This window comes from Streptomyces cyaneochromogenes (genome assembly GCF_003963535.1).
Taxonomy (GTDB): Bacteria; Actinomycetota; Actinomycetes; order Streptomycetales; family Streptomycetaceae; genus Streptomyces; species Streptomyces shaanxiensis.
Window position 1 is genome coordinate 8,957,659 of sequence record NZ_CP034539.1, and the last position, 56,927, is coordinate 9,014,585.

General features: G+C 70.8%; 52 protein-coding genes, 1 pseudogene and 1 riboswitch (2 of these 54 only partly in view). Of the genes and pseudogenes, 40 read left to right on the forward strand and 13 right to left on the reverse strand.

Features of this window, described 5'->3' with window-relative positions:
* The 3 genes from EJ357_RS40435 to EJ357_RS40445 all read left to right on the forward strand — a co-directional run.
* Window positions 1-1,018, forward strand: the 3' portion of a protein-coding gene (locus EJ357_RS40435) for a BCCT family transporter (protein ID WP_126396735.1). It extends 686 nt beyond the left edge of the window; 1,018 of the gene's 1,704 nt are visible here — the last part of the coding sequence; its start codon lies beyond the left edge, outside the window; the stop codon is at window positions 1,016-1,018.
* Window positions 1,019-1,122: 104 nt separating this feature from the next.
* Window positions 1,123-2,145, forward strand: coding sequence for an oxidoreductase (locus EJ357_RS40440; RefSeq protein WP_126396737.1), 1,023 nt, complete (start codon window positions 1,123-1,125; stop codon window positions 2,143-2,145).
* Window positions 2,146-2,329: 184 nt separating this feature from the next.
* Window positions 2,330-3,970 carry an ABC-F family ATP-binding cassette domain-containing protein gene (locus tag EJ357_RS40445; protein WP_126396739.1) on the forward strand — a complete coding sequence of 547 codons (1,641 nt, stop codon included), beginning with the start codon at window positions 2,330-2,332 and terminating at the stop codon, window positions 3,968-3,970.
* A 9-nt stretch (window positions 3,971-3,979) separates the two neighbouring features.
* On the opposite strand, the gene EJ357_RS40450 is transcribed toward EJ357_RS40445, so the two are convergent.
* From EJ357_RS40450 to EJ357_RS40465, 5 genes are all read right to left on the reverse strand, one after another.
* Window positions 3,980-5,176 carry a serine hydrolase domain-containing protein gene (locus tag EJ357_RS40450; RefSeq protein WP_126396741.1) on the reverse strand — a complete coding sequence of 399 codons (1,197 nt, stop codon included), beginning with the start codon at window positions 5,174-5,176 and terminating at the stop codon, window positions 3,980-3,982.
* A gap of 111 nt (window positions 5,177-5,287) precedes the next feature.
* Window positions 5,288-5,845 (reverse strand): putative glycolipid-binding domain-containing protein, encoded by a 558-nt coding sequence (locus tag EJ357_RS40455; protein WP_126396743.1) that lies wholly within the window; start codon window positions 5,843-5,845, stop codon window positions 5,288-5,290.
* 125 nt (window positions 5,846-5,970) lie between these two features.
* Entirely contained in the window at window positions 5,971-8,346 is a 2,376-nt protein-coding gene (locus EJ357_RS40460) for a Tex family protein (RefSeq protein ID WP_126396745.1), read from the reverse strand.
* A gap of 103 nt (window positions 8,347-8,449) precedes the next feature.
* Window positions 8,450-8,581 (reverse strand): LPFR motif small protein, encoded by a 132-nt coding sequence (locus EJ357_RS48645; protein WP_267132867.1) that lies wholly within the window; start codon window positions 8,579-8,581, stop codon window positions 8,450-8,452.
* 105 nt (window positions 8,582-8,686) lie between these two features.
* A complete protein-coding gene (locus EJ357_RS40465) occupies window positions 8,687-9,556 on the reverse strand; it encodes an SCO6745 family protein (RefSeq protein ID WP_126396747.1) in 870 nt (289 codons plus the stop codon).
* A 124-nt stretch (window positions 9,557-9,680) separates the two neighbouring features.
* Here EJ357_RS40465 and EJ357_RS40470 point away from each other — a divergent pair, with 124 nt between their 5' ends.
* Together EJ357_RS40470 and EJ357_RS40475 are read left to right on the forward strand one after the other, a co-directional pair.
* On the forward strand, window positions 9,681-10,640 hold the full coding sequence (locus EJ357_RS40470; RefSeq protein WP_126396749.1) for a GlxA family transcriptional regulator: 960 nt from the start codon (window positions 9,681-9,683) through the stop codon (window positions 10,638-10,640).
* A gap of 65 nt (window positions 10,641-10,705) precedes the next feature.
* On the forward strand, window positions 10,706-11,341 hold the full coding sequence (locus EJ357_RS40475; protein WP_126396751.1) for a DJ-1/PfpI family protein: 636 nt from the start codon (window positions 10,706-10,708) through the stop codon (window positions 11,339-11,341).
* Here the strand turns inward: EJ357_RS40475 and EJ357_RS40480 are convergent.
* Complete coding sequence (locus EJ357_RS40480) at window positions 11,328-12,077, reverse strand: enoyl-CoA hydratase/isomerase family protein (protein ID WP_126396753.1); 750 nt, start codon at window positions 12,075-12,077, stop codon at window positions 11,328-11,330. The two genes, EJ357_RS40475 and EJ357_RS40480, sit on opposite strands and share 14 nt — an antisense overlap.
* A gap of 120 nt (window positions 12,078-12,197) precedes the next feature.
* Between EJ357_RS40480 and EJ357_RS40485 the strand changes: the two genes are divergently transcribed.
* Together EJ357_RS40485 and EJ357_RS40490 are read left to right on the forward strand one after the other, a co-directional pair.
* Window positions 12,198-12,794 (forward strand): HdeD family acid-resistance protein, encoded by a 597-nt coding sequence (locus tag EJ357_RS40485; protein WP_126396755.1) that lies wholly within the window; start codon window positions 12,198-12,200, stop codon window positions 12,792-12,794.
* Between the two features lie 175 nt (window positions 12,795-12,969).
* Complete coding sequence (locus tag EJ357_RS40490) at window positions 12,970-13,479, forward strand: ATP-binding protein (protein WP_126400689.1); 510 nt, start codon at window positions 12,970-12,972, stop codon at window positions 13,477-13,479.
* Window positions 13,480-13,509: 30 nt separating this feature from the next.
* Here EJ357_RS40490 and idi read toward each other — a convergent pair whose 3' ends face one another.
* From idi to galE, 3 genes are all read right to left on the reverse strand, one after another.
* Complete coding sequence (gene idi, locus EJ357_RS40495; protein ID WP_126396757.1) at window positions 13,510-14,103, reverse strand: isopentenyl-diphosphate Delta-isomerase; 594 nt, start codon at window positions 14,101-14,103, stop codon at window positions 13,510-13,512.
* Between the two features lie 214 nt (window positions 14,104-14,317).
* Window positions 14,318-15,259, reverse strand: coding sequence for a cation diffusion facilitator family transporter (locus tag EJ357_RS40500; protein WP_126396759.1), 942 nt, complete (start codon window positions 15,257-15,259; stop codon window positions 14,318-14,320).
* A gap of 156 nt (window positions 15,260-15,415) precedes the next feature.
* Window positions 15,416-16,387 (reverse strand): UDP-glucose 4-epimerase GalE, encoded by a 972-nt coding sequence (gene galE / locus EJ357_RS40505; protein WP_126396761.1) that lies wholly within the window; start codon window positions 16,385-16,387, stop codon window positions 15,416-15,418.
* 281 nt (window positions 16,388-16,668) lie between these two features.
* On the opposite strand from galE, the gene EJ357_RS40510 reads away from it, so the two are divergent.
* From EJ357_RS40510 to EJ357_RS40600, 21 genes are all read left to right on the forward strand, one after another.
* On the forward strand, window positions 16,669-18,477 hold the full coding sequence (locus tag EJ357_RS40510; protein WP_126396763.1) for a DUF5941 domain-containing protein: 1,809 nt from the start codon (window positions 16,669-16,671) through the stop codon (window positions 18,475-18,477).
* Entirely contained in the window at window positions 18,474-19,226 is a 753-nt protein-coding gene (locus EJ357_RS40515) for a phosphocholine cytidylyltransferase family protein (protein ID WP_126396765.1), read from the forward strand. The genes EJ357_RS40510 and EJ357_RS40515 overlap by 4 nt, the downstream gene beginning before the upstream one ends.
* Complete coding sequence (locus EJ357_RS40520; RefSeq protein ID WP_126396767.1) at window positions 19,214-20,275, forward strand: iron-containing alcohol dehydrogenase family protein; 1,062 nt, start codon at window positions 19,214-19,216, stop codon at window positions 20,273-20,275. The genes EJ357_RS40515 and EJ357_RS40520 overlap by 13 nt, the downstream gene beginning before the upstream one ends.
* Complete coding sequence (locus EJ357_RS40525) at window positions 20,253-21,032, forward strand: CDP-alcohol phosphatidyltransferase family protein (protein ID WP_126396769.1); 780 nt, start codon at window positions 20,253-20,255, stop codon at window positions 21,030-21,032. Before EJ357_RS40520 ends, EJ357_RS40525 begins: the two co-directional genes overlap by 23 nt.
* Window positions 21,033-21,037: 5 nt before the next feature.
* The gene (locus EJ357_RS40530) at window positions 21,038-21,910 is read left to right on the forward strand and encodes a glycosyltransferase family 2 protein (protein WP_126400692.1); all 873 of its coding nucleotides are present in this window, start codon (window positions 21,038-21,040) and stop codon (window positions 21,908-21,910) included.
* A 96-nt stretch (window positions 21,911-22,006) separates the two neighbouring features.
* A complete protein-coding gene (locus EJ357_RS40535; protein ID WP_126396771.1) occupies window positions 22,007-22,936 on the forward strand; it encodes an ABC transporter permease in 930 nt (309 codons plus the stop codon).
* Window positions 22,929-23,708 carry an ABC transporter ATP-binding protein gene (locus tag EJ357_RS40540; protein WP_126396772.1) on the forward strand — a complete coding sequence of 260 codons (780 nt, stop codon included), beginning with the start codon at window positions 22,929-22,931 and terminating at the stop codon, window positions 23,706-23,708. Before EJ357_RS40535 ends, EJ357_RS40540 begins: the two co-directional genes overlap by 8 nt.
* A gap of 389 nt (window positions 23,709-24,097) precedes the next feature.
* Window positions 24,098-24,997, forward strand: coding sequence for a squalene synthase HpnC (gene hpnC, locus EJ357_RS40545; RefSeq protein ID WP_126396774.1), 900 nt, complete (start codon window positions 24,098-24,100; stop codon window positions 24,995-24,997).
* Window positions 24,994-25,956 (forward strand): presqualene diphosphate synthase HpnD, encoded by a 963-nt coding sequence (gene hpnD / locus EJ357_RS40550; protein WP_175647695.1) that lies wholly within the window; start codon window positions 24,994-24,996, stop codon window positions 25,954-25,956. The genes hpnC and hpnD overlap by 4 nt, the downstream gene beginning before the upstream one ends.
* Window positions 25,956-26,099 carry a DUF6380 family protein gene (locus EJ357_RS49780; protein WP_228472759.1) on the forward strand — a complete coding sequence of 48 codons (144 nt, stop codon included), beginning with the start codon at window positions 25,956-25,958 and terminating at the stop codon, window positions 26,097-26,099. The genes hpnD and EJ357_RS49780 overlap by 1 nt, the downstream gene beginning before the upstream one ends.
* Entirely contained in the window at window positions 26,096-27,523 is a 1,428-nt protein-coding gene (hpnE, locus tag EJ357_RS40555) for a hydroxysqualene dehydroxylase HpnE (RefSeq protein WP_126396778.1), read from the forward strand. Before EJ357_RS49780 ends, hpnE begins: the two co-directional genes overlap by 4 nt.
* Before the next feature lie 71 nt (window positions 27,524-27,594).
* Window positions 27,595-28,659 (forward strand): polyprenyl synthetase family protein, encoded by a 1,065-nt coding sequence (locus tag EJ357_RS40560; protein WP_175647880.1) that lies wholly within the window; start codon window positions 27,595-27,597, stop codon window positions 28,657-28,659.
* 143 nt (window positions 28,660-28,802) lie between these two features.
* Window positions 28,803-30,818 carry a squalene--hopene cyclase gene (gene shc / locus EJ357_RS40565; protein ID WP_126396780.1) on the forward strand — a complete coding sequence of 672 codons (2,016 nt, stop codon included), beginning with the start codon at window positions 28,803-28,805 and terminating at the stop codon, window positions 30,816-30,818.
* A complete protein-coding gene (locus tag EJ357_RS40570) occupies window positions 30,818-31,459 on the forward strand; it encodes a 5'-methylthioadenosine/S-adenosylhomocysteine nucleosidase family protein (protein WP_126396782.1) in 642 nt (213 codons plus the stop codon). Before shc ends, EJ357_RS40570 begins: the two co-directional genes overlap by 1 nt.
* Before the next feature lie 5 nt (window positions 31,460-31,464).
* Complete coding sequence (gene hpnH / locus EJ357_RS40575) at window positions 31,465-32,487, forward strand: adenosyl-hopene transferase HpnH (RefSeq protein WP_126396784.1); 1,023 nt, start codon at window positions 31,465-31,467, stop codon at window positions 32,485-32,487.
* A 4-nt stretch (window positions 32,488-32,491) separates the two neighbouring features.
* Entirely contained in the window at window positions 32,492-33,667 is a 1,176-nt protein-coding gene (gene ispG, locus EJ357_RS40580; RefSeq protein WP_126396786.1) for a flavodoxin-dependent (E)-4-hydroxy-3-methylbut-2-enyl-diphosphate synthase, read from the forward strand.
* 31 nt (window positions 33,668-33,698) lie between these two features.
* On the forward strand, window positions 33,699-35,693 hold the full coding sequence (dxs, locus tag EJ357_RS40585) for a 1-deoxy-D-xylulose-5-phosphate synthase (RefSeq protein ID WP_228472760.1): 1,995 nt from the start codon (window positions 33,699-33,701) through the stop codon (window positions 35,691-35,693).
* Complete coding sequence (locus tag EJ357_RS40590; protein WP_126396788.1) at window positions 35,690-37,075, forward strand: aspartate aminotransferase family protein; 1,386 nt, start codon at window positions 35,690-35,692, stop codon at window positions 37,073-37,075. The genes dxs and EJ357_RS40590 overlap by 4 nt, the downstream gene beginning before the upstream one ends.
* Before the next feature lie 164 nt (window positions 37,076-37,239).
* A complete protein-coding gene (locus EJ357_RS48650; protein WP_175647696.1) occupies window positions 37,240-37,392 on the forward strand; it encodes a hypothetical protein in 153 nt (50 codons plus the stop codon).
* Between the two features lie 99 nt (window positions 37,393-37,491).
* A complete protein-coding gene (locus EJ357_RS40595; RefSeq protein WP_126396790.1) occupies window positions 37,492-38,115 on the forward strand; it encodes a helix-turn-helix domain-containing protein in 624 nt (207 codons plus the stop codon).
* Window positions 38,112-38,231 (forward strand): DUF6126 family protein, encoded by a 120-nt coding sequence (locus EJ357_RS40600; protein WP_126396792.1) that lies wholly within the window; start codon window positions 38,112-38,114, stop codon window positions 38,229-38,231. Before EJ357_RS40595 ends, EJ357_RS40600 begins: the two co-directional genes overlap by 4 nt.
* Window positions 38,232-38,290: 59 nt before the next feature.
* Here EJ357_RS40600 and EJ357_RS40605 read toward each other — a convergent pair whose 3' ends face one another.
* Window positions 38,291-39,088, reverse strand: a complete 798-nt coding sequence (locus EJ357_RS40605; protein ID WP_126396794.1) for a tyrosine-protein phosphatase — start codon at window positions 39,086-39,088, stop codon at window positions 38,291-38,293.
* 180 nt (window positions 39,089-39,268) lie between these two features.
* Here EJ357_RS40605 and EJ357_RS40610 point away from each other — a divergent pair, with 180 nt between their 5' ends.
* The 6 genes from EJ357_RS40610 to EJ357_RS40635 all read left to right on the forward strand — a co-directional run bounded on the left by EJ357_RS40610 (window position 39,269) and on the right by EJ357_RS40635 (window position 47,342).
* Window positions 39,269-41,356: an alpha-galactosidase gene (locus EJ357_RS40610; RefSeq protein WP_126396796.1), complete on the forward strand. Its 2,088-nt coding sequence runs from the start codon at window positions 39,269-39,271 to the stop codon at window positions 41,354-41,356.
* A 299-nt stretch (window positions 41,357-41,655) separates the two neighbouring features.
* Window positions 41,656-41,821, forward strand: a riboswitch (cyclic di-AMP (ydaO/yuaA leader).
* A gap of 4 nt (window positions 41,822-41,825) precedes the next feature.
* On the forward strand, window positions 41,826-42,791 hold the full coding sequence (locus EJ357_RS40615) for a LysM peptidoglycan-binding domain-containing M23 family metallopeptidase (protein WP_126396798.1): 966 nt from the start codon (window positions 41,826-41,828) through the stop codon (window positions 42,789-42,791).
* Window positions 42,792-43,075: 284 nt separating this feature from the next.
* Window positions 43,076-43,792 carry a hypothetical protein gene (locus EJ357_RS40620; RefSeq protein ID WP_126396800.1) on the forward strand — a complete coding sequence of 239 codons (717 nt, stop codon included), beginning with the start codon at window positions 43,076-43,078 and terminating at the stop codon, window positions 43,790-43,792.
* Between the two features lie 25 nt (window positions 43,793-43,817).
* Window positions 43,818-45,713: a rhamnogalacturonan lyase family protein gene (locus tag EJ357_RS40625; RefSeq protein ID WP_126396802.1), complete on the forward strand. Its 1,896-nt coding sequence runs from the start codon at window positions 43,818-43,820 to the stop codon at window positions 45,711-45,713.
* Window positions 45,697-46,413 carry a DUF6250 domain-containing protein gene (locus EJ357_RS40630; protein WP_126396804.1) on the forward strand — a complete coding sequence of 239 codons (717 nt, stop codon included), beginning with the start codon at window positions 45,697-45,699 and terminating at the stop codon, window positions 46,411-46,413. The genes EJ357_RS40625 and EJ357_RS40630 overlap by 17 nt, the downstream gene beginning before the upstream one ends.
* 110 nt (window positions 46,414-46,523) lie before the next feature.
* Entirely contained in the window at window positions 46,524-47,342 is an 819-nt protein-coding gene (locus EJ357_RS40635; protein ID WP_175647697.1) for an SGNH/GDSL hydrolase family protein, read from the forward strand.
* A 123-nt stretch (window positions 47,343-47,465) separates the two neighbouring features.
* Here the strand turns inward: EJ357_RS40635 and EJ357_RS40640 are convergent, their stop codons facing one another.
* Window positions 47,466-48,086: a TetR/AcrR family transcriptional regulator gene (locus EJ357_RS40640; protein ID WP_175647698.1), complete on the reverse strand. Its 621-nt coding sequence runs from the start codon at window positions 48,084-48,086 to the stop codon at window positions 47,466-47,468.
* A 70-nt stretch (window positions 48,087-48,156) separates the two neighbouring features.
* A complete protein-coding gene (locus tag EJ357_RS40645; protein WP_126396806.1) occupies window positions 48,157-49,335 on the reverse strand; it encodes a Glu/Leu/Phe/Val dehydrogenase dimerization domain-containing protein in 1,179 nt (392 codons plus the stop codon).
* A gap of 257 nt (window positions 49,336-49,592) precedes the next feature.
* Here EJ357_RS40645 and EJ357_RS40650 point away from each other — a divergent pair, with 257 nt between their 5' ends.
* The 6 genes and pseudogenes from EJ357_RS40650 to EJ357_RS40675 all read left to right on the forward strand — a co-directional run bounded on the left by EJ357_RS40650 (window position 49,593) and on the right by EJ357_RS40675 (window position 56,196).
* Window positions 49,593-50,768: an MBL fold metallo-hydrolase gene (locus EJ357_RS40650; RefSeq protein WP_126396808.1), complete on the forward strand. Its 1,176-nt coding sequence runs from the start codon at window positions 49,593-49,595 to the stop codon at window positions 50,766-50,768.
* 604 nt (window positions 50,769-51,372) lie between these two features.
* Window positions 51,373-53,214, forward strand: a pseudogene (locus EJ357_RS40655) (ATP-binding protein); the annotation flags it as partial.
* A gap of 956 nt (window positions 53,215-54,170) precedes the next feature.
* Window positions 54,171-54,605 carry a roadblock/LC7 domain-containing protein gene (locus tag EJ357_RS40660; RefSeq protein ID WP_003996239.1) on the forward strand — a complete coding sequence of 145 codons (435 nt, stop codon included), beginning with the start codon at window positions 54,171-54,173 and terminating at the stop codon, window positions 54,603-54,605.
* Window positions 54,606-54,607: 2 nt separating this feature from the next.
* Window positions 54,608-54,979: a DUF742 domain-containing protein gene (locus tag EJ357_RS40665; RefSeq protein WP_126400704.1), complete on the forward strand. Its 372-nt coding sequence runs from the start codon at window positions 54,608-54,610 to the stop codon at window positions 54,977-54,979.
* A complete protein-coding gene (locus EJ357_RS40670; protein ID WP_126396810.1) occupies window positions 54,957-55,556 on the forward strand; it encodes a GTP-binding protein in 600 nt (199 codons plus the stop codon). Before EJ357_RS40665 ends, EJ357_RS40670 begins: the two co-directional genes overlap by 23 nt.
* 61 nt (window positions 55,557-55,617) lie before the next feature.
* Complete coding sequence (locus EJ357_RS40675) at window positions 55,618-56,196, forward strand: GAF domain-containing protein (RefSeq protein WP_126396812.1); 579 nt, start codon at window positions 55,618-55,620, stop codon at window positions 56,194-56,196.
* A 136-nt stretch (window positions 56,197-56,332) separates the two neighbouring features.
* Here EJ357_RS40675 and EJ357_RS40680 read toward each other — a convergent pair whose 3' ends face one another.
* Window positions 56,333-56,927: the 3' portion of a GPP34 family phosphoprotein gene (locus tag EJ357_RS40680; protein WP_126396814.1), read on the reverse strand. It continues 11 nt past the right edge of the window; the window shows 595 of its 606 coding nt (coding positions 12-606); its start codon lies off the right edge, out of view — the gene reads right to left on this strand; its stop codon occupies window positions 56,333-56,335.

Below are 56,927 nucleotides of genomic sequence, written 5' to 3' on the forward strand. Positions count from 1 at the left end.
GATCGGCTCGGGGTTCGAGGAACTGGACTGGATGGACGACGCGAGCACCGGGCTGCTCGTCGCGATCATCGCCGTACTGACCCTGGCCTTCGTCGCCTCGGCCGTCTCCGGCATCGAGCGGGGCATCCAGTGGCTGTCCAACACCAACATGGTGCTCGCCCTGATCCTCGCCCTCTTCGTGTTCGTCGCGGGCCCCACGATCATCGTCCTCGACCTGCTGCCCACGTCGATCTTCGCCTACCTCGGTGACCTGCCCGAGCTCGCCGGCCGCACCGAGGCCAGCGGCGGCGAGGGCGTCGCGGACTGGCTCGGCAGCTGGACCGTCTTCTACTGGGCCTGGTGGATCTCCTGGACGCCCTTCGTCGGCATGTTCATCGCCCGGATCAGCCGGGGCCGCACCATCCGGCAGTTCGTCGGCGGCGTCATCCTCGTGCCCAGCACGGTCAGCCTCGTCTGGTTCGCGATCTTCGGCGGTACGGCGATGAAGGTGAAGGAGGGCGGCGGGCTCGGCGGCGAGGAGACCCCCGAGGGCCAACTCTTCGGCCTCCTCCAGGAGTTCCCCATCGCGACCGCCACCAGTCTGCTCGTGATGATCCTGGTCGGCATCTTCTTCGTCTCGGGAGCCGACGCCGCCTCCATCGTGATGGGCACGCTCTCCCAGAAGGGCGCCCTCGAACCCGGCCGCTTCGTCGTGGTGTTCTGGGGTGTGGTGACCGGAGCCGTCGCCGCCATCATGCTGCTCGTCGGCAGCGGCCAGGGCGACGCGCTCACCGGCCTGCAGAACCTCACGATCCTGGCCGCGGCGCCCTTCGTCCTCGTGATGGTCGGCATGTGCGTCGCCCTCATGCGCGATCTGCGCCGGGACCCGGTCATCGTGCGCACCGAGATGGGTACCGAGGCCGTCGAACTCGCCGTGATCGAGGGCCACAAGCGGTACGACGGCGACTTCGAGATCAAGGTCGGGCCGGGCCCCGGCACGGGAGCGGAGGGCGACCCGCTGGGCCACGACCACGCCTGACCGGCGTACCCGGGGATCGTCCACCTGTTCGCGTCCCAGGGCGGGATGTAGCGGAATATGTCATGCCGCGCTCATATCGGTCCCGCCCTGGGGATACTCACAGCATGTCTGCCGAGTACGCGACCTTCGGCCTGGCACCGGCGATGCGTGCCGGTGGCGTCCTCGCCAACGGTGACTTCCAGGTGCACCGGGACTTCGTGGACTTCATCGTCGACGGACGCCCGCTGCTGTTCCAGCTCTCCGACCTCGACGCCGTCTCCCCGCTCGCCTCCGACGTCCCGCCCGCCATCTTCACCGCACAGGTCCGCAGCCTGCTCCTGGAGGCGGACGCCCCGCTTCCAGGCAGCCGGTACGTCATCTACGGCTGCCCCGAGTGCGCGGACCTCGCCTGCGGCGCCGTCACCGCCGTCATCGACAAGGAGGGCGACGACTACATCTGGCGGGACTTCGCCTGGCAGACGGACGACCATGCCGACCTGGAGCTCAACGGCTACCACGGCATCGGACCCTTCCGCTTCCAGGGCGCCGAGTACCGCACTGCGCTCGGCTCCCTCCTCGACAACGACCCCGACGCCCCACGCCGCCGGGTGCTCCTCATCGGCGCCCGCGTCGCCCTCCTCGCCAAGCTCGCCGCCGCCCTGCGCACCATCGGCATCGGCGCCGACATCACCCATGACGTGGGCGGCGTCCCCGCCGACGAACTGCGTACCTACGGCGCCGTCGCCTTCGGACGCGCGGTCGGCAAGGACCAGCGCGCCGCCGTACGCCGCGCCTTCTCGGACGCCGGAGTCGACGTGGCCTACGTCGACGGCCTCGCGCCGATCGTGCCGTTGCTGGTCGCGCAGATCGAACACGCCCTGGACCGCAGCCCGGTCGAACAGCGCCGCCTGACCCGGCTGGTGGCCGCCGACGGCGAGGCGGGCGTCGAGGTCACCTCACCCTGCCGGGTCCGCCTCACCGCGTACCGCCTCGACCGCCTGTACCGCACCCACGCCCACGAGGTCTTCGACGGCATCCTGGAACCGGGCCGGCACCGCATCGCGCTGGACGCGAAGGCGGTGAAGGGGGAGTCGTTCGTCGTGGCGCGGACGACGGGGAGTGTGCTGGTGGAGGCCATGGCACGGTAGCGCTCCGCTGAGAGGGCCGCGATTCGCTCCGAGGGGGCGCGCTGTGCCGTCGCGCGTCTGCGGGCCCGTCGGGGCTGGTCGCGCAGTTCCCCGCGCCCCTTCGGGGCGCTGCCGACCCCGGCAATTCCGCGCGCCGGAGAACAAGGACGCGTTCGGGGTGCCACGGCCACTAGGATCGCCCTCTGTGACCGCAACCCTCGTCGTCAAGAACCTCGCCGCCGGCCACGGCGACCGCTCCCTGTTCAGCGGGCTCGACCTCGTCGTCGCGCCCGGAGACGTGATCGGCCTCGTCGGGGCCAACGGCGCGGGCAAGTCCACGCTGCTCCGCCTGCTCGCCGGGCTCGTCGCACCGGAGGAGGGCGAGCTGCGGCTGTCCCCGCCGACCGCCACCGTCGGTCACCTCCCGCAGGAGCCGGAGCGGCGCCCCGGCGAGACCGTACGGCAGTTCCTGGCCCGCCGTACCGGAGTCGCCGAGGCCCAGCGGACGATGGACGAGGCGACGCAGGCGCTGGTCGACGAGGCGCCCGGCGCGGACGACGCGTACGCCACCAGCCTGGAGCGCTGGCTGGACCTGGGCGGCGCCGACCTCGACGAGCGGGCCGAGGAGATCGCGGACTCGCTCGGCCTGGCCGTGGACCTGGACCAGCCGATGACGTCCCTGTCGGGCGGCCAGGCGGCACGGGCCGGACTCGCCTCGCTGCTGCTGTCGCGCTACGACATCTTCCTGCTCGACGAGCCGACGAACGACCTCGACCTCGACGGCCTGGAGCGCCTGGAACGCTTCGTCAGCGGCCTGCGCGCCGGCACGGTCGTCGTCAGCCACGACCGCGAGTTCCTCACCCGCACGGTCACCAAGGTCCTCGAACTCGACCTCGCCCAGGGGCAGATCAACCTGTACGGCGGCGGCTACGAGGCCTACCTGGAGGAGCGCGAGGTGGCCCGCCGGCACGCCCGCGACGACTACGAGGAGTACGCCGACAAGAGGTCCGCCCTCCAGGACCGGGCACAGATGCAGCGCTCCTGGATGGACAAGGGCGTCAAGAACGCACGGCGCAAGGCGAACAACGACAACGACAAGATCGGCCGCAAGTTCCGCAGCGAGGCAAGCGAGAAGCAGGCCGCGAAGGCCCGCCAGACCCAGCGCATGATCGAGCGCCTGGACGTCGTCGATGAGCCGCGCAAGGAGTGGGAACTGCGCATGGAGATCGCGTCGGCACCCCGCTCGGGCGCGGTGGTCGCGACCCTGCGGGACGCCGAGGTACGACGCGGTGACTTCACCCTCGGCCCGGTGTCCCTGCAGATCGACTGGGCGGACCGGGTGGCCGTCACGGGCGCGAACGGCGCGGGCAAGTCGACCCTGCTCGGCGCCCTGCTGGGCCGTGTCCCGCTGACCGCGGGACAGTCGACGCTCGGCTCGGGCGTCCTGATCGGCGAGGTCGACCAGGCCCGCAAGCTGTTCCACGGCGAGGAGTCCCTGCTGGACGCCTTCTGCGCCGCCGTCCCGGACACGGAACCGGTGGAGGTCCGCACCCTCCTGGCCAAGTTCGGCCTGAAGACGGACCACGTCCTGCGCTCCGCGGCCACCCTCTCCCCGGGCGAGCGGACCCGCGCCGCCCTCGCCCTCCTCCAGGGCAGGGGCGTCAACCTCCTGGTCCTGGACGAGCCCACCAACCACCTCGACCTGCCGGCCATCGAGCAACTGGAATCGGCCCTGGACTCCTACGAGGGCACGCTGCTCCTGGTCACCCACGACCGGCGCATGCTCGACGCCGTCCATGTCACCCGCCGCCTGGAGGTCGCCGACGGCAAGGTGACCGAACGGTAGGAGGCCGCGTCAGCGCCCGTTGTGCAGCAGCGCGCAGACGAAGTTCTCCTGTACGGCGCGCATCTTCCGCAGCAGATCGGGCTTCATGGCCTCGTTGATCTGAGTGGTGACGGAGAAGGTCAGCGACCGGCGCCCGTCCGGCGTGGCGGCGATCAGCTGCGTGTAGCCGAGCGTGTTGCCGGTGTGCCCGAGCACCACACCGCAGCGGGTCGTGTACCGGAAGATGGCCAGCCCGCCGTCGTTTCGCCCCGGCCCGGCGGGCTCGGAGGCCGCACCGGGGATCCAGCGGCGCTGCTCCCGCACGACATGGGGACCGTACAGCCGGCCACCGGCGTACCCGCGGACGAAGCGGGTCATGTCGACCGGCGTGGAGACGATGCCGCCCGACGCCCACACCCCGGACATGCTCAGGACCTCGCTCACGTCCTCGGGCGCCGCGGGCGGGCTCACGTCGTAGCCGTGCAGGTACGGCACCGGCATGCGGTAGCCCTGCGGCAGGCTGGTGCGCACCAGCCCCAGTGGCCGGTACACCAGCTCGTCCAGCAACCGCTCGTACCTGACGCCGGTCGCCGCTTCCGCCATCAGGGCGACCGCGATGTTGTCGGAGTTGGAGTACTGGTAGCGGGTGCCGGGCCGGAACAGCAGCGGCCGGTCGGCGACGTAGTCGAGCAGCCGGCGCGAGTCGAACCGGTGCCGGGGGTTGGCCTGAAGGGTCTGCAGGAACGCCGGGGCCCGTGCGTAGTCGGGCAGGCCGCTGGTGTGGCTCAGCAGCTGGCGCAGCGTCACGGCGCCCCAGGCCCGCGGCAGGCGCGGCAGCCGCTCACGCAGGGTGTCGTCGAGACGCAGGTAACGGCGGTCGACGAGGGACAACGCCACCGCGCCGCTGAACGCCTTGGCCGCACTGGCGATGCGCATGTGGTCGCGGGGCTGCGGCCTGCGGCCCGTGGCCAGGTTCGAGACGCCGGCCCGGACCACCCGGCTGCCGCGTTCGTCGCGCAGGACGGCGATGGCACCGGGCGGGCCACCCGGGGTGCGGACCAGGTCGTCGAGCTGGTCCTGGAGTGTGTCGTGTGGGTGCGATCCGGTCGGCTGGGCGGCGCCCGCGCCGACGGAGGACAGCAGGATCAGGCAGACGGTGATGAGGGACGCCGCCCCGAGGCGGGGGCCGAGTGGGGAACGGCGGCGAGACGGGGTGGGGGTAGGCATCGGCACTCCCTGGGCGGCGGACACACGAGCGGTCCGGTCCGTGCAGCCATTCCCGCCCGGAACCGTGCGGCCGCGTCCGCTACTGCACATGGCCCAACAGGCCGCGCGCCCTCAGGGCCGGCCGAACCGCGTCGCCAGCCCCGGGTAGTCCACGACGAAACCGTCGTCGTCGAACGCGATGTCGCTGCGGAAGTCGCCGGAGACGAAGCGGTTCAGGCCCGGCCGCAGGTGCGTGTAGGTCTGCCGCGACGGTGTCACCGCCAGGTCCGGCACCGACACCCACGCCATCAGGAACTCCCGCTCCCCGGGCGCCAGATGGAGCCCGTGCCGCAGCACCGGCATCGTGTTGGTGAGCGGGCACAGGCCGAGGTCGCAGTCGAGGGCTCCCTCGACCTCCGGCAGCCGCTCGCCGTTCGCCGTCCACCGGCCCGCCCCGTCATGCCGCAGATCGAGCGTGCGCACACCCTCCGCGGACTCGGCGACGACCCGCAGCCGCCGCGTCACGAAGCCGTCGGCCGTGTCGAGTTCGTACGAGATCCAGTACGGCTGTGGCGTCGTGCCGACCGCCCGGCCGCGGGCCCGCAGGGCGCCGGCGCCGAGCTCGGTCCAGGCGGTCTCGATGCCCTTGCTCTCGGACACTTCCCAGGTGATGACACGTGACGTCGCCATGTCGTCACCTTACGGGCGAACGGGCCCGGACCCTCCGTGCCGTACGGAGGGTCCGGGCCCGCGTGTCGCATCAGTGCCCGCGCCGTCTGTTCAGCGGCCCTGTCCAAGTCGGCGCGTAGGCAGGCTCAGCGCTTGCCCTTTTTCGGGTCGAGCAGACCCGCGCGGCGCAGGGCATCGGCCATCGCGCTGTTGGCCGGCGGCGGTGCCTGGCGCGAGCCGCCGCCCGCGCCACCGCCGCCGCGCCCCTGTCGCTGCTGGGGCGGCCGCCCGCCCCGCTGCCGGCGCTCGCCGCCACCACCCTGCTGTCCTCCCTGCGGAGTCGCCTCGTCGTCGAGGCGCAGCGTCAGGGAGATCCGCTTGCGCGGAATGTCGACGTCGAGGACCTTCACCTTGACGATGTCACCGGGCTTCACCACGTCCCGCGGGTCCTTGACGAAGGTCTTCGACAACGCGGAGACGTGCGCCAGACCGTCCTGGTGGACACCGACGTCGATGAACGCCCCGAACGCCGCCACGTTCGTCACGACGCCCTCCAGGACCATCCCGGACGCAAGATCGGAGATCTTCTCGACGCCCTCCTTGAAGGTGGCGGTCTTGAAGGCGGGACGCGGGTCGCGTCCGGGCTTCTCCAACTCCTTGAGGATGTCCGTCACGGTCGGCAGACCGAACGTCTCGTCCACGTAGTCGTTCGCCTTCAGGGACCGCAGCACGCCCGTGTTGCCGATGAGGGCGGCCACCTCCTGCCCGGCCGTCTTCACCATCCGCCGGACCACCGGATACGCCTCCGGGTGCACGCTGGACGCGTCCAGCGGGTCGTCGCCGCCGCGGATGCGCAGGAAGCCCGCGCACTGCTCGTACGCCTTCGGGCCGAGCCGCGCCACGTTCTTCAGCTGCGAGCGGGACGTGAACGGTCCGTTGGAGTCCCGGTGGGACACGATGTTCTCGGCGAGCCCGGAGGTGATGCCGGAGACCCGCGCGAGGAGGGGCGCGGAGGCGGTGTTGACGTCGACGCCGACGCCGTTCACACAGTCCTCGACCACCGCGTCCAGCGAGCGCGACAGCTTCACCTCGGACAGGTCGTGCTGGTACTGGCCGACGCCGATCGACTTCGGGTCGATCTTCACGAGCTCGGCGAGCGGGTCCTGGAGCCGGCGCGCGATGGAGACGGCGCCGCGCAGCGACACGTCCATGTCGGGCAGCTCCTGCGAGGCGAACGCGGAGGCCGAGTACACGGAGGCGCCCGCCTCGGACACCATCACCTTGGTGAGCTTCAACTCGGGGTGCTTGCCGATCAGTTCGCCGGCGAGCTTGTCGGTCTCGCGCGATGCCGTGCCGTTGCCGATCGCGACCAGCTCGACCGCGTGCTCCTTCGCCAGCCGGGCGAGCTTGGCGATGGCCTCGTCCCACTTGTTGGCCGGGACGTGCGGGTAGATCACGTCGGTGGCCACCACCTTGCCGGTCGCGTCGACCACGGCGACCTTCACGCCCGTACGGAAGCCCGGGTCCAGGCCCAGCGTCGCGCGCGTGCCGGCCGGGGCGGCGAGCAGCAGGTCGCGGAGGTTGGCCGCGAAGACACCCACGGCCTCGTCCTCGGCGGCCGTGCGCAGCCGCAGCCTGAGGTCGATGCCGAGGTGCACGAGAATCCTGGTCCGCCAGGCCCAACGGACCGTGTCCGTCAGCCACTTGTCGGCCGGGCGGCCGCGGTCGGCGATCTCGAACCTGTGGGCGACGATCCCTTCGTACGAAGACGGGCCCTCCGTGGGCTCCTCCGGCTCCAGGACGAGGTCCAGAACCTCTTCCTTCTCGCCGCGGAGCATGGCGAGGATCCGGTGCGAGGGGAGCTCGGTGAAGGGCTCGGCGAAGTCGAAGTAGTCGGCGAACTTCGCGCCCGCCTCCTCCTTGCCCTCCCGCACCTTGGCGGCCAGCCGGCCGCGCACCCACATGCGCTCGCGCAGCTCGCCGATCAGGTCGGCGTCCTCCGAGAACCGCTCGGTGAGGATCGCGCGGGCGCCCTCCAGGGCGGCCTGAGGATCGGCGACGCCCTTGTCGGCGTCCACGAACGCGGCGGCCGCGGCGAGGGGATCGACGGTCGGGTCACCGAGGAGCCCCTCGGCGAGCGGCTCGAGACCGGCCTCCCGGGCGATCTGCGCCTTGGTCCGGCGCTTCGGCTTGTACGGCAGGTAGATGTCCTCGAGCCGTGCCTTGGTCTCGGCGCCGCGGATCTGCGCCTCCAACTCCTCGGTCAGCTTGCCCTGCTCGCGCACCGAGTCGAGGATCGCCGTCCGCCGCTCCTCCAGCTCCCGCAGATAGCGCAGCCGCTCCTCGATCGTGCGCAGCTGCGCGTCGTCGAGCATCTCGGTCGCTTCCTTGCGGTAGCGGGCGATGAAGGGCACCGTCGAACCGCCGTCGAGCAGCTCCACGGCAGCCTTCACCTGCCGCTCCCGTACGCCGAGCTCCGCGGCGATCCTGCCTTCGATGGACCCTACGAGGGGTGTCGTCACGATCCCGTCCCGCTTTCTCACTGAGGTTGCGCGGCAATTGTGGCAGGTGGCACCGACAACCGGGGATCAGGGCGGCAACCCGGCCGGTCGTGGCGGGTCGGAATCAGGCCCTGCGGCCGCGTGCGCTGCCCGAGGCACCGCCGAAGAGCCGCGCGAGGGCCCGGAACGGCAAGGTCACGACGGTGGCGATGGCGCCGCCGATCTGCCGGAGTACGTCTGCGATGGCGCGAAGCACGTGGTTCACCTGTCCTTTCCCGGCCACGGCGGCCGGTCGGGGACCGGGTACCGCGGTTGGGGCCCGGCATGCGGCACGGCCCTGATCGCGCGTTCGCCGCGCGGCTCAGCCCTTGCCGATCAGATCCCCCGGGAACGCCCCCGCCGCCGCCACCGCCCGGGCGAACCCCGCCCCGAGCTCGGTCAGCCGCGCCACGCCCTCCATCCCGAGTTGCTCGTACGGCGCCCGGTCCAGCCGGTCCGTCTCGGACTCGATCTCCTCGCGCAGGGCGACCCCCTGCGGCGTCAGCCCGCCCGCACCGTCCACGAGCCCCCGCTCACGCAGCCGCCCCGACGCCGCGTCCCAGTCCTCCCGCGTCCAGCCGCGCGTGGCGCACACCCACTTCGGCGTCATGCCCTTGCCGGTCGCGGTGTGCGTCACCACCGCCTCCAGACCGTCGAGCCCCGCCGAGACCAACACGGCCAGATGCCCGTCACCCCGGTGCTCACGCAGCAGCGTCGCGGCGTGGAAGTAGGCAAGGTGCGGCTCCTCGGGGACCGGCAGGTCCGCGTGTGCCGAGTACAGCGGCCGGGCGCTGCGCGAGCACGCCTCGGCGGCCCGCAGCGCGAGCCGTGCGGCCTCCGCCATCTCCGGGGACGTCAGCACCTCCTCGCCGAGCAGCCGCCGCAGCGTCGCGTCGACCGCACGCGCGCGTGCCGCCAGCACGTCCTCGGGCGAGGCGACCGCCCAGATCGCGGGTACGTGCCGGGCCACCAGGTCGTGCTTGTAGTTGTAGAACGTCGCCGTCACCGCACCCGCGCCGACCGGCCCCAGTGCCGCCGCCCGGACCGCGAAGTTGACGGCCCTGGGGTGCGTGATGCCGAGAGCGGCGAGTTCCGTACCCAGCTCCGGGGCGAAGTAGGACGCCGCGTGCAGGGTGTTCAGCATGTTGTGGCAGCGGCGGCCGGCACGGGGTTCGAGGGCGGCAGTAGTCATGGCCGGACCTTACCAACCGCTTGGTACGTCCGGTACGCCTCGCGCACGCGCGCGTGGAGGGTGGCAGAAAAGGTGGGGGACTCGTCATTGCCGCCCCCCGAGCGGTCGCCGAAGAATCGGTGCCATGGCGCAGCGAACCGTTCTCTTCGTACTCTTCGACGACGTGCAGAGCCTCGATGTCACCGGGCCGTTGGAGGTCTTCGCGGGGGCCGAGTCACACACGCCGGGCTCGTATCGCATCCGCACGGCCTCCCTGGACGGCGGTCCCGTCCGCACCTCCGGCGGCCTGACCGTCGTACCGGATCATGCCCTCGCCGACGCCCCCGACCCGCACATCCTCGTCGTCCCGGGCGGCAGGGGCACCCGTGGCCCGCAACCCGACCTGACGGACTGGCTGCGCGAGCACGGCCCCCGTGCCGAGCGTCTGGTCTCCGTCTGCACAGGCGCCATCCTGCTCGCCGCGGCGGGCCTGCTCGACGGCCGCCGTGCCACGACCCACTGGGCGTACTGCGACAAACTCGCCCGCGACCACCCGGCCGTCGACGTCGACCCGGACCCGATCTACGTCCGCGACGGTCATGTCGCCACCTCCGCCGGCGTGACCTCGGGCATCGACCTCGCCCTCGCCCTGGTCGAGGAGGACCTCGGCCGGGACGTCGCCCTCGCAATCGCCCGCCACCTGGTCGTCTTCCTGCGCCGACCGGGAAACCAGGCCCAGTTCAGCGCCCAGCTCGCCGCCCAGACCGCCCAGCGCGAGCCCCTGCGGGACGTCCAGCGCTGGATCACCGAGCACCCCGACGCCGATCTGACGGTCGATGCGCTGGCCGCCCGCGCGAGCCTCTCCCCGCGGCATTTCGCCCGCGCCTTCCAGAACGAGACCGGTATGACCCCCGGCCGGTACGTCGACCGGGTCCGCCTGGAACACGCCCGCCGCCTCCTTGAGGACACCGGCGACGGAGTCGAGGAGATCTCCCGCGCCTGTGGCTACGGCACCCCCGAGGCCATGCGGCGCGCCTTCGTCAAGAGCCTCGGGACCGCCCCGGTCGAGTACCGCCGCCGGTTCCGCCCCGTGGCCGCCCAGTGAGCCCGACAGACGCCGTCCAGCAAGCCCGACCAACACCGGGCGCAAGCCCGGCGGAAAGGGAAACCATGCAGATCGCGATGGTCCTGTACGACCGCTTCACCGCCCTCGACATCGTGGGGCCCTACGAGGCCCTGAGCCGGCTCCCGGACGCGCAGGTCGACTTCGTCGCCGCCGAGGCGGGCCCCGTGCGCGCCGACACGGGGTTCCTCGCCCTCACGGCGGACAAGACGCTGGCCGACGTGCCGCACCCGGACGTCGTGGTGGTGCCCGGCGGGCCCGGCACCTTCGCCGAGATCGAGAACAAGGCCCTCCTGGAGTGGCTCAGGACCGCTGACACCACGAGCACCTGGACGACCTCCGTCTGCAGCGGCTCACTGCTCCTCGCCGCCGCCGGCCTTCTGGAGGGCCGCCGCGCCACCTCCCACTGGCTCACCCTGGACTTCCTGCCGCAGTACGGCGCCGAGCCCACGGGCGAGCGGGTTGTGCCCGACGGGAAGTACATCACCGCGGCCGGGGTCTCCTCCGGCATCGACATGGGCCTGACCCTCGTCGGGAAGATCGCCGGTGACGAACACGCCCAGGCCGTACAGCTGTTGATCGAGTACGACCCGCAGCCGCCCTACGACGCCGGCTCCCCGCAGAAGGCCCCCGCCCACCTCGTCGAGGAGTTCCGCACGAACAGCCGGTTCAGTCTGACGTAGTCCAGGTGAAGCGCGGCTGCCTGCGCTCCAGGAACGCGGCGACGCCCTCCGCGGTGTCGCCGCTTGCGCGTGCCAGCCCCGCCCAGTGCTCGTCGCGGTCGGTGCGTCCGTTCGCGAACTCCTTCGCCGCGGCCTGCGTCAGCTGGGAGCGCGACACCAGGATCCGGGTGAACTCCGCGACCCGCTTGCCGAGTTCGCCCTCGGGCAGCACCTCGTCCACCAGGCCCGTCCGCAAGGCCCGCTCCGAGTCGACCAACTCACCCGAGAACAGCAGGTACTTGGCGGTGGCCGGTCCCACCAGCGACACCAACCGCCGGGTGGAGGACGCCGGATACACGATCCCGAGCTTGGCCGGCGTCACCCCGAACAGCGACCCCTCCTCGGCGAACCGCAGATCGCACGCCGCCGCCAGCTGCGACCCGCCGCCCACGCAGTGGCCGCGGATCGCCGCCAGCGTCGGCTTCGGGAAGGCGGCCAGCGCCTCCTCCGCGGCCACGGCCAGCTCCTGCGCCTCCTTGGGCGACCCCTGAAGCGTGGAGATGTCGGCGCCCGCGCAGAACGTCCCGCCCTCGCCGGTCAGCACCAGCGCACGAACGGCCGGATCGGCGGCCAGCGTGCCGAGCAGCGGCGGCAGCGCCCGCCACATCGCGGCCGTCATCGCGTTGCGCTTGGCCGGATGGTGGATGACGACGGTGGCGACCGAGTCGGTGACGCTGTGCAGCAGCTGGGGCTCCATGCGGCGGATGCTATCCGCTGCGCCGAACAGCCGATCAGGAAGGGCCCCGAAGTCGATCACGACGGAGGGTGCAGGAGAGAGGGGCAAGAGGAGTCGGCAAGGTCGATCGAGGAGGCGCTGATGGGCAGGTCCACCAAACCCACGGGCGAGGCGGCGAAACTCCGGCGCGGGTTCAGCTGGCTCGCCGTCCTCGGGGTGCTGCTGGTCGTCGCGGGAGTGATCGGCCTGCTCTACACCGCCTTCGCCACCCTGACGTCGATGCTGCTGTTCGGCTGGCTGCTGCTGATCGGCGGGGTCGTCGGTCTGCTGCACGCGGTCCAGGCGCGCGGCACCAACTTCTTCTGGCTCGGTGTGGTCGTCGCCGCGCTGAACATCGCGGCCGGCGTGGTGGTGATCCGCAGACCGGAGGCGGCGGCCGAGGCGCTGGCCATGTTCGCCGCCCTGCTGTTCCTCACCGGCGGGCTGTTCCGGCTGGTCGGCAGCCTGGTGGTGCGCGGTCCGCAGTTCGGCTGGACGCTGCTGCAGGGCGCCTTCGACCTGGTCCTGGGCATCCTGGTGCTCAGTTCCTGGCCCAGCAGCAGGTACGTCATCGGTACCCTCTTCTCCCTCGCCCTGCTCTTCGACGGACTCGGCCTCATCGCCACCGGCTACGGCGGCCGCCGGATCGTCGGCATGGTCGCGGAGAAGGACGCCGCCAAACCCGTACAACCCGAATAGTTCGCCAAGTCGGCACGAGCGGGGACAGGAGCGGTCCCACAACTGACCGTGTCATACGCCAACGATCAGAATCGTTCGATACCCGCTGACTTGTGTTCAGTTCTACGGTCCGGACCTGTGCGTTACCAACACTCGAGGTGTGGTGACAATCGAGCGCGAGGGTGGCGACCGGACGATGGAGAACCATGGGCGCGGGTCCGGCCCACGCCCAGCAGGCGACGCGGACGAGCCCCTTGGTCAGCGGCCGCCGAATCCACTGCCGTACGAAGGCGTCTGGCGGTTCACCGCCCCCGCCGTCGAGGCCTCGGTCCCGCAGGCGCGGCACGCCGTACGGGACCTGCTGTACCGCCAGGGCGTGCCGGTCTCGGACGACCTGGTCCAGGGACTGCTACTGATCATTTCGGAGCTGGTCACCAACGCCGTGAGGCACGCGGCGCTGCTGTCGCCGATGCTCGCCGTGGAGGTCGCCGTCGGCGCCGAGTGGCTGCGGGTCTCCGTGGAGGACAACCATCCCTACCGCCCGACCGCCCTGGAGGCGGACCACGGCCAGACCGGCGGCCGTGGGCTGCTCCTGGTGCGTGAGGTGACGCGGGAGGCGGGCGGCGTGTGCGACGTCGAGCACACGGCGAGCGGGGGCAAGGTGATCTGGGCGGCCGTACCGCTCAAGCCCGTGCACGTGCCCTAGAGGCGGTCCGGCGGATCGGGGCCCGCCTCGTCACCAGTCGGCCGACGGGCCCGTCAGCTCCCTGATCGCGGGGCGCGCCGCGTCGAGCACGGTCATGAACCAGGACGAGAAGGGGTCCTTCGCGTGCCGCTCCGTCAGCTCGGCCGACGTCACGAAGGCGGTCGAGCCGACCTCCTCAGGGTCCGGCCGCAGGGGGGACTGCACCATGCCGACGAAGAGGTGGTTGTACTCCTGCTCCACCAGGCCCGAGTCCGGGTCCGGGTGGTTGTAACGGACCGTGCCCGCCTCGGCGAGCAGCGACGGGGAGACGCCGAGCTCCTCGTACGTCCGCCGGGCCGCGGCCGCGAAGGGTGCCTCGCCGGGGTAGGGGTGACCGCAGCAGGTGTTGGACCACACGCCGGGGGAGTGGTACTTGCCCAGCGCCCGCTGCTGGAGCAGCAGCCGGCCGTGCTCGTCGAAGAGGAACACGGAGAACGCGCGGTGCAGCTGCCCCGGCGGCTGATGGGCGGCGAGCTTCTCCGCGGTGCCGATCGTCACACCGTTCTCGTCGACCAGTTCCAGCAAAATCGCGTCTGCGGCGCCGTTCGACGGACTGTGCGTCGCGGTCGCAGGTGTGATCGGCATACCCATCCTTCGCATCGGTCTTCGCGCCCCAAGTGTGCCGTACGAATCCGGCACTCCCGGCAGTTGATCGTGCCCGGCGCGGCGGGTACGGAACCGCCCGTCGGGGCGCTGTGAGCATGAGGACGCAACCGACCACCGGATCGCTGCATTCCGCCCGTACTGACGTTTTATCGGACCGTACGGTTGTTTCAGTCACCGAAGCCGTATCCCGGCCTCAGTGGCAGAGCCTGGCCTCGTGCTCGGCGTGCCCGACCGGCTCCAGCTGGAAGGTGCAGTGCTCCACGTCGAAGTGGTCACCCAGGCATCCCTGGAGCTCGTGCAGCATCTTCTCGTGGCCGATCGCGTTCAGGACGTCGGAGCGCACCACCACATGGGCCGACAGCACCGGCATCCCGGAAGTGATCGTCCAGGCGTGCAGATCATGGACGTCCTCGACGCCGTCCAGGGCGAGTATGTGGGCCCGCACCTCCGCCATGTCGACGTCCTTGGGGGCGGACTCCAGCAGCACGTCGAGGGTCTCGCGCAGCAGCTTGACGGTGCGCGGCACGATCATCAGGCCGATGACCAGCGAGGCGATCGGGTCGGCGGCCTGCCAGCCGGTGGCCAGGATCACCGCCGCCGAGATCAGCACCGCCAGCGATCCCAGCGCGTCCGCGGCCACCTCCAGGAAGGCGCCGCGCACGTTCAGGCTCTCCTTCTGGCCGCGCATCAGCAGGGTGAGCGAGATCATGTTCGCGACGAGGCCGATCGCGCCGAACACGATCATCAGGCCGCCCTCGGTGTCCGCGGGCGTGAAGAACCGCTGGACCGCCTCGTACAGGACGTAGCCGCCGACGCCGAGCAGCAGCAGGCAGTTGGCGAGGGCGGCGAGGATCTCCGCGCGGGCGTAGCCGAAGGTGCGTGTCGCGCTCGGCGGCCGGTTCGCGAAGTGGATGGCGAGCAGGGCCATGCCCAGGCCCAGCGCGTCCGTCGCCATGTGCGCCGCGTCCGCGATCAGCGCGAGCGAGTCCGCGACCACACCGCCGATGATCTCGACCACCATGACGCCGAGCGTGATCGACAGCGCGACGCGCAGCCTCCCGCGGTACGCGGCAGCCGCCGTACCGCTCGTCGGCGCGTGCGTATGCGCGTGGCCGTGATCGTGCCCAGCCCCCATGAGAAAGCCGCCCTTCTGCGGTCCGTCCGACGATCGGAATGTCCGTCCGGGATCACAGTGAACTACGGGTAGGGGGTATCGGGCAACGCGGCACTGAACACCGTTGTCATGTGCCCTGACCTGCGGAAACGATCCGCAGGTCAGGGCCTCGCAAGATCAGCCGCCGTGGTGGAGCAGCCACCCCTGCCACGCCGACTCGACCATGTCGCGCACCCCGCGCGAAGCCGTCCAGCCGAGCTTCTCGGCGGCGAGCGCGGCCGAGGCGACCGCGCGCGGGGCGTCCCCGGGGCGCCGCGCCTCCACGACGGCGGGGCGCCCGTCGCCGGTCACCTCGCCGATCACGGTGATCAGCTCGCGGACGGAGACGCCCTCGCCTCGACCGATGTTGACGGTCAGGTCACCGCTCGCGTCCGCCCCGGTGAGCCGCCGCGCCGCCGCCAGGTGCGCCTCGGCGAGATCGGCGACATGGATGTAGTCACGGATGCAGGTGCCGTCCGGCGTCGGATAGTCGTCGCCGAAGATCCGTGGGGCCTCGTCACGGGTGAGCCGGTCGAAGACCATCGGGACGATGTTGAAGACGCCCGTGTCGGCCAGCTCGGGCGCGGCGGCGCCCGCGACGTTGAAATAGCGCAGGCACACCGTCGAGATGTCGTGCGCCCGGCCCGCCGCCCGCACCAGCCACTCCCCGGTGAGTTTGGTCTCGCCGTAGGGGTTCACCGGCGCGCACGGGGTGTCCTCCGTGATGAGATCCACATCCGGGTTGCCGTAGACGGCGGCGGACGACGAGAACAGGAACCGCTTGATCCCGGCCTCGGCCACCGCCTCCAGGAGCGTGGCGAGCCCGCCCACGTTCTCCCGGTAGTAGCGCGTCGGCTGCGCCACCGACTCCCCGACCTGCTTGCGCGCGGCGAGATGCACCACACCGGTCACCGCGTGCTCCGCGCACACCCGCTTCAGCAGGTCACCGTCCAGCGCCGAGCCCTCGACGAGCGGGACGTCCGCCGGGAGCCGCGCGGGAAACCCGGCCGAGAGATCGTCCAGTACGAGGACCCGCTCCCCGGCGTCGGTCATGGCCCGCGCCACATGTGCCCCGATGTAGCCGGCTCCGCCTGTGATCAGCCATGTCATGGTCGCCCACCCTATGCCGAGGCACCCGCGGCGTACGCAATGTCTCTGATGCCCCGGTCTGTCAGCGCGAGTTTGTGGGCGGGACCGCGGATCCCCGATGATGATCGCGGCAAAGCTCTGGGCAAACCACGTTGATCGCTCCGCCAAACGGGCGGTGAACGCGGGCTTCCAGTCATCCGATAGCCTCTGCCGACACGCCGCCCGGCCACCACTGCCAACGGGCGCCGCCACCCACGTACATGACCGGCGCGGACATGCCGGCACCCAGGGAGTGAGTTCGGTTGTCGACCGCCATCCTCACCGGTCAGCCGGTCCCCGGATCGTCGATCGAGGGCGATCTGCGGTCCCTCGGCTACGACGTGCGGGCCGCCGCCGACCCGGCCGACGCCGAGACGCTTCTCGCTCAGGTGCCCTCTGACCAGCGCGTCGCCCTCGTCGACGCCCGCTTCGTCGGCCACCTGCACGCGCTGCGCCTCGGCCTCACCGACCCCCGCTTCCCGCTCGCCGCGATCCCGGGCGCCGTGACGGCCCAGCCCGCCGGACGTCAGGCCCTGACCCGGGCGATGGCCCGCGAGAACTCCGCGGGCGGCGGTACGGCGCTCGCCGTCGACAGTCTCGCCGACCGCATCGTCACGGCCCTCGCCGACGACGGCTCGGACGTGCACCGCCCCGAGCTCGGCAGCCTGGTGGCCGCCGTCCCGGCCGACCCGCAGGCCCGCAACGAGGCACGGCAGGCCGTGGCCTGCGTCGACGACGAGGCCGTACGCCTGAAGTCGGCCGTGAAGTCCCGGGACGGCTTCTTCACGACCCACTTCATCAGCCCTTACTCCCGCTACATCGCCCGCTGGTGTGCCCGCCGGGGCCTGACCCCCAACCAGGTCACCACCGCCTCCCTGATCACCGCGCTCATCGCGGCGGGCTGCGCGGCCACCGGCACCCGGGGCGGCTTCGTCGCGGCCGGCCTCCTGCTGATCCTCTCCTTCGTGCTGGACTGCGCCGACGGCCAGCTCGCCCGCTACTCCCTGCAGTACTCCACGCTCGGCGCCTGGCTCGACGCCACCTTCGACCGGGCCAAGGAGTACGCCTACTACGCCGGCCTGGCCCTCGGCGCGGCCCGCGGCGGCGACGACGTCTGGGCCCTCGCCCTCGGCGCGATGGTCCTCCAGACCTGTCGGCACGTCGTCGACTTCTCCTTCAACGAGGCCAACCACGACGCCACCGCCAACACCAGCCCCACCGCCGCCCTCTCCGACAAGCTCGACAGCGTCGGCTGGACGGTGTGGGTGCGCCGGATGATCGTGCTGCCGATCGGTGAGCGCTGGGCGATGATCGCGGTGCTGACCGCGGTCACGACCCCTCGCATCACCTTCTACGCGCTGCTCATCGGCTGTGCCTTCGCGGCGACGTACACCACGGCGGGCCGCGTGCTGCGGTCGCTGACGCGCAAGGCGCGGCGCACGGACCGGGCGGCGCAGGCGCTGGCGGACCTCGCCGACAGCGGGCCGCTCGCCGAGGGCCTCGCCCGGTTCCTCCGGAAGCTTCCGGCCCGGGGCCCGCTCGGGTCGCGTGCCTTCGTCGCGCTGCCGGGCGCCGTGCTCGTCGTCGGCGCCGCGGCACTGGAGCCGTACGGCAGCGTGCTCCCCGTCGCCATGGCCGCCCTGTACGTCCTCACCTCGGCCGCCGCCGTGGCCCAGCCCCTCAAGGGCGCCCTGGACTGGCTGGTCCCGCCCGTCTTCCGGGCCGCCGAGTACTGCACCGTTCTGCTGCTCGCGGCCAAAGCGGAGGTGAACGGAGCCCTTCCCGCGGCTTTCGGCCTGGTGGCGGCTGTCGCCTACCATCACTACGACACGGTGTACCGCATCCGCGGCAACGCCGGAGCGCCGCCGGCCTGGCTGGTGCGCTCCATCGGGGGGCACGAAGGGCGGACGCTGCTCGTCACCGTCCTGGCCGCCGCGCTCACCGCCTCGCAGTTCACGGTCGCGCTCACGGCCCTCGCCGTGGCCGTGGCCCTCGTGGTGCTCGTCGAGAGCATCCGCTTCTGGGTGTCCGCTGGGGCGCCCGCCGTACACGACGAAGGAGAAACCGCATGATCGGCCTCGTGCTTGCGGCCGGCGCCGGACGGCGCCTGCGCCCCTACACCGACAGCCTTCCCAAGGCTCTGGTGCCGGTGGGGCCCGCGGGTATAGAGGGCGAACCCACGGTTCTCGACCTCACCCTCGGCAACTTCGCCGAGATCGGTCTGACCGAGGTCGCGATCATCGTCGGTTACCGCAAGGAGGCCGTGTACGCACGCAAGGAGGCCCTTGAGCAGAAGTACGGCCTGAAGCTCACCCTCATCGACAACGACAAGGCCGAGGAGTGGAACAACGCCTACTCCCTGTGGTGCGGCCGTGACGCCCTCAAGGACGGCGTGATCCTCGCCAACGGCGACACCGTGCACCCGGTCTCCGTCGAGAAGACGCTGCTCGCCGCCCGCGGCGACGGCAAGAAGATCATCCTCGCCCTGGACACGGTCAAGGACCTGGCCGACGAGGAGATGAAGGTCGTCGTCGATCCCGAGAAGGGCATGACGAAGATCACCAAGCTGATGGACCCCGCCGAGGCCACGGGCGAGTACATCGGCGTCACGCTCATCGAGGGCGACGCCGCCCCCGAGCTGGCCGACGCCCTCAAGGCCGTGTGGGAGACCGACCCGCAGCAGTTCTACGAGCACGGCTACCAGGAGCTCGTGAACCGCGGCTTCCGGATCGACGTGGCGCCGATCGGCGACGTCACGTGGGTCGAGATCGACAACCACGACGATCTCGCCCGGGGACGGGAGATCGCATGCCAGTACTGACCCGGCTCATCCCCTCGCCGGTCGTCGTCGACATCCGCCCGGGTGCCCTCGACGACCTCGGCGGTGTGCTCGCCGACGAGCGCATCTCGCACTCCGGCAAGCTGGCCGTCGCCGTCAGCAACGGTTCCGGTGGCCGGCTCAAGGAGCGGCTCGCTCCGGCGCTGCCCGGCGCCAGCTGGTACGAGGTCGGCGGCGGCACCCTCGACGACGCGATCCGGCTGGCCGGCGACATAAAGGCCGGCCACTACGACGCCGTCGTCGGGCTCGGCGGCGGCAAGATCATCGACTGCGCCAAGTTCGCCGCGGCGCGCGTCGGCCTCCCGCTGGTCGCCGTACCGACGAACCTCGCGCACGACGGTCTGTGCTCGCCGGTCGCCACCCTCGACAACGACGCGGGCCGCGGCTCCTACGGTGTGCCGAACCCGATCGCTGTCGTCATCGACCTGGACGTCATCCGTGACGCACCGGCGCGCTTCGTGCGCGCGGGCATCGGCGACGCGATCTCCAACATCTCCGCGATCGCGGACTGGGAACTCGCCAACCGCGTCAACGGCGAGAAGATCGACGGCCTCGCCGCGGCGATCGCCCGGCAGGCCGGCGAGGCGGTGCTCAGGCACCCCGGCGGTATAGGAGACACCGACTTCCTGCAGGTGCTGGCCGAGGCGCTGGTGCTCAGCGGTATCGCCATGTCGGTGTCGGGCGACTCCCGTCCGTCCTCCGGCGCGTGCCACGAGATCAACCACGCCTTCGACCTGCTGTTCCCCAAGCGTGCCGCCGCCCACGGCGAGCAGTGCGGACTGGGTGCGGCGTTCGCGATGTACCTGCGCGGAGCCCACGAGGAGTCGGCCTTCATGGCCGAGGTGCTGCGTCGGCACGGGCTGCCGGTACTGCCGCAGGAGATCGGCTTCACGGACGAGGAGTTCGTCCGTGTCGTGGAGTTCGCTCCGCAGACCCGGCCCGGCCGCTACACGATCCTCGAACACCTCGACCTGACAACCGACCAGATCAAGGACATCTACGCCGACTATGTCAAGGCCATCGGTAGCTGAACTCCGCCCCGTCGTTCACCCCGCGGGGGTGAAGGACCGGCGCAGCGGTGAGCACTGGATGGGACGCCTCTACATGCGTGAGGTGTCCCTGCGGGTCGACCGCTACCTGGTGAACACCAGGGTCACGCCCAACCAGCTCACGTACCTGATGACCATCTGTGGTGTCCTCGCGGCCCCGGCACTCCTGGTGCCGGGAATCCCGGGGGCGGTCCTCGGCGTCGTCATGGTCCAGCTGTACCTGCTGCTGGACTGCGTCGACGGCGAGATCGCGCGCTGGAGGAAGCAGTACTCGCTGGGCGGGGTCTATCTGGACCGCGTCGGCGCCTACCTCACCGACGCCGCGGTGCTCGTCGGCTTCGGTCTGCGCGCCGCCGACCTGTGGGGCAGCGGCCGTATCGACTGGCTGTGGGCGTTCCTCGGCACGCTGGCCGCGCTCGGCGCGATCCTGATCAAGGCCGAGACCGACCTGGTCGGCGTCGCCCGGCACCAGCAGGGCCTGGCCCCGGTCAAGGAGGCCGCGTCCGAGATGCGCTCCTCCGGCATGGCGCTGGCCCGCAGGGCAGCCGCCGCCCTGAAGTTCCACCGCCTCATCCTCGGCATCGAGGCGTCCCTGCTGATCCTGGTCCTGGCGATCGCCGACCAGGTCCGCGGTGACCTGTTCTTCTCCCGGCTCGGCGTCGCCGTGCTGGCCGGCATCGCGCTGCTGCAGACCGTGCTGCACCTCGTGTCCATCCTCGCCTCGAGCAGGCTGAAGTGAGCGGCATGAAGGTCGGCGCGGTGATCATCACCATGGGCAACCGCCCCGACGAGCTGCGCGCCCTCCTCGACTCGGTCGCCAAGCAGGACGGCGACCGTGTCGAGGCCGTGGTGGTCGGCAACGGCTCCCCGGTGCCCGACGTCCCCGAGGGCGTCCGCACGATCGAGCTGCCCGAGAACCTCGGCATCCCCGGCGGCCGCAACGTCGGCATCGAGGCCTTCGGCCCCAGTGGTCGCGACGTCGACATATTGCTCTTCCTCGACGACGACGGCCTCCTCGCGAACCACGACACCGCCGAGCTGTGCCGCACGGCCTTCGAGGCCGACCCGAAGCTCGGCATCATCAGCTTCCGCATCGCCGACCCGGACACCGGCGTCACCCAGCGCCGCCACGTGCCCCGGCTGCGGGCCTCCGACCCGATGCGCTCCTCCCGGGTCACCACCTTCCTGGGCGGCGCCAACGCGGTCCGTACCCAGGTCTTGGCCGAGGTCGGCGGCCTGCCGGACGAGTTCTTCTACGCCCATGAGGAAACCGACCTGGCCTGGCGGGCCCTCGACGCGGGCTGGATGATCGACTACCGGTCCGACATGGTGCTGTACCACCCGACGACGGCACCCTCGCGGCACGCGGTCTACCACCGCATGGTCGCCCGCAACCGCGTCTGGCTCGCCCGCCGCAACCTCCCCGCCCCCCTCGTCCCGGTCTATCTGGGCGTCTGGCTGCTGCTCACCCTCGTCCGCCGCCCCTCCCGCCCCGCCCTGAGGGCATGGTTCGGCGGATTCCGGGAAGGCTGGACCACTCCGTGCGGTCCCCGCAGGCCCATGAAGTGGCGTACGGTGTGGCGGCTGACCCGACTGGGCCGACCTCCTGTCATCTGACAAGCTCGACCCTGAGAACAGGGGGGCCGTAACCCGGCCCCAGGTTCATGCCATGCCCGCACAGGCTGCGCATCTCGAAGACGAAAGTTTCAACCGGTGAGTGAGACAACGCACGACGGTGGTGTCGCGGTGAGCGAGCCGCCGTCGCCCGACGAGGGACTGACGGCGGCACAGCTCGCCGACAAGTACGGGCTGTCCGTGAGCGGCGCCCGACCCTCGCTGTTCGAGTACGTCCGCCAGCTCTGGGACCGGCGGCACTTCATCCTCGCGTTCTCGCGGGCGAAGCTGACCGCCCAGTACAGCCAGGCGAAGCTCGGCCAGCTGTGGCAGGTGGCCACCCCGCTGCTGAACGCGGCCGTGTACTTCTTCATCTTCGGCCTCATCCTCGAGGCCGACCGCGGCATGTCCCGCGAGGTGTACGTCCCGTTCCTGGTCACCGGCGTCTTCGTGTTCACCTTCACCCAGAGCTCGGTGATGGCCGGCGTCCGCGCGATCTCCGGCAACCTCGGCCTGGTCCGCGCCCTGCACTTCCCGCGCGCCTCACTGCCGATCTCCTTCTCGCTCCAGCAGCTCCAGCAGCTGCTGTTCTCGATGATCGTGCTGTTCGCGGTGGCCCTGGCCTTCGGCAGCTACCCGGCCATGTCCTGGCTGCTGATCGTCCCGGTGCTCGTCCTGCAGTTCTTCTTCAACACCGGCCTGGCGATGATCATGGCCCGGGCGGGCGCCAAGACCCCGGACCTGGCCCAGCTGATGCCGTTCGTGATGCGGACGTGGATGTACGCGTCCGGCGTGATGTTCTCCATCCCGGTCATGCTGAAGGACAAGCCGGCGTGGATCGCCGACGTCCTGCAGTGGAACCCGGCGGCCGTCTACATGGACCTGATGCGCTTCGCCCTGATCGACGGCTACGGCTCCTCGAACCTCCCCGCCCACGTCTGGGCGGTCGCGCTCGGCTGGGCCGTGCTGTTCTTCGTGGGCGGCTTCGTGTACTTCTGGAAGGCGGAGGAGAGGTACGGCCGTGGCTGACCGGAACACCGACGCGCACATTCCCACCGTCGTCGCGGACGAGCTGCACATCGTCTACCGCGTCAACGGCGCCAAGACCGGCAAGGGCAGCGCCACCGCCGCCCTGAGCCGCATCCTCAAGCGTGGTGAGGAGCGCGGCGTCCGCAAGGTGCACGCCGTCCGCGGGGTCTCCTTCGTCGCCTACCGGGGCGAGGCGATCGGCCTGATCGGCTCCAACGGCTCCGGCAAGTCCACCCTGCTGCGCGCCATCGCCGGCCTGCTCCCGGCCGAGAGCGGCAAGGTCTACACCGACGGCCAGCCCTCGCTGCTGGGCGTGAACGCGGCCCTGATGAACGATCTCACCGGTGAGCGCAACGTCATATTGGGCGGGCTCGCCATGGGCATGACGCGCGAGCAGATCAAGGAGCGCTACCAGGAGATCGTCGACTTCTCCGGCATCAACGAGAAGGGCGACTTCATCACCCTGCCCATGCGCACCTACTCCTCCGGTATGGCGGCCCGGCTGCGCTTCTCCATCGCCGCGGCCAAGGACCACGACGTCCTCATGATCGACGAGGCGCTGGCCACCGGCGACCGCAAGTTCCAGAAGCGCTCCGAGGAACGCATCCGCGAGCTGCGCAAGGAAGCCGGCACGGTGTTCCTCGTCAGTCACAACAACAAGTCGATCCGCGACACCTGCAACCGCGTCCTGTGGCTGGAACGTGGCGAGCTGCGGATGGACGGTCCGACGGACGAGGTACTCAAGGAGTACGAGAAGTTCACGGGCAAGTAGTCCACCCGGCCATGGGCCGTGTGGCCCAGCACGCTTGACCGGGCCTCGCCGGAACTGCCCCGGCGGGGCCCCGCGTCTGCAAAGGAAACGTCAACTCCGGCTGGCCCCAGGAATCTTGGCGCCAATCGGTGCGTTGTTGTGATGTGCAGGACACCCTCACAGGCCCGGCCCCGTTGTACAACGTAAGCTGTACCGGTACCGAAACGCGGCAAGTGGGGCGATAAGGAACGACACCTTCCCCCGGGCCACGGTGCGGACGGCCGGGCGGCGTGTCCGAAATAGTATGCATTGGGTCTGCGGTGTAGAACGGGAGATGTGACGGCAATGGCTACGGAAACTCCCCAGGTCAACGCAGCTGCCTGTGCCGTCCCCGCCCCGGGCAGTCAACGGTGACGGGACCAGGCGGCCGCGCCGGTGATCCGGAGCGCCGCACGCTCGACAAGGCCGCCGCGGAGAACTTCCCCGTGGCGCCGTTCTTCCTGCCCAGGGCCTGGCGCACGGACCTCATGGCGGTCTACGGCTTCGCCCGCCTCGTCGACGACATCGGCGACGGCGATCTCGCTCCCGGCGGCGCCGACGCCCGTCTGCTCGGTGTGTCGGCCGCGGACGCCGAGGACCGCCTGGTCCTCCTCGACGCCTTCGAGGCCGACCTGCGCCGGGCCTTCGACGGCACCCCGCGTCACCCCTTGCTCCGCCGCCTGCAGCCGACCGTCCGTCGCTGCTCGCTGACCCCCGAGCCGTTCCTCGGCCTGATCGCCGCCAACCGCCAGGACCAGCTCGTCGGGCGCTACGAGACCTACGACGATCTCCTTGCCTACTGCGAACTGTCCGCCAACCCGGTCGGCCGTCTCGTCCTCGCCGTCACCGGCACGCAGACCCCCGAGCGGATCCGCCGCTCGGACGCGGTGTGCACGGGGCTGCAGATCGTCGAGCACCTTCAGGACGTCGCCGAGGACCTCGACCGTGACCGGATCTATCTGCCCGCCGAGGACATGAAGCGCTTTCACGTCCAGGAAACCGATCTGGCGGTGGAATCAGCGGGCGCATCGGTGCGCGCACTGGTTGCATACGAAGCCCAACGTGCCCAGAACCTCCTGAATGAAGGCACCCCCCTGGTGGGTAGCGTCCACGGCAGGCTGAAGCTGCTGCTCGCGGGATTCGTGGCGGGGGGAAGGGCGGCGATCCGTGCGATCTCCGCCGCCGAATACGACGTACTTCCCGGCCCGCCCAAGGCCAGCAAGCTCCAGTTGCTGCGCGAGGTGGGCGTGACCCTGCGAGGAGAGGGGTGATCCGGACCGTGGAGTCTGCACCACACGTGTCCGCACCGGTACTCGCCGCCTACAGCTACTGCGAGGCCGTCACCGGACAGCAGGCCCGTAACTTCGCCTACGGCATCCGTCTGCTGCCCACGCCCAAGCGGCGCGCGATGTCGGCGCTGTACGCGTTCTCGCGCCGCGTCGACGACATCGGCGACGGCGCGCTGACCGGCGAGGTCAAGGCCGCCAGACTCGAGGACACCCGGCGGTTGCTGACCCGGGTCCGTGACCGGGCGGTCGCCGAGGACGACACCGACCCCGTGGCCGTCGCCCTCGCCCACGCCGCCGACACCTTCCCGATCCCGCTCGGCGGACTGGACGAGCTCATCGACGGCGTCCTGATGGACGTGCGCGGCGAGACATACGAGACCTGGGACGACCTGAAGGTCTACTGCCGCTGTGTCGCGGGCGCGATCGGGCGCCTCTCGCTCGGGGTGTTCGGTACGGAACCGGGGGCGCGCGGCGCCGAGCGCGCGCCCGAGTATGCCGACACGCTCGGGCTCGCGCTGCAACTCACCAACATCCTGCGGGACGTCCGCGAGGACGCCGAAGGCGGGCGTACCTATCTGCCCGCCGACGACCTCGCCAAATTCGGCTGCTCGGCCGGCTTCAGCGGGCCGACACCACCGGAGGGCTCCGACTTCGCGGGCCTCGTGCACTTCGAAGTGCGTCGGGCCCGCGCCCTTTTCGCCGAGGGCTACCGGCTGCTCCCCATGCTCGACCGGCGCAGCGGCGCCTGCGTCGCCGCCATGGCCGGCATCTACCGCCGCCTCCTCGACCGCATCGAGCGCGACCCGGAGGCCGTGCTGCGCGGCCGGGTCTCCCTGCCCGGGCGTGAGAAGGCCTACGTCGCCGTGCGCGGCCTGAGTGGCCTGGACGCCCGGCATGTGACCCGCCGAACCGTCAGCCGTACCGTCAGGAGGCGCGCCTGATGGACATTCCGGTCCAAGGTGATGCCGCTGGCGAAAAGTGGCGGGCAACCCTCCGCAGCCGGGCGGCGTCCCTGACTGAGACGACCGGCCGTACGGTGTTCAAGCACCGGCACGGCGGTCGCGCAGGGGAGGGTGCACGATGACCGACGGCATGGGGCCCGAAGAGGCACACGCGGACATCCCCGGAGGCTCCGGGAGGGACGCCGTCGTGGTCGGAGGCGGGCTCGCCGGCATCACCGCCGCGCTCGCGCTCGCCGACGCCGGAGTGCGCGTCACCCTGATCGAGGGCAGGCCGAGGCTCGGTGGCCTGGCCTTCTCCTTCCAGCGCGGTGACCTCACCGTCGACAACGGACAGCACGTCTACCTGCGCTGCTGCACCGCCTACCGCTGGTTCCTCGACCGCATCGAGGGGACGGCTCTGGCGCCGTTGCAGGATCGTCTCGACGTGCCCGTACTCGACGTGGCGCGGCCCGAGGGACGGCGGCTCGGCAGGCTGCGGCGCGACGCCCTGCCCGTACCCCTGCACCTGGGCCGGAGCCTGGCGACGTATCCGCATCTGTCACTCGCCGAACGCGCCAAGGTGGGGCGTGCCGCGCTCGCGCTCAAGGGGCTCGACCTCGCCGATCCGACCCTGGACACAGAGGACTTCGGCAGCTGGCTGGCCGCGCACGGTCAGTCGGCGCGTGCCGTCGAGGCCCTGTGGGACCTGGTCGGGGTCGCCACTCTCAACGCGGTCGCGGGCGACGCCTCGCTGGGGCTCGCCGCGATGGTGTTCAAGACCGGTCTGCTGTCCGACCCGGGTGCGGCCGACATCGGCTGGGCGCATGTGCCGCTGGGCGATCTGCATGACCGGCTGGCCCGCAAGGCGCTCGACTCGGCGGGCGTTCGTATCGAGGTCCGTACACGCGTCACCTCCATCTCTACTGACGAGAACGGACGTTGGAGCGTTCAGGTTCCCGGCGAGACGCTCGAGACGGACGCCGTCGTGCTCGCCGTGGCCCAGCGCGAGGCGTACGACCTGCTGCCCGATGGTGCCCTCGACGCGCCCGAGCGACTGCTGGAGATCGGCACGGCGCCGATCCTCAACGTCCATGTCGTCTACGACCGCAAGGTGCTCGGCAGGCCGTTCTTCGCGGCCCTCGGCACCCCTGTGCAGTGGGTCTTCGACCGGACCGAGGCCTCCGGGCTGCGCGGCGGCCAGTACCTCGCCCTGTCCCAGTCGGCCGCGCAGGACGAGATCGACGAGCCTGTCGCCGCCCTGCGCGAGCGGTATCTGCCCGAACTGGAGCGGCTGTTGCCCAGGGCACGCGGCGCGCAAGTGAAGGACTTCTTCGTGACCAGGGAGCGCACAGCGACGTTCGCTCCCACCCCCGGCGTCGGACGGCTGCGGCCCGGCGCCCGTACCAAAGTCCCCGGCCTCTGCTTGGCCGGTGCGTGGACCGCCACAGGGTGGCCCGCGACCATGGAGAGTGCGGTCCGCAGTGGCGTGAGTGCGGCCGGCGCCGCGCTGAGCGCCCTGGGCCGGCCCCGCCCCAGCCACCTCTTCGACGTCGAGGAGGCGGCGTGATGCTCAACCAGCACACGGCGGCAGGCTCCCGCACCCCCGGTACCGCAACAAGAGGAGAGACTGTGCCCACTGTGCCCCCGGCCTCGAAGGCCGCTCGAGAGACCGCGGTGGACGTGACCGCGCTCCTGGAGCGCGGTCGGACCCTGGCCACGCCGGTACTGCGGGCGGCGATCGGCCGCCTGGCCGCTCCCATGGACACCGTTTCCGCCTACCACTTCGGCTGGATCGACGCCGACGGCAACCCCACGGCCGGCGACGGCGGCAAGGCCGTTCGCCCCGCCCTCGCGGTGCTCTCCGCCGAGGTCACCGGCGCCGCGCCCGAGGTAGGCATCCCCGGTGCCGTGGCCGTCGAGCTGGTCCACAATTTCTCGTTGCTGCACGACGACCTGATGGACGGCGACGAGCAGCGCCGCCACCGCGACACGGTCTGGAAGGTGCACGGCCCCGCCCAGGCCATCCTTGTCGGCGACGCCCTGTTCGCCCTGGCCAACGAGGTCCTGCTGGAGCTCGGCACCGTCGAGGCCGGCCGTGCCACCCGCCGTCTGACCACCGCCACCCGTGCCCTGATCGACGGTCAGGCGCAGGACATCTCCTACGAGCACCGCGACCGCGTCAGCGTCGAGGAGTGCCTGGAGATGGAGGGCAACAAGACCGGCGCCCTGCTCGCCTGCGCCAGCTCCATCGGCGCCGTCCTCGGCGGCGCGGACGACCGCACGGCCGACGCCCTGGAGAAGTACGGCTACCACCTGGGCCTCGCGTTCCAGGCCGTCGACGACCTCCTGGGCATCTGGGGCGACCCGGTCTCCACCGGCAAGCAGACCTGGAGCGACCTGCGCCAGCGAAAGAAGTCCCTGCCGGTCGTGGCCGCGCTCGCGGCGGGCGGATCGGCATCGGAGCGGCTCGGCGAGATCCTCGCCGCCGACGCCAAGAGCAGCGACTTCGAGAACTTCTCCGAGGAGGAGTTCGCGGCCCGCGCCGCCCTCATCGAGGAGGCGGGCGGCCGCGAGTGGACCACCGATGAGGCACGCCGACAGCACACCGTCGCCGTCGAGGCCCTCGACGCCGTGGACATGCCCGAGCAGGTGCGGGCGCGGTTCACGGCGCTCGCCGACTTCGTCGTCGTACGAAAGAGATGATCACCGACGGGCGAAAAGAGATGATCAGTATCGGTCGAATAGCCCTCGCGTAGTCGCCGGCCGGTGCAGCTGGAGCAAGCGCACCGGCCGACGGCGGACCCACAGCAGACGCACTACCTGTAGCACTGCACGAAGGGGAAGCCATGACAGCGACGACCGACGGAAGCACCGGGGCACTGCCACCCCGGGCAGCCGCGGCCAGCGACACGGACACCGAGACCCCCGTGGCGGCAGGGGTGCACGAAGCCGCCGAGCGCGCGGTCCGGCGCGCCACCGACTTCCTGCTGGCGAAGCAGGACGCCCAGGGCTGGTGGAAGGGCGACCTCGAGACGAACGTCACGATGGACGCCGAGGACCTGCTGCTCCGTCAGTTCCTGGGCATCCGCGACGAGAAGACCACACAGGCCGCGGCGCTCTTCATCCGAGGCGAACAGCGCGAGGACGGCACCTGGGGCACCTTCTACGGCGCGCCCGGCGAACTCTCCGCAACCGTCGAGGCGTATGTCGCCCTGCGTCTGGCCGGCGACGCGCCCGACGCCCCGCACATGGCGAAGGCCTCCGCCTGGATCCGCGCGCAGGGCGGCATCGCCGCCTCCCGGGTCTTCACCCGGATCTGGCTGGCCCTGTTCGGCTGGTGGAAGTGGGAGGACCTGCCCGAACTCCCACCGGAGCTCATCTACTTCCCCAAGTGGTTCCCGCTCAACATCTACGACTTCGGCTGCTGGGCCCGGCAGACCATCGTCCCGCTGACCATCGTCTCCGCGAAGCGCCCGGTCCGGCCCGCGCCCTTCCCGCTCGAAGAACTGCACACCGACCCGGCCCACCCCAACCCGCCCAAACCCCTTGCCCCGGCCGTCAGTTGGGAGGGCGCCTTCCAGCGGCTCGACAAGGCGCTGCACCAGCTGCGCAAGGTCGCCCCGCGCAGGCTGCGCAGAGCCGCCATGAACAGCGCCGCCCGCTGGATCATCGAGCGACAGGAGAACGACGGCTGCTGGGGCGGCATCCAGCCGCCGGCGGTGTATTCGGTCATCGCCCTGCACCTGCTGGGTTACGACCTCGAACACCCCGTGATGCGCGAGGGGTTGGCGTCGCTGGACCGGTTCGCCGTCTGGCGCGAGGACGGGGCCCGGATGATCGAGGCCTGCCAGTCGCCGGTCTGGGACACCTGCCTCGCGACGATCGCGCTCGTGGACGCGGGCGTGCCCGCCGATCATCCGCAGCTCGTCAGGGCCGCGGACTGGATGCTGGGCGAGGAGATCGTGCGGCCCGGGGACTGGGCCGTGAAGCGTCCCCAACTGCCACCGGGCGGCTGGGCGTTCGAGTTCCACAATGACAACTACCCGGACATCGACGACACCGCCGAGGTGGTCCTCGCGCTGCGCCGGGTCCGGCACCCCGACCCGGAGCGGGTGGAGAGGGCGATCGGGCGCGGGGTGCGCTGGAACCTCGGGATGCAGTCGAGGAACGGGGCCTGGGGCGCCTTCGACGTCGACAACACCAGCCCCTTCCCGAACCGGCTGCCCTTCTGCGACTTCGGCGAGGTCATCGACCCGCCGTCGGCGGACGTCACCGCGCACGTCGTCGAGATGCTCGCGGTCGAGGGCCTGGCCCACGATCCGCGCACCCGGCGCGGCATCCAGTGGCTGCTCGCCGAGCAGGAACCGGACGGCTCGTGGTTCGGGCGCTGGGGCGTCAACTACGTCTACGGCACCGGATCGGTCGTACCCGCCCTGGTGGCCGCCGGCTTCCCGGGCTCCCACCCCGCGATCCGCCGCGCCGTGACCTGGCTGGAGTCCGTCCAGAACGACGACGGCGGCTGGGGCGAGGACCTGCGCTCCTACAGGTACGTCAAGGAGTGGAGCGGCAAGGGTGCCTCGACCGCCTCGCAGACCGCGTGGGCGCTGATGGCGCTGCTGGCCGCGGGGGAGAGGGACTCCAAGGCCGTCGAGCGCGGCATCGAGTGGCTCGCGGCCACCCAGCGGGCGGACGGCTCCTGGGACGAGCCGTACTTCACCGGTACCGGGTTCCCCTGGGACTTCTCGATCAACTACCACCTCTACCGGCAGGTCTTCCCGCTCACCGCGCTCGGCCGCTACGTCCACGGCGAGCCCTTCGCCGACAGGTCCGGGGCGACCCTGGCCGAGGTCAAGGGGAGCTGATGAGCCCACAGCCCGCCTCGGCCCCGCTGCTGATCGCCTGCGCGCTCGGCATCGAGCAGCTCGCCCTGCGCACGGGCGAGCGCGGCGGGGCCGGCGGGCCGGTCACCGTGCTCCGTACGGGGATGGGCCCCCGGGCGGCCGAACGTTCCGTCACCCGGATGCTGGCCGACCCGGTCCTCGCCGGGGCCGCCGTGCTCGCCACGGGCTTCTGTGCGGGGCTCGCTCCCGGGATGCACCCCGGCGACCTGGTCGTCGCCGAGGAGACCCGGGATCCGGCGGGAACCATTCCGTGCGTGGGGACCGACCTACTCGTCAAAGAGCTGGTGCGCGCCGTCCCCGGCCGCACCGTCCACACCGGACCACTCGCCGGATCCGATCACGTCATCCGTGGTCGGGAACGGTCCGACCTGCTCTCGACCGGCGCAATCGCGGTCGACATGGAGTCGGCGGCCACACTCCTGGGCGCCGTACGCACGGGCGAGCGCCCGGTTGCGGCCGTCCGGGTGGTCGTGGACGCTCCAGAACATGAACTCGTCCGGATCGGCACGTTGCGCGGTGGAATATCTGCCTTCCGCGTTCTTCGTTCCGTTCTGCCCGCTTTCTTCGAATGGCACCGTTCTTTGCTGCTCCCCAGGAGGTGAGCCAGATGGCCATGCCGCTGCGTCAGTCCATCAAGGTCGCTACTTACTTGGCCGAACAGAAGATCCGCAGGCGGGACAAGTTTCCGCTCATCGTCGAGCTGGAACCGCTCTTCGCCTGCAACCTGAAGTGCGAGGGCTGTGGCAAGATCCAGCACCCGGCCGGAGTGCTGAAGCAGCGGATGCCCGTCGCGCAGGCCGTGGGAGCGGTGCTCGAATCGGGCGCTCCGATGGTGTCCATCGCCGGCGGCGAGCCTCTGATGCACCCTCAGATCGACGAGATCGTGCGGCAGTTGGTGGCCAAGAAGAAGTACGTCTTCCTCTGCACCAACGCCATGCTGCTGCGCAAGAAGATGGACAAGTTCAAGCCCTCGCCGTACTTCGCGTTCGCCGTGCACATCGACGGCCTGCGCGAGCGCCACGACGAGTCGGTGGCGAAGGAGGGTGTGTTCGACGAGGCGGTGGAGGCCATGAAGGAGGCCAAGAGGCGCGGCTTCCGGGTCACCACCAACTCCACCTTCTTCAACACCGACACCCCGCAGACGATCATCGAGGTCCTCAACTACCTCAACGACGACCTCAAGGTCGACGAGATGATGATCTCGCCCGCCTACGCCTACGAGAAGGCCCCTGACCAGGAGCACTTCCTGGGCGTCGAGCAGACCCGGGAGCTGTTCAAGAAGGCCTTCGCGGGCGGCAACCGGCGCAAGTGGCGCCTCAACCACTCACCGCTCTTCCTGGACTTCCTGGAGGGCAAGGTCGACTTCCCGTGCACCGCATGGGCGATCCCGAACTACTCGCTGTTCGGCTGGCAGCGCCCCTGCTATCTGATGAGCGACGGGTACGTCCCGACGTACCGCGAGCTCATCGAGGAGACCGACTGGGACAAGTACGGCCGCGGCAAGGACCCGCGCTGCGCCAACTGCATGGCGCACTGCGGCTACGAGCCCACCGCCGTCCTCGCCACCATGGGCTCGCTGAAGGAGTCGCTGCGCGCCATGCGCGAGACGGTCTCCGGAAACCGGGAGTGACACCATGACCGCCATCCCCTTGGGCGTCCCCGAGGTACCGGTCCGGCCGATCGCCGAGCGGCGTGTGTCGCGGCTGATCCAGGTCGGTCCGGTGGCGGTGGGGGGCGGGGCCCCGGTGTCGGTGCAGTCGATGACGACGACGCGTACGTCGGACATCGGCGCCACGCTGCAGCAGATCGCCGAGCTCACGGCCTCGGGCTGCCAGATCGTGCGGGTGGCCTGCCCGACGCAGGACGACGCGGACGCGCTCGCGACGATCGCCCGCAAGTCGCAGATCCCGGTGATCGCGGACATCCACTTCCAGCCGAAGTACGTCTTCGCGGCCATCGAGGCGGGCTGTGCGGCCGTCCGGGTCAACCCCGGCAACATCAAGCAGTTCGACGACAAGGTCAAGGAGATCGCGCGGGCCGCCAAGGACCACGGCACGCCGATCCGCATCGGCGTCAACGCGGGTTCGCTGGACCGGCGGCTGCTGCAGAAGTACGGCAAGGCGACACCGGAGGCGCTCGTGGAGAGCGCGCTGTGGGAGGCGTCGCTCTTCGAGGAGCACGACTTCCGGGACATCAAGATCTCGGTCAAGCACAACGACCCGGTCGTGATGATCGAGGCGTACAAGCAGCTCGCCGCCCAGTGCGACTACCCGCTGCACCTCGGGGTGACCGAGGCCGGTCCAGCCTTCCAGGGCACGATCAAGTCGGCGGTCGCCTTCGGCGCGCTGCTCTCGCGGGGCATCGGCGACACGATCCGTGTCTCCCTGTCCGCGCCGCCCGCCGAGGAGGTCAAGGTCGGCATCCAGATCCTGGAGTCGCTGAACCTCCGGCAGCGGCGTCTGGAGATCGTCTCCTGCCCGTCGTGCGGGCGGGCCCAGGTCGACGTCTACAAGCTCGCCGACGAGGTCACGGCCGGTCTGGAGGGCATGGAAGTGCCGCTACGGGTGGCCGTCATGGGCTGTGTGGTCAACGGCCCCGGTGAGGCGCGGGAGGCGGACCTCGGGGTCGCCTCGGGCAACGGCAAGGGCCAGATCTTCGTCAAGGGCGAGGTCATCAAGACCGTCTCCGAGTCCAAGATCGTCGAGACGCTGATCGAAGAGGCGATGAAGATCGCCGAGCAGATGGAGCAGGACGGGGCCGCATCGGGCGCCCCCGCCGTCACGGGGAAACCGGCAGTGACGGTGAGTTGAACCAAGGCACGGACCGAGAGGGGGCCCGAGCGTGACGATTCTGGAGAGCATCCGGGGGCCGCGCGACCTGAAGGCGCTGTCCGAGGCGGAACTCGGTGAACTGTCCGACGAGATCCGGGAGTTCCTGGTGCACGCGGTCGCCAGGACCGGCGGACACCTCGGGCCCAACCTGGGGGTGGTGGAACTCTCCATCGCGCTCCACCGGGTCTTCGAGTCGCCGGTCGACCGCATCGTCTGGGACACCGGTCACCAGAGCTACGTGCACAAGCTTCTGACGGGACGGCAGGACTTCTCCAAGCTGCGCGGCAAGGGCGGCCTGTCCGGCTACCCCTCGCGCGAGGAGTCCGAGCACGACATCGTCGAGAACAGCCACGCCTCCACCGCGCTCGGCTGGGCCGACGGGCTCGCCAAGGCCCGTCAGGTGCAGGGGGAGAAGGGGCACGTCGTCGCGGTGATCGGCGACGGGGCGCTGACCGGGGGCATGGCCTGGGAGGCGCTGAACAACATCGCGGCCGCCAAGGACCGGCCGCTGATCATCGTCGTCAACGACAACGAGCGGTCGTACGCCCCGACCATCGGGGGCCTCGCCAACCATCTGGCCACCCTGCGCACGACCGACAGCTACGAGAAGGTCCTGGCCTGGGGGAAGGACGTACTGCTGCGGACCCCGCTGGTGGGCAGCACGATCTATGAGTCGCTGCACGGGGCGAAGAAGGGGTTCAAGGACGCCTTCGCGCCGCAGGGCATGTTCGAGGACCTCGGGCTGAAGTACGTCGGCCCGATCGACGGGCACGACATCGGCGCCGTCGAGTCCGCGCTCAGGCGGGCCAAGCGATTCCACGGGCCCGTGCTGATCCACTGCCTCACGGAGAAGGGGCGCGGCTACGAACCCGCCCTGGCCCACGAGGAGGACCACTTCCACACCGTCGGCGTGATGGACCCGCTGACCTGCGAACCGCTCGCACCGTCCAACGGGCCGTCCTGGACCTCGGTGTTCGGCGAGGAGATCGTGCGGATCGGGGAGGAGCGGGAGGACGTCGTGGCGATCACGGCGGCCATGCTGCACCCCGTCGGGCTGGGCAGGTTCGCCGAGCGGTTCCCGGACCGGGTGTGGGACGTCGGGATCGCCGAGCAGCACGCGGCCGTGTCGGCGGCGGGCCTCGCGACGGGCGGGGTGCATCCGGTCGTCGCCATCTACGCCACGTTCCTGAACCGTGCCTTCGACCAGTTGCTGATGGACGTCGCCCTGCACCGGTGCGGGGTGACCTTCGTGCTGGACCGGGCCGGCGTCACGGGCGCCGACGGGCCCTCCCACAACGGCATGTGGGACATGTCGATCCTCCAGGTCGTCCCCGGCCTCAGGATCGCCGCGCCGCGCGACGCCGACCAGCTGCGGGCACAGCTGCGCGAGGCCGTGGCCGTCGACGACGCGCCGACGCTCGTACGGTTCCCGAAGGAGTCGGTCGGGCCGTCGATCCCGGCGGTCGACCGGGTGGGCGGGCTGGACGTGCTGCACCGCGACGCGGGTGAGCCGGACGTCCTCCTGGTCGCCGTCGGCGTGATGGCCCCGGTGTGCCTCCAGGCGGCCGACCTGCTGCAGGCACGCGGCATCAACTGCACCGTCGTCGACCCCCGCTGGGTCAAGCCGGTCGACCCCGCGCTCGCGCCCCTCGCCGTACAGCACCGGTTGGTGGCCGTCGTCGAGGACAACAGCCGTTCCTCCGGGGTCGGCTCCGCGGTGGCGCTGGCGCTGAGTGACGCGGATGTCGACGTGCCGGTACGGCGGTTCGGCATCCCGGAGCAGTTCCTCGCGCACGCCAAGCGGGGCGAGGTGCTCGCCGACATCGGGCTCACGCCCGTGGAGGTGGCCGGCCGGATCAGCGCGAGCCTCGCCCTCAAGGAGGCCGAGGACGGGCCGGCCGGTCCGGGGCAGGCCGAGGGCGGCGATGACGGCCGTACCGGTCGTACCGGTGGTGACGGCCGTTCCGGTCGTGACGTCGTGTCAGTCAAGGAGAAAGCCGAATGACCACGGAGTTCGACCTCGGCAGACTCCTGGCCGAGCGCGGAGCCGAGCGCTACGAGCTGCACGCGAAGTACCTCAACCACCAGCTCCCGCGCATGCTGCAGACCATCGGCTTCGACAAGGTCTACGAGCGGGCCGAGGGCGCGTACTTCTGGGACGCGGACGGCGACGACCACCTGGACATGCTCGCCGGGTTCGGGGTGATGGGGCTGGGGCGCCACCACCCCGTCGTCCGCAAGGCGCTGCACGACGTCCTCGACGCCGGCCTCGCCGACCTCACCCGCTTCGACTGCCAGCCGCTGCCCGGGCTGCTGGCGGAGAGGCTGCTCGCGCACAGCCCGCATCTGGACCGGGTGTTCTTCGGCAACAGCGGGACGGAGGCGGTGGAGACCGCGCTGAAGTTCGCGCGGTTCGTCACCGGCAGGCCACGGGTCCTCTACTGCGACCACGCCTTCCACGGGCTGACCACCGGTTCCCTGTCGGTGAACGGCGAGTCCGGCTTCCGGGACGGCTTCGCCCCGCTGCTGCCGGACACGGCTGTACCGCTCGGCGATCTCGATGCCCTGGCGCGGGAGCTGAAGAAGGGCGACGTCGCCGCACTGATCGTCGAGCCGATCCAGGGCAAGGGCGTGCACGAGGCCCCGCCCGGCTATCTGCGGGCCGCCCAGGAGTTGCTCCACAGGCACAAGGCGCTGCTGATCGCCGACGAGGTGCAGACGGGGCTGGGACGCACCGGCGACTTCTACGCCTACCAGCACGAGGACGGTGTCGAGCCGGACCTGGTGTGCGTGGCCAAGGCGCTCTCCGGCGGGTATGTGCCGGTGGGCGCCACCCTCGGCAAGGACTGGATCTTCAAGAAGGTCTACTCGTCCATGGACCGCGTGCTGGTCCACTCGGCGAGCTTCGGGTCCAACGCCCAGGCCATGGCGGCGGGGCTCGCGGTGCTGTCCGTCATGGAGAACGAGCAGATCGTCGCCAACGCGCGGGCGACCGGGGAGCAGCTGAAGGCCCGGCTCGCCACGCTGATCGACAAGTACGAGCTGCTCGCCGACGTGCGCGGCCGGGGCCTGATGGTCGGCATCGAGTTCGGGCGGCCCAAGTCGCTCGGGCTGCGCAGCCGTTGGACCATGCTGCAGGCCGCACGCAAGGGCCTGTTCGCGCAGATGGTCGTCGTACCGCTGCTGCAGCGACACCGCATCCTCACCCAGGTCTCCGGCGATCACCTGGAGGTCATCAAGCTGATCCCGCCGCTGATCATCGGGGAACGGGAGGTGGACCGGTTCGTCGACGCCTTCACGGATGTGATGGACGAGGCGCACAGTGGCGGCGGGTTGATGTGGGACTTCGGGAAGACGCTGATCAAGCAGGCGGTCGCCAACCGCTAGCACGGCGGCGGGCCCGGCTCCACCGGGCCCGCCGCCGGGAGGCCCCGTCTCGCATTAATCGATCGCATGAACGATCACCCCGGGGCGCAATCGACGGATGCCAAGCCCAGCGGAGCAGCTGCTCTCCGCACTCGAAACACTGCCGTTCCCGGCCCGGCGGCACGGTGACCGGTCTGCTCGCGGCGCAACTGGTGGCCTCGACGGCGGGCAGCCTCGACTGGCCGGAGGAGTGGCGGTCGCTGCTGCGGCTGCTGCGCAGGCATTCGGACCCCGACGTCCGGCAGCGGGCACACCGGACGATGACCGCGTCGGAGTGACATCCGGGAGGTGATCAGGCCGCTATGGCGGCCGAAGGTGCGTTTGCCTCTGAGGCAAGAAATTTGCCCATCAGGTAAACGCCGGGCTGAATGGGAGGCATGAACTCTCCCGAGGCCGAGCCGTCGGACGGGTCGGAAGGCGTCCTGCCCGTCGTCGCGCCCCAGCTCCGCGCGCTGCGCCGCCGTGCCTCCCTCACCCTGGAGGCCGCGTCCCGCTCCGCCGGGCTGTCGCCCGCCCACCTCTCCCGACTGGAGACCGGGCAGCGCCAGCCCTCGCTGCCGATGCTGCTCGCGCTCGCACGCATCTACGGTACGACCGTCTCCGAGCTGCTCGGCGAGACGGTCACCGACCGGGACGCCGTCGTGCGCGCCGCCGACATGGAACCGACCGCGGCGGGCGGCTGGACCTACTTCCAGGCGGGCGCGGCCGGACGCGGAATGCAGGCCCTGCGCGTCCAGGTGCCCTACGGCTCGCAGGGCGACATCGTGCGCGTGCACGCCGGCGAGGAGTGGCTCTATGTGCTCCAGGGGCGGCTACGGCTGCGCCTCGGGGACACCACGCACCGGCTCGCGCCCGGCGACAGCGCGCACTTCGACTCGCTCACCCCGCACCGCATCGCCGCCCAGGACCCGGGCGGGGTCGAGCTCCTGTTCGTCCACACCCTGCTGCAGAGCCCCACGGCCACCCTGTGCCTGGGCCCCACTCCTGGAGAGAGGCCATGAACAACATGGAGGAGAAGTTCCCGCGCGCCCTGTGGGTGCGGCTGATCATCTACATCGCGGTGGGGCATGTCTTCGCCGCCTTCATCTACCTGCTGTTCGAGATGGGAGCGAGGTAGGCGCGGGCGCGAAGGCGCCGGGAACGCGGTGGGGGCCGGGGCGAGGCCCGCGGCCGCCCTCAGTCGAGCAGCCGCTCCCGCAGCCGCTCCCGGGCCTGCGGAGTGATCCCCAGACCCTGCTCCAGATAGGCGTCGACGCCGCCCCACGTCTCCTCGATCGTCTCGAAGGCCGCCGTCAGATACTCGGCGCGCGCGTCGAACAGCGGACTGAGCAGCTCCATGACCTCGGGGGAGTAGGCCGAGGCGGAGCTGCTGGTGCGGTGCACCTTGTAGCGGCGGTGCTTGGCGTTGGACTCCAGGTAGTCGGCGAGGATCGCCTCGCGCTCGACGCCGAGGGCGAGCAGCGTCACGGCGATGGACAGCCCGGCGCGGTCCTTGCCGGCCGCGCAGTGCATCAGGGCGGGGACGCTGTCCTCCACGAGCGCGTGCAGCACCTGGGAGTGCTCGGCGGTGCGCTCCTTGATGATCGTGCGGTACGAGGCGATCATCCGGCCCGCGGCCCTGCCGTCGGAGAGGATCTCGCGCAGCTGGTCGATGTCGCCGTCGCGCACCATCCGCCAGAACTCCGCGCCGTCCGCGGGGTCGCTCAGCGGCAGGTTCACATTGCGCACGCCCGTCAGCTCGACGTCGGGCCCCTCGAGCTTCTGGTCCGCCGCGTTGCGGAAGTCGAAGATCGTGTGCAGGCCCAGGGAGCCGAGGAAGGTGGCGTCCTCCTCGGTCGCGTGCGCGAGGTGGCCACTGCGGAACAGCACTCCGTACCGCACCCGCCGTCCGTCCACAGTCGGCAGGCCGCCCACGTCGCGGAAGTTGCGGACTCCGGCCAGCTCGGGCTCGGTCGACGGGATCTGCTGCGTCACGGGGGCTCCTCCCAGTCGGCCCCGCCGGCGCGGCTCGGCGGTGCGGCCGACGGGGTGCGCTCTCGACCATACGACATGGATTCCTGGGGCAATGAGTTGTCCACAGGCATTGCATCGGAGGCTGACGGGCCTTGATGATGTTGGTGCTTGAGTGGACCTGTTCGAATCTGTGAGGGCCTGATGCTGGAGATCTCCGACCGTGGACGTACCTGGGTTCTTTCCGGGCCAACCAGCAGTTACGCCCTCCACCTGACGGAGGCCGACGAACTGCTGCACCTCCACTGGGGCCCGCGGATCGCGCTCGCCGACGCCGAGGAGCTGGCCGCGCGCCCGCTGCCGGAGTACCGGCCCTTCGAGTCGCAGCTCGACGGTCACGAGGAGTACCCGGTCGAGGGCGGCCCCCGCTTCGTGCGGCCGGCCCTGTCCGTGCGCACTGCCGGGCGTCGCGGCACCGAGTGGACCTTCGAGGCGTACGAGACGTACGGGGCCGGGGTTGCCGAGGGCGAGGAGCTGCGGCTGCGGTTCCGGGACGGCGGGCTGGGCGTCACGCTGCACTACCGGATGCGTGACGACGTCGTCGAGCGCTGGGTGACCCTGGACAACCAGGGGCCCGATCTGGAGCTGCTGCGCGCCGACTCCGCGACCTGGACCCTGCCCGACCGCGAGGACTGGCGGCTGTCGCAGCTGCACGGACGCTGGGCCGCGGAGTCCCGGCTGACGCAGTCCTCCCTCACCTACGGTGAGAAGGTCATCGGCAGCCGCCGCGGTCACACCGGGCACCCCCTTCTGCCATGGGTCGCACTCGACACCGATGCCACCGAGGAGCGCGGCGAGGTGTACGGCTGCGCCCTCGCCTGGTCGGGGTCCTGGCGGATCGCGGTGGCCCAACTGCCGGACGCGCGCGTGCAGATCACCGGTGGGGTCGGCTACGACGAGTCGGGTCTGCTGCGGCTGGCGGCGGGGGAGTCGTTCGTGACGCCCGTCTTCGCCGGGCTGTGGAGCGACGGCGGCTTCGGGGGCGCGAGCCGTGCCTGGCACGCCTACCAGCGTGCGCATGTGATCCCGGACGCCCATCAGGACCGTCCCGTGCTGTTCAACTCGTGGGAGGCGACGGGGTTCGACATCTCCGAGGAGCAGCAGCGTGCCCTCGCGCGACGGGCCGCGGCGGTCGGCGTCGAGCTGTTCGTCGTCGACGACGGCTGGTTCGGGGCGCGCACCAGTGACCGTGCCGGGCTCGGCGACTGGACGCCCAACCCCGACCGCTTCCCCAACGGCCTCAAGCCCCTCGCCGACTACGTGCACGCCCTCGGTATGCAGTTCGGCATCTGGGTCGAGCCGGAAATGGTCAATCCGGACAGCGAGCTGTATCGCGCCCACCCGGAGTGGGTGCAGCACCAAGAGGGGCGAAAGCGGACAGAATTCCGCAATCAGCTCGTACTGAACCTCGCCCGCGAGGACGTCCAGGAGTACCTCTGGAACCAGCTCGACGGGATCCTCTCCAGTGCCCCGATCGACTACGTGAAGTGGGACTTCAACCGCTGCTTCAGCGACGCGGGCTGGCCCGGCGAGGCGTACCCGCAGCGGCTCTGGATCGATCATGTGCGCGCCTTCTACGCCCTCTTGGACCGGCTGCGGGACGCTCACCCGGGAGTCGCCTTCGAGTCCTGCTCGGGCGGTGGCGGCCGGATCGACCTGGGTGTGCTGAGCCGTACCGACCAGGTGTGGACCTCCGACAACACCGACCCGCTCGACCGGCTCGCCATCCAGCACGGCTTCAGTCAGATCCATCCGGCGCGGGTCATGGCCGCATGGGTCACCGACAGCCCGAACAACCAGCTCAACGGCCGGGTGAGCTCGCTTCGGTTCCGGTTCGTGAGCGCCATGGCCGGGGTGCTCGGCGTCGGCGGCGACCTCACCCAGTGGAGCGAGGAGGAGCTCGCCGAGGCGCGGGAGTGGGTGGAGCTCTACAAGGAGATCCGTCCCCTCGTGCAGCGCGGGGACCTCTACCGGCTGCGGCCCCCGCGCGGCGGCCTGAGTGCCGTGCAGTACGTGCGCGGCGACGAGGCGGTCGTCCTCGCCTGGCTCCAGTCGCAGAGCCATGGAGAGGCCGCGCCGGCGTTGCGGCTTCGCGGACTCGACCCGACCGCCTCGTATGAATGCCGCGAAACGGGCGAACTCCACCGAGGTGCCGTATTGCTGCATCACGGACTATTTACCGGCCTGCGAGGCGACCTCGATGCGACGGTTATCCGACTGCGTCGCATCTAGGCGTTCTGTCCGAATTGGCGCCTTCATTCCAACTCGCTCTGGAGCAAGGGAAGCTGGAGCAGTGTCACGTGAGGAGCGTCATATTCGTGACCGTGCGTCGCCCGTCATGTTCACGTAATTCGCGCGCTTTTCAAGGGGTTTTGAGCCGGGTGGCGTGCCCGTAATTTACGCAGTGTGACCGAGAATTCCCACAAGGGATCAACAGGAACGCATTCGGACGGAACCTCTCACTTGTTCCCGTGCGTCTTCCTCGCTTACGTTCGCCACCAATCCGGACGGACGCCTAATCCTGCCGCCGACCGGATCCCGCGCTAACTCACCCGTGTACGGCAGGAGCGGGGGACCCACAGGTACAACCGCCTGTTCCGGTCTCCGGAACGGCTTGGGGTCAAGTCGCGTCTCGACGCGGCCGGGCATCTCCAGCCCGCACCCGACAGCTCACCTCGCAGGCGCCGGAGAGGAATTCGCCATGCCCGCGAAGGGTAAGCACCGCCGCCCGAAGTCCCCGCGCTTCGCCCGCTCCATCGCCGTCGCCGGAACCGGCGGCGCCGCGCTCGCTCTCCCGCTCATCGGGGCGACCGGCGCCCACGCCGCTCCCGCGCAGTCCGTTTCGGAAAAGGCCGTTCAGGTTCTTCCGGTCGCCGACAAGAAGGTGGCTGAGAAGAAGGCCGCCGAGAAGAAGGGCACGGCCCGGAAGGCGGGTGTGCAGACCTATTCGGTGAAGGTCGGCGACTACCTTTCGAAGATCGCGGACGAGCAGAACGTCAGTGGCGGGTGGAAGAAGCTCTACGCCGACAACCGCGAGGCCGTCGGTGCGGACCCGTCCCTGATTCACCCCGGTCTGAAGCTCTCGATAGGCGGCAAGAAGGCCACGGCGAGCGCCCCCAAGTCGCCGTCCGCTTCCAAGTCTTCCTCGCCTTCCTCGTCCTCTTCGGCCCCGAAGTCGTCGGATTCGTCCGCCTCGAAGTCCTCCGCGGCGAAGACGACCAAGGCCGCCCGGAGCGCCGAGACCACCAGCACCGCCAATGGCTTCAGCGCCCCCCTGGCCACGTCCGCGGTCGGCACCGCGTACAAGGTGGCGGGCAGCATGTGGTCCAGCGGCTACCACACCGGCGTCGACTTCTCCGCCGCGACCGGCACCCCGCTGAAGGCGGTCGGCGCGGGCACCGTCGTCTCCGCCGGCTGGGGCGGTGCGTACGGCAACCAGGTCGTCATCCAGCTCGCCGACGGCTACTACGCCCAGTACGCCCACCTCTCCTCGCTCTCCGTGTCGGCCGGCCAGACCGTGAGCGCGGGCCAGCAGATCGGCCTCTCCGGCGCGACCGGCAACGTGACCGGCCCGCACCTGCACTTCGAGATCCGCACCACGCCGGACTACGGCTCGGACGTCGACCCGGTCGCCTACCTCCGCTCCAAGGGCGTCGCCATCGGCTGACCCCCGGCTCACCACCTCGCCTGACACGCAGCCGAAGGCCGGACCCCGATCCCCGGGTCCGGCCTTCGGTGTGTCCGGCTTCGTCGGCCGACGGGGATCCGCGCCGGCCGACGGGGATCCGCGCTGGGAGGCCGCCCACCTCAGCGGCGTTCATGATCGCCGCATTGCGGTCTTGTGGCAGGCGTGCCCGGGGCGTCGACAGTGAGGGGAGAGCGGGGGCACAGTGATCTCCGTAGCGCCGCAAGCGCTTTCCATGCTGCCTTCCACGGCCCACGGAGGTCCCCGTGCCCGGCGTCGACCGACGCACCGTCATCAAGGGCGCCGCAGTCGCGCTGCAACTCACGGGCTCCACCTGGACGGTGATCGCGGGGCCGGTCGGCGGTGGTGTACAGCCCGTCATGGCGTACGGCGACTCGAACGTCGTCCGGCCTGATGACGGTCGCCTCACCTACGAGGGCCACTGGGGCCGGACCGCGGATGCCGCGATCACCGTCAACTCCGGTTCCCTGCTGACCTTCCGCTTCACCGGCGACACGGCCGACGCCCTGTTCGACGTCTCGTCGATCACCGTGCCCACGCAGATCTACGTCTCGGTCGACGCAGGTCCGAAGCGGCTGTACGCCGTCGACCGCGGCGACATCGCGCGCCGACGGTACGGCCGCCTACCCCACCCTCGTCGCCGACGCCCTGCACGCCTCGCTGACCCAGGTCGGCTTCGGACGGCAGGGCGTGATCAAGACCGGCAACGGAGGAGTGCCGGCCGCGCAGGAGGCGTACGGCTGGAACTACGCGGGTTCCAGGGCGGACCCGGACCGCCCGCATCCTCGCGCTGCACCCGTTCGACGGTACGCACGCCGACGACATCGCCGCCGTCGACGAACTCGCCGACCGACGCGTCGAGTTCGTCGACACCACCGACTGGCTCTCCCCGCCGGACGGGGACTTCAACGGGACCGTCCCACCCAGCGCCCAAGGCCACCGCAAGGCGGCCGACCGACTGATCGCCCTCATCGCAAAGGAGCTCTAGTGCACGCCAACCGACGCCGAAGAACCGGTGCCGTCGCCGCGGTGGCCCTGCTGGCCGGGCTGATCTCCGCGCCCGCCGGTCACGCCGCCGAGCCGCGCCGCATCCTGGAGAACCTCGACCGCGGACTGGTCGCCGTGCCCTCCGGCGAGGGCACCTTCCTCAGCTGGCGCCTGCTCGGCACCGAGTATGCGCGGCACGGAAACGCCATCGCTTTCAACGTGTACAAGAACGGTCGCCGACTGAACCGGGCTCCGGTGATCAACTCGACGACGTACCAGGACAACACCCGAGGTGCGGGCACGTATACGGTACGGGCCGTGGTCAACGGGCGTGAAAGGAAGGCGAGTTCGGCCGCGCTCGAGTTCTCGCGGGGATACGCCGAGATCCCGCTCGCCACCGCCGACGGCTACACCGTGCAGCATGCCTGGCCCGGCGACCTCGACGGCGACGGACGCTACGAACTCGTCGTCAGCCGTCTCTCCCGGACCCGTGACAGGCCCGACCTGCTGGAGGCGTACACCCTCACCGGCGACCGCCTGTGGCGCGTCGACCTCGGCCCCGGTTCGCACAACCAGGTCGGCGGAAACGGCGCCAACGACCCCGCGCCCGCCGCGATCAGTGGTTCGACGGCGATCGGCGGATACCGCAACGACGACAACGTCACCGTCTACGACCTCGACGGCGACGGAAAGGCCGAGGTGCTGGTGCACACGGCCGACGGGACGACCTTCGCGGACGGCTCGAAGGTCACCGCGGCCTCGCCCGCCAACCAGTTCGTCTCGGTCATCGACGGCGCGACCGGCACCGAGCGCACCCGGCAGCCCGTCCCCGACGACCTCGTCGCCGACGGGCCCTCCGGCGGCCACTTCGGCATCGCCTACCTCGACGGCGAACGCCCGAGCCTCGTCACCAAGTTGGTCACCCGGGTAGGCGCCAAGCGGGGCGCCTTCCGGATCCTCTTCCAGACGTGGGACTTCAACGGCACGGACCTGAACCGCCGTTGGAAGTACGCCGTCCCGTCCGACAGCGGCGCGACCAGCTTCCACCAGATCCGCACCGTCGACGTCGACCAGGACGGCACGGACGAGATCGCCGACGGCAACTACGTCGTGAACAGCGACGGCACCCTGCGCTACGTCGTCGACGGCGCCGGCCACGGCGACCGCTTCCACATCGCAGACCTCGACCCCGACCGCCCCGGCCTGGAGGGCTTCGCCATCCAGCAGGCGGAGCTGGGCGTCATACCGAAGTTCCCCTGGTACTACTACGACGCCGACACGGGTGAGCGCCTGGTGACCGGGCAGCACCCGGCGGACTGGGAGAACGACACCGACATCGACGTGGGCCGCGGCAGCACCGGCGACATCGACCCCGGCCACCCCGGCTACGAGTACTGGACCTCCACCGCCGACGTCACCGCCCCCGGCGCGGGCGTCTACAACGTCCAGGACGGCAAGGTCTCCACGACCACGCCCAGCGTCAACTTCCGTATCTGGTGGGACGGCGACAAGGCGTCGGAGAACCTCGACTTCACCCACGTCGAGAAGTGGGACCCGGCGACCGAGACCACCTCGAAGATCTTCGAGGCGACCGGGGTCGTCTCCGGCGCCCGCAACGCCTCCCCGTTCTACGGCGACATCGTCGGCGACTGGCGCGAGGAGATCCTCGCCGAGACCGCCGACCACACCGCCCTGCGCCTCTACACCACCACCGAGCCGACGAAGACGCGCGTCTACACGCTCGCCCAGAACCCCGAGTACCGCCTCGGCTGGACCGTGCGCGGCTATCTGCAGTCGACGTACACCGACTACTACCTCGGCACCGAGACCCGTCGGATCCCCAAGCCCTCCCTCACCCTCCCGGAAGGAGCCCTCTCCCGTGACGACCACGCGTAGAGCCTTCGGAGCCCTGGCCGCCGGCGCCGCACTGGCCGCCCTCGCCCCCGCCACCACCGCGAGCGCCACTGCCCGCCATCGCCGGCTGATCGCCCACGACGACTTCCGGCACGGCCTCGGCCGGTGGGCCGTGGAACTGGAGAAGGGCGGTACCGTCACCGCCTCGCGCGGGGTGCTGGAGGTCGATGTGCCCGCGGGCGCGACGATCTGGTTCAAGGAGCGGCTGGAAGGCCCGTACGTCATCGAGTACACGGCCACGCCGATATCGGCAGGCGGAGTCAACGACCGGGTCTCCGACCTCAACAACTTCTGGAACGCCACCGACGTCCGCTCCCCGGACGACATCTTCGCCACCGAGCGGGGCGGGGTGCTGGCGGAGTACGACTACCTCAGGACGTACTACGTCGGCTACGGCGCCAACACGAACACCACGACACGGCTGCGCCGGTACGTCGGCGAGGCCGGGGTCCGCCCGCTGGTCCACGACTACACCGAGCCGCTGCTCGTGGCGAACGAGCCCCACCGGGTCCGGATCGTCTCCGACGGTTCGACCGTGCGGTGGTGGAACAACGGACGGCTCGTCTTCGACTACAGCGACCCGGAGCCGTACACGAGCGGGCACTTCGCCTTCCGGACCACGTGGAGCCACTTCCGCATCAGCGGCTTCCGGGTGTGGCGGTTGAGCCCACAACAGCCCTGATCAGAGGCTTATTCCTGGTTTGGCCAATACTTTAGGAGTGGCTTATCTCACCGCGCGTCAACCCTTCCTTACGGTCGCGTAGGTCACATTCGAAGGTGAATCATGCCCGTGTGGCAGACGATTCGAAGAGTGACAGCAGATCAGAGATCGGGTCGTACGTCGCGGTGGGGGACAGCTTCACCGAGGGCGTCGGCGACCCCGGCCCCGACGGGGCGTTCGTCGGCTGGGCCGACCGGTTCGCGGTACTCCTCGCGGACCGGCGGCCCGAGGGCGACTTCGACTACACCAACCTCGCCGTGCGCGGCAAACTGCTCGACCAGATCATCGAGGACCAACTCCCGAAGGCCGCGGAACTGGCCCCGGACCTGGTCTCGTTCTGCGCGGGCGGCAACGACATCATCCGGCCCGGCACCGACCCCGACGAGGTGGCCGAGCGCTTCGAGCGGGCCATCGCCCGGCTCACCTCCGCCGTCGGCACCGTCATGGTGACGACCGGCTTCGACACCCGTGGCGTGCCCGTGCTGAAGCACCTGCGCGGCAAGATCGCCACCTACAACGGACATGTGCGGGCCATCGCCGACCGGTACGGCTGTCCCGTGCTCGACCTGTGGTCCCTGAAGACCGTCCAGGACCGCCGGGCCTGGGACGACGACCGGCTCCACCTGTCTCCCGAGGGGCACACGCGCGTGGCGCTGCGCGCGGGCCAGGTCCTCGGCCTGGAGGTGCCGGCCGACCCGGACCAGCCGTGGCCGCAGCTCCCGCCCCGCGGCACCCTGGAGATCCGCCGGGACGACGTCCACTGGGCGCGCGAGTACCTGGTGCCGTGGATCGGGCGGCGCCTGCGCGGCGAGTCGTCGGGTGACCATGTGACGGCCAAGGGCGCGCTGTCGCCGGACGACATCAAGATGCGGATCGAATCGGTGGCTTGAGGCCGCGCGTCGGCGGTGTGGGCCGCGCCCTGTTCGAGGGGGCGCGGCCCACACGGCTGTCAGGGACCGAATGCGGCCGCCATGGGCCCGGGGAGTCTGCCGACCGCGCGGTGTCGGGCGACCTCACCGCGCCGACGCGGTCAACGCCTCCCGCTCCAGTCCCAGTTCCCGGGCGAGCGTCTCGTCCACCCACTCCTGGGCACGCGCGCGTGACACCGCGCCCGGGTACGACGTCAGCTGTACGGCGAGTCCGTCGAGGAGGGCCGTGAGACGCAGGGCCGTGCCGGTGGGGTCGGGGCAGTGGAACTCGCCCGCGGCCACGCCCTCCGCGATGACCTCGGTGATGGCGGCCTTCCACCGCCGGTCGAGGTCCCGTGTGACCTCCTGCAGCGCGGGCTCGCGCAGCGACGCCGCCCAGCCCTCGATCCACAGCCGCCAGCCCTTGGCCTGTCCGGTCGGCGCGTACCACCGCACGGCCGCCCTCAGGCGTCGCAGCGCCGTCGTCCGGCGGCCGAGGATTCTGCCCAGGCGACCCAGGTCGCCCTCGGCCGCATGGGTGAACGCGGCGGCGACCAGCTTCTCCTTCGTGGCGAAGTGATAGAGCACCAGGGCGTTGCTCACCCCGAGCGCCGAGGCCACGTCGGCGATCCTGACCGCCGCCACACCTCGCGCCTCTATCTGCTCGACGGCGGCCCGCAGCAACTCCTCACGCCGCTCCGCCACGCTCAACCGCACTCTTGTCACTCCGTCACCCTAAGGCCTCACCCCAGGCTGTTCCCTGGTCACAGCGGGGCGGAGCCCGCTCCCTCGACCGTCACCGGTGCAGGCCGAACCGCTCGGCGATCACCGGCAGCCGGTCCGCCGCGATGGCGTGCGCGGCGGCGCGGGGCGTCGTCCCGTCGGCCTCGGCACGGGCCAGAGTGCGGTCGGTCAGCGCGCGCATGGAGCGGCGGATGTGCGCGAACGCCTCGACGTCGTCCGCGCCGATGTCGCCGAACAGCGTCCACCACCACCAGGCGTTCGTGGCCGAGTTGACCACCACGTCGGGCAGTACGGTGACGCCCCGCGCGGCCAGCAGATCCTCCGCCTCGGGGCGTACGGGCATGTTGGCCGCCTCGGCGATCCAGCGTGCGGTGATCCGTTCCTGGTTCGTGGCGTCGATCGCGTACGAGACCGCCGCCGGCACCAGCACCTCCGCCTCGGCCGCCAGCCAGTCCTCACCCGGCGCTTCGCGGTCACCGGGGCGCAGTACGGCACGGTCGACGGTGCCGTACGCGTCCCGCGCCGCGAGCAGCGCCTCGATGTCGAGGCCCGCCGGGTTGGCGATCGTGCCCTTGATGTCGGCGACCGCCACGACCGTGAGCCCCGCGCGCGTGAGGAAGCGCGCCGTCGCGCCGCCCATGGTCCCGAGGCCCTGCACGGCGACGCGGGTCCTCCAGTACGGCACGCCGGCCCGGTCCAGGGCCGTGAGCACCGACTCGGCGACCCCGCACCCGCCGACCAACTCGTCGAGCCCGATGCCGTCCACCTCGACCGCGAACGCGTCCGCGAGCCGCCGCCGGGCGCCGGCCTCGTCGTCGAGCAGCGGATACACGGCCTGCACGGACGAGACGAGCCCCGCCTCGACGGCCGCCCGGTCGACCACGTCCTGGGAGAGGCCCAGGTCCTCGCCCGTGGTCCAGAAGCTCTCGATGTACGGCCGCATGGCTTGCAGGTAGCGCACCAGGAGCCCGTAGGCCTCCGGATCCCGGGGATCGCAGTCGATGCCGCCCTTGGCGCCGCCCAGCGGGACGTACCGGGCCTCGGGGTCGTAGTGCAGGGCTTCCTTCATGCTCATGCCGCGGGCGAGCCCGGCGACCTCGTCCAGCGTGCAGCCCGGCCGCATCCGCAGCCCACCGCTGGACACGCCGCGCACCAGCCGGTCGACGACCAGGAAGCCCTGGCGGCCGGTGACGTGGTCGGTCCAGGTGAGCGACAGCAGTGGGGTGGTCATGAGGTCTCCGGTGAGGGTGGGGCCGCGTACCGCGCGCGGCTACTGAACGCGGAGTCAGTATCGGCGGGTCAGTATCGGAGGGAAGGCGGGGACATGTCAACGTACTGATCGGATCTTCAGTGGCGAGCCGCCGCAGAAGGCATCGGGAAAAGCATCGGGAATGCCCGCGGGGGCGCCGGGGTTGTCCCAGGGGCACGGCGGGGCTGTCGGAGAGGCCGACCATAATGGAAGCCTCACCGACTCCACCTGGAGGTACCGTGGCCGGTTTCCGTCTCCCGAGCTCCGGGCTCCGCGCCCTGCGGCCCGAGGCCTTCGGCGTGGATCCGAGCGGTGAGCGCATGGCGCGCATCCGCAGATCGCCGAACTTTAGGAACGGGGTCTTCCAGAACCCCGGAGGCGTCGCCCGGACCCGTCCCTCCGGGTCGATGCTGGAGTTCGCCAAAGTCTTTTTCGACAAGGACACCAGACCCCACCGGGTCCCGAAGGGCACCGTGCCGGTGCACCCCACCACCTACGCCGACCTGGCGAAGCCGCCCGTCGGCGGACTGCGCCTGACCTGGATGGGGCACTCGAGCATCCTCGCGGAGATCGACGGCCACCGGGTGCTCTTCGACCCCGTGTGGGGCGAGCGCTGCTCTCCGTTCCCCTTCGCCGGGCCCAAGCGGCTGCACCCCGTGCCGTTGCCCCTCGAAGCGCTCGGTCCGGTCGACGTCGTCGTCATCTCGCACGACCACTACGACCACCTGGACCTGCCCACGATCAAGGCGCTGGCCGGCACGGACACCGTCTTCGCCGTACCGCTCGGCGTTGGCGCCCACCTCGAGCACTGGGGCGTGTCCGCCGACCGACTGCGCGAACTGGACTGGCACGAGACCACGAAGGTCGGCGGCCTCACCCTGACCGCCACCCCGGCCCGCCACTTCTGCGGCCGCGGACTGCGCAACACGCAGCACACCCTCTGGGCGTCCTGGGCCGTCGCCTCGGACGAGCACCGGATCTACCACAGCGGTGACACCGGCTATTTCGAGGGCTTCAAGGACATCGGCGCCGACCACGGCCCGTTCGACGCCACGATGATCCAGGTCGGCGCCTACTCGGACTTCTGGCCCGACATCCACATGACACCGGACGAGGGGGTGCGGGCCCACCTGGACCTGCAGGGCGGCGATCCGGCCGCGGGCGTCATGCTCCCGATCCACTGGGGGACCTTCAACCTGGCGCCGCATCCGTGGACGGAGCCGGGGGAGTGGATGATGCGGGCCACGCACAAGGCCGGCGTCACGATGGCCGCCCCACGCTGCGGCGAGCCCTTCGAGCCGGCCTCGGTGCCGCCCGTGACGCCGTGGTGGCGCGAGGTCGCCGAGGCGCCCGCCGGGGGGTGGCCGGCTTGGCCGCCGGTCGCGTCGGGGCCGGACAGCGCGATGGTCGTTTAGTGCGTACGCGGGGTGCGGTGGCTGCCTAGGAGCGCCTTCTGCGTGGGGCCGCGCCTGGCGCCCGCACCGTTCTGCGGTGCGCGCGGCGGACGGGGCTCCACGCCCCTGCGGGACGGTACGCGCCGGGCGCGCGGAAGCGCGTCCAGGCGCGCGCGTGGCCGCGTGCGCCGCTACGGCCGGTGACGTACACGGGTGAGAAAGCCGGGCGGTCCGGGTGCCGAATCGTCCCGGCCGGGGCGTTCGCGGGCGCCGAGACGAGAGGCTCGCGCAGGGGTGGGGCATCCGACGTGCCCCACCCTCGACTTTTCTTCGTGACCACTTCTGACCAGGTCTGATCGTTCGACTGCTCCATGTGGGCGAACGGCGGAGTTGGTTATCGGTCTGTCGTACGAGACCTCATACCAGAGCGGGACTCCGTCGGGGGGACTTTGTCAACTGCCCACCGCACATGATGCGGAGGCGACTACTGTCAGTGTCCGTTGGGCGACGCGGAGCCGAATTCCGTCGGCTCCGTCGACCGACATCGCGATGGCGCATGCCCCGGGCCGCGCAGACCGTGCGCACCCTTCAGGCTCCCGACCGACGGACCAGTACGAGGACCCCGATGTCTCAACTCCGCGCCCCGGCCGCACGCGCAGACCGCCGTGAGGGCGGGCGGCACGGGCGCCCGGCCGCCCGCACCGCACCCGCGCTGCCCGAGACCCACATACGGCCCCAACTGCTGCGTCTGGCCGTGTTGCCACCCATCGCGGTGGCCCTCAGCGCCTGCGCGGCCGTGCTGTTCGTCGTGCGCACCACCGGAGCACGGCCGAGCCTCACCCTGTGGGCCGTCCTCGCCGGCGCCGTCTCGGTGACCTTGGCCGGCATCCTGATCGCCGCGGTGGCCGCCAACCGCACCGCCAGGTCCGTGAGTGACCGCATCGGCGCACTGCGCCGCAGCAGCGCCCGGGGCGAGGCAGATCTACGAGCGCTCGTCGATGCACTGCGCCGCGGAGACGGCCCGCCCAAGCGCAAGTCGCGCAGCGGCCCGCCCGACGGCGCCGACGACTTCGAACTGCTCGCCGCCGACCTGGCCCGCGCCCACGACGGAGCCGTCACCGCCGTCGTCCAGGCCTCCCAGCTCTCCAGCCAGGCGGGCAGCGAACAGAAGCTCGAGGTCTTCGTCAACCTCGCCCGGCGCCTTCAGTCCCTGGTGCACCGCGAGATCTCGATCCTCGACGAGCTGGAGAACGAGATCGAGGACCCCGACCTGCTCAAGGGGCTCTTCCACGTGGACCACCTGGCCACCCGTATCCGCCGGCACGCCGAGAACCTCGCCGTGCTCGGCGGCGCCGTCTCCCGGCGGCAGTGGAGCAACCCGGTCTCCATGACCGAAGTGCTGCGCTCGGCCATCGCGGAGGTCGAGCAGTACTCGCGGGTCAAGCTCGTGCCGCCGATCGACGGCACGCTGCGCGGGCACGCCGTCGCCGACGTCATCCACCTGCTGGCCGAACTCGTCGAGAACGCCACCGTGTTCTCCGCCCCGCACACCCAAGTGCTCCTCCGCGCCAACCTCGTGACCTCGGGGCTCGCCGTCGAGGTCGAGGACCGAGGGCTCGGCATGCCCGTCGCCGAGCAGAACCGCATGAACGCCCTGCTCGCCGACCCCGACCAGGTCAACGTCGCCAGCCTGCTGGCGGACGGGCGCATCGGGCTGTTCGTCGTGTCGCAGCTCGCCAAGCGGCACGGCATCCATGTGCGGCTGCAGACCAACATCTACGGCGGCGTCCAGGCCGTACTCGTAGTGCCGCAGGGGCTGTTGGGGACGGAACAAGGGGCCGGGGGTCGGGGCGGCGCCGGGATGGCGCCGGAGCCTCAGGAGCCGCAAGGGGTGGTGGGTACGGCAGTGCCGCCGCACTCCTCGTCGCAGGCCCGCCGGCAGCAGGCGCCGGTGCCGCCCCAGCAGCATCGGCAGCCCATGTCGGCGACGTCGGCCCCCTCGGCCGCGTCGGTTGCATCGCCGGGCGGGCAGCGGGGTGCGGCCGAGGCATCCCCGGGAGCGCCACGCCGAACGCAGCCGCAGACCGGTGTCGGGGGCGCGGCTCCGAGGTCCGGCAGCAACGGACCGGCTCCGCTGCCGGTACGCGGTACCGACGACGGGCGGGCCAACCCGGCGGACGCCGTGCCCGGCATCAGGCCCGGCGAGCGTCGGATCGTCGAGGAGAACTCGGTCGAACCGCCGACCCCGCGTACGGGCACCGTCCGCGGCACCATGGGCAAGCCCCAACTGCCCCGACGCCGTGCCCAGGAACACATCGCGCCCCAACTCCGGGACGCCCCCGCACCGCGCCAGGAATCCGACTACCTCGTCGGACACGACCCGGGGCTGATGGCGGCGTTCCAGCGGGGCATCGGGCTCGCCGAGACTCAGCAGCACATGGAGGCGGCGCACGCGGATGCTGCGCGTATGGACGCCGGGCATGTGGAGGTCGGGCACGTGGATGCCGGACGCAGCGATGCCGGGCACATGGATGCCGGACGCATGGATGCGGGGCACGTGGATGCCGGGCACATGGATGTCGGGCACACGGATGCCGGGCACATGGATGTCGGGCGCGCTGATGGCGGGCATAGGGATTCCGACCACATGGGCGGCGGCTATGTGGCCGACGAATCCACGGAGTTGAGGCACGGGGACTCCGGTCGCATGGGGCCCGGGCACATGGGCGGCGCGCACATGGATGCGGGTGCGGGGCACGTTGGCGTGGGCCACATGGATGCTCCGCACACATCGTCGGGCCACATGACGCACACGATGTCGGGGCACATGGCGTCGGGGCACATGGCATCGAGCCACGCAACCCCTGCCTACACGGGCCTGGCCCCCATGGATGAGGGCCACAGGGACGTCGGCCACATGGATTCGGCCCGCACGGCCGCCACCCCGACCACCACCCACACCGCGTATCCGACGACCCCCTCCTACACACCCCCACCACTCACGACCTCCGCCAGGACATCGCTCACCCCGGACCCGACCCGTCCGGAACCCACACCCTCTGAGCCCACCCGTCTGGAGACCGTGCGCCCGGCGTCGATCCGGCTGGAGCCGACGAGCCTCCCGACGAGCCTCGACCCAGGACGTCCGCAGCCCACCCGTCTGCGCCCGACCTCTCTGGATGCACTCCACACAGACGTGACCCCCATGACCACCCGGCCCCACATGGACGTATCACCCATGGACCCGGCCCACAGGACCGAAACGCACCCCGGGTCCGCGCCCGGTACCGACCACACCACCCGGCACGACGGGAGCGCACCAGCCGGATGACCACGCCCCTGACCAGCTCGAAGTCCGCCTGGGAGGCCACCCCCACCCCCAGCGCTCCCGCAGACCTTCGTACCTCAAGGAGTCGATCCATCATGGCGAGCGAAGCGCCGACCGCTCATGTGTCCGATCTCGACTGGCTGATGAGCGGCCTCGTGCAGCGCGTACCGCACACGACCAGTGCGGTGCTCCTCTCCTGCGACGGGCTCGTGAAGTCGGTTCACGGCCTCGACCCGGACAGCGCCGACCACATGGCCGCCCTGGCCTCCGGCCTGTACTCGCTCGGCCGCAGCGCCGGAGTCCGCTTCGGCGACGGCGGGGACGTGCGCCAGGTCGTCGTCGAGCTCGACTCGACGCTGCTGTTCGTGACCACGGCAGGTTCCGGCACCTGCCTCGCCGTGCTGGCCGGCCGTGAGGCCGACGCGGCGGTGCTGGGCTATGAGATGGCGATGCTGGTCAAGAGCGTCCGCCCGTACCTGGTCACCGCACCCCGCCAGCACTCCGTCGAACCCTCGGCGATGAGGCCTTGAACGTGACGGCGGCGGGCGACGGGCCCTGGCTCGACGACGCGGCCGGACGGCTGGTGCGCCCCTTCACGGTCAGCAACGGCCGTACCCGGCCCACCATCGCACTCGACCTCATGTCGCAGGTGAGGGCCACCGGGGCGACCCCCCTCGGCTACCTCGGCCCCGAGCACGAGCAGGCGCTCGACCTGTGCCGCGCTCCCGTCTCGGTCGCCGAGGTCGCCGCCCACCTGAAGCTGCCGGCGGCGGTCACCAAGGTGCTGCTGTCGGACCTCGTCGACGGCGGGGCGCTCACCACCAAGCCCCCCGAGTTCCACCACAACCCGACAGACCGGGCTCTTCTGGAGGCAGTGCTCGATGGACTACGACGACAGCTCTGACCCCTTCCCCACCGCGCTGAAGATCTTGGTGGCGGGAGGGTTCGGGGTCGGCAAGACGACCTTCGTCGGCGCGGTGAGCGAGATCGCGCCGCTCAGCACGGAGGAACTGCTCACCACGGTCAGCGCCGCGACCGACAGCCTCGAGGGAGTGGAGAACAAGGTCGAGACGACGGTGGCCATGGACTTCGGCCGCATCACGCTCGATCCGGAACACGTCCTGTATCTGTTCGGCACACCCGGACAGGAACGGTTCTGGTTCATGTGGGACGAGCTCTCCGAGGGTGCGCTCGGCGCGGTCATCCTCGCCGACACCCGGCGGCTGGAGGACTGCTTCGCCGCCGTCGACTTCTTCGAGCAGCGCGGCCTCGGCTTCATCGTCGCGATCAACGAGTTCGACGGCGGCTACCGGTACGACCCCGAGGAGGTCCGCGCCGCCATCGACCTCGATCCGGAGATCCCCGTCGTCCGCTGTGACGCCCGGATCTCCAGCTCCGGTGTGCAGACCCTGCTGACCCTCGTACGGCATCTCATCGCCCACACGCCGGCACCCGCGCCCAGTCACGGCGCCCACATGTGACACCCGCACACACCAGAACGGAGCCGCATATGATCCACGCCCACGGCGACGGAACCCACGCATGAGCTATGGCCCACCTCGCCCAGTCGCCCGCCTGCTGCTCACCCCCGAGGACAAGGAGGCACCCGCCCGTGCACGGCGACTGCTCCGACTGGGTCTGGGAGAACAACCGGATCCGGCCCTCGATGTCTTCGCGGATCATCTCGCCGAGCTCACCGGTGCGCCGTACGCCATGGTCAACTTCATCGGCGAGAACCGGCAGTTCTTCGCCGGCCTCCATGTGCGGCAGTCAGTGAGCCTTGAGAGGGCCGCCGACTCCAAGCCGGTCCTGGGCCGGCCCATGGAACGCGACCATGGGTTCTGCCCTCATGTGGTGGTCCGACACAAGGCGCTGGTGCTGGAGGACGTCCGTGACTATCCGCGGTTCGCGGGGAATCCGATCGTGGACGAGTTCGGCATCCGCTCCTATCTGGGCGCCCCGCTCATCGACTCCACGGGGATGGCGCTGGGCACGGTGTGCGTCGTCGACATGGAGCCGCGGCCGTGGGGCAAGGCGGGGCTGGAGACCATCAAGGCGTCGGCGGCGGATCTGGTGGTGCGGCTGGAACGGCGGGCGGCGGACGGGCTGCCCCTGCTGTGACGGCGCGGACCGCCCGATCGCCGGTGAGCGCAGATCGGCATGGCGGACGCGGTCGTCGTCACCGAGGCCCGGGAGTGCGATGACATCACGGTGACCGACCTGGTCCTGCTGTGCGCCCGCTGACTGCCATCTGCTCCTAGAAGCCGCGCCAGACGTTGTCGAACGCGGCGTCCTCGATCGCCTTCCGCTGCCGTACGGCCTCCAGCTCCATCACCGCGTCGCCGACCGCGGCCAGCACGGTCGCGGCCACGTCATCGGTGAGCGCCTCGGTGTCCTCGGCCGGCTCGTCCGCGATCCCGGCGGCGGCAGCGAGGGTGGCGAGGACGGGCTCGCCCGCCGCCCACCGCTCCTCGGCCCGGCGCCGGGTCTGCGAGTCGGCCGGCTCCGTCCGCCCGGCACGCAGCGGAATCCGGAGGCCACGCGGCCGGGTCGTCAGCCCGATCCGCTCCAGGTCGTCGATGTAGGCCGAGGACAACCCTCGGCCCCTGCGCCACAGCCAGTCCTCGACCGACTCGTACGGCTCCTGTCGTACGAGCGTCGAGGCGGCCTCGTCCAACAGGCGGTCGCCCGTCGGTGCCTGGGCGTTGGGCACCATGCGGTCGTCGGCGACGACGAGGGCCCGGGCCTCGATGAGGTCGAACACCTCGGCCCCGGCGAGGGCGAGGGACAGTTCGCCCTGCTCGACCGGCTTGTCCGGCGCCACGACCAGGGCGACGATCGCTAGGTCCTGT

What these genes read in the sequence shown, in the direction of transcription:
- EJ357_RS40440 (WP_126396737.1), top strand. Translation starts at nt 1,123, where the DNA reads ATGTCTGCCGAGTACGCGACCTTCGGCCTGGCACCGGCGATGCGTGCC.
- EJ357_RS40450 (WP_126396741.1), bottom strand. Translation starts at nt 5,176, where the DNA reads ATGCCTACCCCCACCCCGTCTCGCCGCCGTTCCCCACTCGGCCCCCGC.
- EJ357_RS40455 (WP_126396743.1), bottom strand. Translation starts at nt 5,845, where the DNA reads ATGGCGACGTCACGTGTCATCACCTGGGAAGTGTCCGAGAGCAAGGGC.
- EJ357_RS40465 (WP_126396747.1), bottom strand. Translation starts at nt 9,556, where the DNA reads ATGACTACTGCCGCCCTCGAACCCCGTGCCGGCCGCCGCTGCCACAAC.
- EJ357_RS40470 (WP_126396749.1), top strand. Translation starts at nt 9,681, where the DNA reads ATGGCGCAGCGAACCGTTCTCTTCGTACTCTTCGACGACGTGCAGAGC.
- EJ357_RS40475 (WP_126396751.1), top strand. Translation starts at nt 10,706, where the DNA reads ATGCAGATCGCGATGGTCCTGTACGACCGCTTCACCGCCCTCGACATC.
- EJ357_RS40480 (WP_126396753.1), bottom strand. Translation starts at nt 12,077, where the DNA reads ATGGAGCCCCAGCTGCTGCACAGCGTCACCGACTCGGTCGCCACCGTC.
- EJ357_RS40485 (WP_126396755.1), top strand. Translation starts at nt 12,198, where the DNA reads ATGGGCAGGTCCACCAAACCCACGGGCGAGGCGGCGAAACTCCGGCGC.
- EJ357_RS40490 (WP_126400689.1), top strand. Translation starts at nt 12,970, where the DNA reads ATGGAGAACCATGGGCGCGGGTCCGGCCCACGCCCAGCAGGCGACGCG.
- idi (WP_126396757.1), bottom strand. Translation starts at nt 14,103, where the DNA reads ATGCCGATCACACCTGCGACCGCGACGCACAGTCCGTCGAACGGCGCC.
- EJ357_RS40500 (WP_126396759.1), bottom strand. Translation starts at nt 15,259, where the DNA reads ATGGGGGCTGGGCACGATCACGGCCACGCGCATACGCACGCGCCGACG.
- galE (WP_126396761.1), bottom strand. Translation starts at nt 16,387, where the DNA reads ATGACATGGCTGATCACAGGCGGAGCCGGCTACATCGGGGCACATGTG.
- EJ357_RS40515 (WP_126396765.1), top strand. Translation starts at nt 18,474, where the DNA reads ATGATCGGCCTCGTGCTTGCGGCCGGCGCCGGACGGCGCCTGCGCCCC.
- EJ357_RS40520 (WP_126396767.1), top strand. Translation starts at nt 19,214, where the DNA reads ATGCCAGTACTGACCCGGCTCATCCCCTCGCCGGTCGTCGTCGACATC.
- EJ357_RS40525 (WP_126396769.1), top strand. Translation starts at nt 20,253, where the DNA reads ATGTCAAGGCCATCGGTAGCTGAACTCCGCCCCGTCGTTCACCCCGCG.
- EJ357_RS40530 (WP_126400692.1), top strand. Translation starts at nt 21,038, where the DNA reads ATGAAGGTCGGCGCGGTGATCATCACCATGGGCAACCGCCCCGACGAG.
- EJ357_RS49780 (WP_228472759.1), top strand. Translation starts at nt 25,956, where the DNA reads ATGGACATTCCGGTCCAAGGTGATGCCGCTGGCGAAAAGTGGCGGGCA.
- hpnE (WP_126396778.1), top strand. Translation starts at nt 26,096, where the DNA reads ATGACCGACGGCATGGGGCCCGAAGAGGCACACGCGGACATCCCCGGA.
- shc (WP_126396780.1), top strand. Translation starts at nt 28,803, where the DNA reads ATGACAGCGACGACCGACGGAAGCACCGGGGCACTGCCACCCCGGGCA.
- EJ357_RS40570 (WP_126396782.1), top strand. Translation starts at nt 30,818, where the DNA reads ATGAGCCCACAGCCCGCCTCGGCCCCGCTGCTGATCGCCTGCGCGCTC.
- hpnH (WP_126396784.1), top strand. Translation starts at nt 31,465, where the DNA reads ATGGCCATGCCGCTGCGTCAGTCCATCAAGGTCGCTACTTACTTGGCC.
- ispG (WP_126396786.1), top strand. Translation starts at nt 32,492, where the DNA reads ATGACCGCCATCCCCTTGGGCGTCCCCGAGGTACCGGTCCGGCCGATC.
- EJ357_RS40590 (WP_126396788.1), top strand. Translation starts at nt 35,690, where the DNA reads ATGACCACGGAGTTCGACCTCGGCAGACTCCTGGCCGAGCGCGGAGCC.
- EJ357_RS40595 (WP_126396790.1), top strand. Translation starts at nt 37,492, where the DNA reads ATGAACTCTCCCGAGGCCGAGCCGTCGGACGGGTCGGAAGGCGTCCTG.
- EJ357_RS40600 (WP_126396792.1), top strand. Translation starts at nt 38,112, where the DNA reads ATGAACAACATGGAGGAGAAGTTCCCGCGCGCCCTGTGGGTGCGGCTG.
- EJ357_RS40610 (WP_126396796.1), top strand. Translation starts at nt 39,269, where the DNA reads ATGCTGGAGATCTCCGACCGTGGACGTACCTGGGTTCTTTCCGGGCCA.
- EJ357_RS40615 (WP_126396798.1), top strand. Translation starts at nt 41,826, where the DNA reads ATGCCCGCGAAGGGTAAGCACCGCCGCCCGAAGTCCCCGCGCTTCGCC.
- EJ357_RS40645 (WP_126396806.1), bottom strand. Translation starts at nt 49,335, where the DNA reads ATGACCACCCCACTGCTGTCGCTCACCTGGACCGACCACGTCACCGGC.
- EJ357_RS40660 (WP_003996239.1), top strand. Translation starts at nt 54,171, where the DNA reads ATGGCGAGCGAAGCGCCGACCGCTCATGTGTCCGATCTCGACTGGCTG.
- EJ357_RS40670 (WP_126396810.1), top strand. Translation starts at nt 54,957, where the DNA reads ATGGACTACGACGACAGCTCTGACCCCTTCCCCACCGCGCTGAAGATC.
- EJ357_RS40675 (WP_126396812.1), top strand. Translation starts at nt 55,618, where the DNA reads ATGAGCTATGGCCCACCTCGCCCAGTCGCCCGCCTGCTGCTCACCCCC.